Raw genomic sequence first — 54244 nt, 5'->3', positions numbered from 1 at the left:
GGCGCCGAACCCGGTCGACACCCCGTAGGCGGGGGTGGGGCTCTCGGCGAGCTCGACATCGACGACGGCGCCGACGACGGCCTCGGTGGCGATGGCGGTGTCCGTCGGTGTCCTCCGGCGTCAGAGCCAGGACGGCAGCGCGGGTATCCCTCCCGCCGGGCTGTACGGCAGAGGGCCGGGTCTGCCGGTCATCCAGGGCAGCACCCGGTCGAGGTCGCCGCGCACCTCGACCGGGGCTCCCGAGCCGAACGTGACCGGTGCGCCGCCGGGGACGCGCACGGTGACCCGTACGCCCGTCCTGCCGTCCAGCCCGGTGGCGACGTCCTGGACCAGGGCGTGGCCGAAGCCGTCAGGCAGCGCGGCGAAGCCGTACCCGGCGTCCAGGTCGACCAGGTGGACCCAGAGCTCCCTGGCGCGGAGCCACAGGACCTCCCGCGCCGGGATCCGGCGCCCCCGCCCGCTGACGACGGTCCGCGCCCAGTGCTCCTCGCCGAGCGAGCCGGTGGCGGCGGCGAACCGGGCCGAGCTCTCCGCGACGTCCCGCAACTGCTCGGCCAGTCCGCGTGCCGCTCCCTGCTCGATCTGCTCGGCGCGATCTCCCGCGGAGGCGTACATCGGCGTCGGCAGCCCGGTCCGGGCCCAGTCGAGCAGGTTGACCAGGGCGTCGGCGTTACGGGCCACGTGGGTCAGCAGGTGGCCTCGGCTCCACCCCGGCAGCGCGCACGGCGCGGCGACGTCGGCCGGCCGCAGGCCACGCGCCGCCTCTTCGAACACCAGCCGGCCCGATTCCACCCATTCCGCCCACGCCGACGCCCTCTCCGGTGCCGGTGCCGGTGCCGGTGCCGGTGCCGGTGCTGACGCCGATGCCGGGGCGCGTTCCGGCGGTGTCGCCGGAGAGGGGTCAGACATCGGGCTTCTCCTCGACGCAGACGTTCACACACTCGCCGATTCCCTCGATCGCGGTGCGCAGCACGTTGCCCGGCCGGAGGAACACCTTCGGATCACGGGCCGAGCCGACGCCGCCGGGCGTCCCCGTCGCGACGAGGTCCCCGGGCTCCAGAGTGGTGATCTGGCTGATGTAGGCGACCAGCTCGGCCGGCGGGAACAGCAGATCGGACGTCCTGGCGTGCTGCATCTCCACGCCGTCGACCTCGCAGCTGACCTCCAGGTCCGCGGCGTCGCCGATCTCGTCCGGAGTGACCAGCCACGGTCCGACCGGTGTGCTGGCCTCGAACGTCTTGCCGGACAGCCACTCCTGGGTGCGCCACTGCCAGTCGCGGGCGGTGACGTCGTTGAGCACCGTGTAGCCGGCGATCGCCGCGCGGGCCTCGCCGGTGGAGGCTCTCCGCACCGGCCGGCCGATCACCACCGCCAGCTCGACCTCCCAGTCCCACTCGGCGGTCACCGAGGGAACGGCGAGATCGTCCCGGGCGCCCAGGAGGGAGTTCGCGAACTTGGCGAACAGTGTGGGGTGCGTGGGAAGCCGGCGGCCCATCTCCAGAATGTGCGAGCGGTAGTTCAGCCCGACACAGAAGATCTTGGCGGGCCGCCGTACCACCGGGGCGAGGTCCAGTGTGGACCGTTCGTGCACGGGGCCGGCCGCGGCCTCGGCCCGCCGTCGCCAGTCCGGATCGGTCAGCAGCGTCTCCACGTCCGCCGGCCCGATCTCGACGGCCGTGTCATGGTCCACCCGGACCGCCGCGTAGCCGTCACCGCTGCGAATGGTCGCCAGTCTCATCGGTTTTCTCCCCTGTGGTTCGCTGTCTCGGTCTGGGTGCGCGCCAGGTTGAGCGCCTCGTACACCGGGGCGTCGCTGAAGGTGAACAGGTCCAGGTCCGTCTCCGCCTGGACGCGGAACCGGGTCCACGAGGGCACCGCGACGAGATCCCCGGACGTGATCCGCTGTTCGGTGCCGTTCAGGCTCACCACGCCCTCCCCCCGGAACACCTGCCACACCGAGGACCCCACGGCGCGTGTGGGAACGGTCGCGGCGCCGGCCCGGATCCGGTGCATCTCGGTCCGGAGGGTGGGCAGCGCGTCCCGGCCGGTGGTCGGATTGCTGAACCGCACGCCGGCGTGGCCGGGGGTGACGACTCCGGGATGCCCGTCGTTCTCCAGCTCCAGCTGCGCGGTCAGCGCGGCGTCCGTGTCGGTCCAGCGGTAGGCCATCAGGGGTGAGGCCGGGGCGTCCGCGGCCGAGATCGGGCGCAGGCCGGGGTAGGCCCAGAGCGCCTCGGACCGGGAGCGCGACGGCGTCGCCCGCTCCGTGACGCCGTCCTCGCCGAACTCGAAGAACGCCGCGTCGAGTTGCCCGACGAGCGGGATGTCGAGGCCGTCGAGCCAGGTCATGGGCCGGTCGCCGACGTGGTGATGCCCGTGCCAGTGCCAGCCGGGGGTGAGCAGGAGGTCACCGGCCCGCATCTCCACGGGGTCGCCGTTCACCACGGTCCAGACGCCCTCGCCCTCGAGCACGAACCGGAACGCCCCCTGCGAGTGCCGGTGTGCCGGGGCCACCTCGCGGGGGCCGAGATACTGGATCGCCGCCCACAGGGTGGGGGTCGCGTACGGCCATCCGGGCAGCCCGGGGTTGGACAGGGCGATCGCCCGGCGCTCACCGCCCCGCCCGACCGGCACCAGCTCACCGGCGCGTTCGGCCAGAGGGTACAGCTCACTCCAGTGCCAGACATGCGGGCGCGCGGCGGGCGTCGGCACCAGGGGCATGAGGTCCTCCCGCTGTGTCCACAGGGGGAGGAGCCCGGCCGTGTCGAAATCGGCGTACAGCCGGTCGAGTGCGGGGTCGGTGGCGGTCATGGTCCCACTTTCCGTCGGGAGCGCCGCAGGCTCCCGGGCCGAACAGGTGCGATTGTCGTCTTGCTGGGAGAACGTAGTCAGCACCCGCCGGGACGCCCTACCCGTTGAACGAAAACCGCTCGGCCGGAAAGCGAACGCTCAGCCGCGTGGACGGCGCAGCGTCTGGGAGGGGCGTTCGCCGTACCGCTGCTCGTACAGCTTGGCGAAGCGGCCGAGGTTGTAGAAACCCCAGCGCATGGCGGCGTCGGTCACCGAGGGCTCCGGCGGCCCCTGGACGCGCAGCTCCTCGTGCACCCGGCGCAGGCGCAGGTCCCGCACGTAGGTCATGGGCGAGACGCCCAGATGCTGCCGGAAGACCATCTGCAGCGCACGGGCGCTCACCCCGCCGACGGCGGCCAGGTCGCCGAGCGTGGGCAGCTCCTCCAGGTGCTCCTGGACGTAGTCGACGACCGTTTCGAGCACCGACGGCCGTGGGGGTTCCTCCACCCGGACCAGACTGCGCAGATGACCTCCGGCGCCCGCGAGGAGAAGGCTCGTCATGATGAGCGATTCGAGCTGCCGCCGGGCCGCGGGGAAGCGGGCGAGGGCGCCGTCCTGATCCCATTCCCGCTGCACGAACTCGGCGGCGTTGAGCAGGCTCACCCCCGCCGGGGTGGTGAGGTCCAGCGAGACGTCGAACGGGATGGGGTGCTTCACGTCCTCGTTCAGCAGCAGGGACAGGTGCCGTTCGAGGGACTGGCGGGGAAACTTCAGGGCGAACTGGCGGGCGTCGGCGGACCAGCGGACCGTGGCGCTGCGGTCCGGGAGCAGGACCGTTCCGCTGCGCCGGGCCACGGTCGTCGCGTGCTCCCCGTGGCCCCGGTCGACGGCGCTGTGCCCGTTCAGTGTCAGGTTCACGTGGTAGCACGTGGTCAGCGGCGGCAACGTGATCCGCGACTCGACCCCGTAGGTGAGATATCCGAACGTCATGACCTTGGACTCGACCGCGTTCAGGCGCGCGTCGATGTCCACTCCGCCCGCGGTGTCCAGGCGGTGTTCCACATAAACCCTGCTGACCACATCCTGTGCGTGGGACACGTCCGTGGTGCGGAGGACGCCGTGTTGTGCGAGCGGTTCGGAGAGAAACACAGCTGCCATTGACGGCTCCGTGGTGCGGTCGGCGGGGATGCTCGATAAATCGTACGTATGCGTACGATAAGCCGGACTAATCGGACTTTCAACCAGCTCCCGGCAAAACCCCGTCGTCCTCCTCGCCGCCACCAGGCCCGCGGCACCCGATCAGATCTGATCCGGGTGTCGTGAAACCCGGCCGGAACAGGGGCTCCGGTGAATCCGGCGCGGTACGTCGGCGGCCGGGGGCGGCGGTGGATCCGGCGGGAGGGAGGCGGGGCAACCTGGAAGATGCGCGGGGCGGGGCGCGGATGCGACGGTCGGAGCGTGAGCATCGCGGGACGCCGCCGGACGGAGGCCGACAGAGGCCGACGGAGGTGGGCGGAGGCGGCGGTATGGCCTGGTGATCACGCGGTGACAACCGGTTAACCGGCGACGTCGCCCGCCCGGTGCTCTTTCCCCGAGGAGGCGGACATGCCCGACCGTTCCGATGTCGTCGTGGTGGGCGGCGGGGTGATGGGTGTCTCGCTCGCCCTTCACCTGCTTGAGGCCGGGATCGAGAACGTGCGTCTCCTTGAGCGGGACGGCCTGTTCGAGGGCACCAGCGGCGCGGGCGGAGGCTTCCTGGCCCCGTGGACCACGATCTCCCCGCTGCACGGGGCCGAGTCGAAGGCGCTGCCCATCGAGCGCTACGGCATGGACTTCTACGCGGGCCTGCACGCGGCGGGATACGACATCGACTACCGCCGCAACGGCGTGCTCTGGGTGGCGGCCTGCGAAGCCGCGTGGAACCAGGTCCAGCAGCTCACCTGGTACGCGGCCGACCCCGGCAGCTTCGAGGTGGAGCCCGGCCGGATGGCGGAGCTCACCGGCGGCGTAGTCTCCGGCGACGGGGTGTACGGCGGCCAGTACGTCCCCAGCGGGGCGCAGGTCACCACGGCCAAGGTCGCCGTCGCGATGGCCGACCGGATCACCGAACGGGGCGGCGTCATCGACACCCGGCGTCCGGTGACCGAGATCCGCGTCCGGAACGGCCGGGTCACGGGGGTCGAGACGCCCGGCGGCGCGGTGGACTGCGAGACCGTGGTGGTGGCCGCCGGTGCCTGGAGCAACCGGCTTCTGGAGCCGCTGGGCGCCTTCCTGCCCGCCGTACCCCAGGTCACCTCGCGCATCATCACCGAACCTCTCGGCATCCCGGAGACCATGCCCGTGCTCATGCTCCAGGGCCTGATGCCCGGCGAACCCGGCGGGGGCACCGTGCTCTGGGTGCGAGGGCACCACGGCGGCCTGCTCTGGGGCGGCATGTACACGACCTACCCGAGGAACATCCTGGTGGACGCGCCGGTGCCGGACCGGCTGGACGAGCTGCCGACCGACGGCGTCCTGGAGAACCAGCGGGTCGCCAGGGCCGCGACCTTCATACCGGCCCTGTCCCGCCCGGCGAGCATCAGGGTCAAACACGGCGCGCCCTGTTACACCCCGGACGACATGGCGCTGGTGGGCCCGGTGCCGGGTATCGAGGGCCTCTACGCCATGGGCGGGGACAACGAGCTCGGCGTCACCCACGGTCCCGGCTTCGGAAAGGCGCTGGCCGACCGCATAGCGCACGGATCGAGTGACCTGGCAGACCTGGCGCCCTGGAGGATCGACCGCTTCGGAAATCGGTTCACCAACCAGGCCGAGACGTTCCAGGCGGTCATGGAGTCGGTCGGGCAGCTGCTCGTGGGGGAGGACTTCGCCGCCGCCGGTAAACCCCGCTGACGGGCGGGGGACTCACCGCCCGTGCGACCCACCGCCCACCGGCCCGCGAGAGGATCAGCCGCGTACCGCGACGAGGAGGCCCCGGGCGGTGAAGTGGGTGTCGTGCTCGACGTGTTCGGCGGCGCAGCCGGCGTTTTCGAGCGCGGAGAGATACTGCGCCCGGGTGAACAGCGTCAGCGGCTGGATGTGCGTGAAGTGCCGGATGCCGGTCGCGTCCGCCACGAGATAGTGCGCCTCGTGCCGGACGGAGTCACCGTCGCGCCGGGAGTGTGACAGCCGTGCCACCGTCCGGGTGCCGGCGCGCACCACGTCGTGCGCGATGTGACCGTCCAGGAAGGTGCCGGGCGACCACCAGGGGTCGATGACGAGCACGCCCCCGGGGACGAGGTGGCGCGCCATGGCGGCGACGGCGGCGCCGAGCTCGTCCACACCGGACATGTAGCCGAGCGAGCTCGTCAGGCAGCAGACCGCGTCGAAGGCGCGGCCCAGATCGAATCCGCGCATGTCGCCCTGGTGCACGGGTGTCCCGGGCCGCTTGCCCCGGGCCAGCGCGCACATGGCGGGAGACATCTCCAGCCCGGCGACCTCGTCGAAGTGGGTGGCCAGCCACCGCAGGTGCTCACCCGTCCCGCAGGCCACGTCCAGCAGCGAGCCCGCGTCCGGCCTCCTGCTCCGTACGGTCTCGGCCACCACCGCGGCCTCGGCCGCGAAGTCCTGGCCACGTCCCCGGTAGAAGAGGTCGTACACCTCGCTGACGTCCTGCCCGTAGACCGCGGTGGCCGGGAGCGGCCTGCCGTTCCCGGCCACCGGCGCCTCGTTCCCCGGCGCCCCGGTGATCCGCGTCCCGTTCTCCGATGTCCCGGCCGCCGGGGGCCTGTTCTCCGGCGTCCCGGTCGCCGGCGTGTCCGTCATCCGGCGTTCCCCGCGGCGCTCGCCGAGCCCAGCGCCGCCGAGCGCCGGGTGACCACCTCGCGCAGCGCGGCGACCGTCGTGTCGACGTCGTCGTCGCTGAGCGCCTGGTGCAGGGGCAGGCAGAGGGTCCGGGCCACCGCGGCCTCCGCGCCGGGCAGCCGGGCGTCCGACCCGTACGCCCTGACGCGGTGCAGCGCCGCGTAACGGAAGGTGGTGTAGATGCCGCGCTCGTAGAGGTCGCGGGCGACGTCGTCGCGGATGCCCTCGTCCATCTGCACCCAGTACAGGTAGTGGGAGGAGGCGTGTCCCCTCGGCAGCGGAGGCGGCGTCACCACACCGGTCAGGTCGGCCAGCGCCCTGTCGTAGCGTGAGACGATCTCGCCGCGGCGTTCGACGAACCCCTTGAGCCTGCCCATCTGCACCACACCGATGGCCGACTGGATGTCGTTCATGATCGAACGCCGGGAGAACGACGAGATCTGAAAATCCCACCAGCGGGTGTTGTTCTCCTTGGCCTGGGAGAAACCGCTGAACTGCTCCAGGCCGAAGTAGGCCAGCCTGCCCGCCTGCGCCACCAGCTCCGGGTCCCGGGCCGACAGCATCCCGCCGTCGCCGGTTGCCACGATCTTGGTGCTGCCGAAGCTCCACACCCCGAGGTCGCCGATCACGCCGCACGCCTGGCCGTCCACCCGGGACGCCACGGAACAGGCGGCGTCCTCGATCAGGAGGATTCCCCGGTCGCGGCAGAGCGCCGCGATCTCCACCACCTCGCCCGGATAGCCGCCGTAGTGCAGCAGGATGACGGCTTTCGTCTTCGGGGTCAGCGCCGCGGCCACGTCGTCGACGGTTGGGTTCAGCGTCCGGGGGTCCACGTCGCAGAAGACGGGCCGGGCGCCGTGCGCGGCCACCGCGTTGCCCGCGCCCACGAAGCTGACCGTCGGGAGCACCACCTCGCCGCCGGGGCCGGCACCCGCCAGGCGGGTCGCGATGAAGAGCGCCTCCGTGCACGAGTTGACCGAGGTGACCCGGTCGTGGCCGACACCGAGGTGATCGGCGAAGGCCGCCTCGAAGTCCGCGGTCCGCCGCCCTCTGCCGATCCAGTTGCTTCTGAACACCTCCGCCACGGCGGCCAGTTCCTCGTCGGCGAGCGTCGGCTGAAAGACGTTGATCATCTCACCCTTCCTGGAGCTCTCAGGCGATGCGTGATGCGCGGCCCAATGTAACGTTTGTCGATTGCACTCGGTAGAAAGACCGAAACTCTGAGCAATCCAGGAGAAATGTCGATTGTGGCGACATCCTGACGAGCTGAGTTGCCGACTAAGGCGATTTTATCGGGCAATTCATGAGAAGCCTAGATTTAGGGCGCCAGGATAAGATTGACGATGATGAGAAAGGGTGCCGGGGCGAATCCCGCTCCTGGATTTTCCCGCACGTCCGAGAGGCTGCCGCGGAACACCCCACCCTGAGGAGAGATCGTCATGAGGGCTCTGGCGCTGGGCCCTGAGACCGTCAGGCACCGTCGAGGCGATGGAGAAGGAGGCGGAGATGAGTGATCGGAAGGCGCTGCTGCTGGACGAGGTCCGCAAGTATCACCAGGACATCCAGGCCGACGCGGGGTTCGTGCCCGGGGTCACCGAGATCTGGCCGTCCGGCGCCGTGCTCGACGCCGACGACCGGGTGGCGCTGGTCGAGGCCGCCCTGGACATGCGCATCGCCGCCGGGCGCAGCGCGCAGAGGTTCGAGTCCGCCTTCGCCCGCCGGCTGAACCATCGCAAGGCGCATCTGACCAACTCGGGGTCCTCGGCGAACCTGCTGGCGGTCTCCGCCCTGACCTCGCCCCTGCTGGAGGAGCGGCGGCTGCGGCCGGGCGACGAGGTGATCACGGTCGCGGCGGGCTTCCCGACCACGGTCAACCCGATCCTGCAGAACGGCCTGATCCCGGTCTTCGTCGACGTGGAACTGGGCACGTACAACACCACGGCGGACCGGGTCGCGCAGGCGATCGGGCCGAGAACCCGCGCGATCAACCTCGCGCACACGCTCGGCAACCCCTACGAGGCCACGGAGATCGCCCAGCTCGCGACCGAGCACGACCTCTTCCTCATCGAGGACAACTGCGACGCGGTGGGGTCCCGCTACGACGGCAGGCTCACCGGCACCTTCGGTGATCTCGCCACGGTGAGCTTCTACCCCGCGCACCACCTCGCCATGGGGGAGGGCGGGTGCGTCCTGACCTCGAACCTCGTCCTGGCCAGGATCGTGGAGTCGCTGCGCGACTGGGGCCGCGACTGCTGGTGCGCTCCGGGCGAGAGCGACACCTGCCTCAAGCGCTTCAAATATCGGCTGGGCACGCTGCCCGAGGGCTACGACCACAAGTACATCTACTCCCACGTCGGCTACAACCTGAAGGCGACCGACCTGCAGGCGGCCCTGGGCCTGACCCAGCTCGCCAAACTCGACGACTTCTGTACGGCCCGGCGGCGCAACTGGCGGCGGCTGCGCGACGGGCTGGACGGTGTGCCGTACCTGCTGCTGCCCGAGCCGGCACCGCGCAGTGACCCGAGCTGGTTCGGATTCGTGATCACCGTCGATCCGGGTGCGCCGTTCGGCCGGCGGGAGCTGGTGGAGTTCCTGGAGGGCCGGAGGATCGGCACCCGCCAGATGTTCGCCGGCAACCTGACCCGGCACCCCGCCTATGCCGGCCAGCCGTTCAGGGTGGCCGGGGAGCTGGCCAACAGCGACATCGTCACCGACCAGACCTTCTGGGTCGGGGTCTACCCCGGGCTGACCGGCGAGATGCTCGACTACGTCATCTCCTCGATCAAGGAGTTCGTCGGGAGGCGCGGCGGTGCCGGGGGGTCGGGCCGTACCCTCGGCCGCCCGGAGAGCCCGGAGAAGTCGGAGAAGTTGTGAGCCGTGCGGAGGGTTCGGGCGGTTCGGGCGGTTCGGAGAAGGAGAAACGGCGGCCGGACGTCCGGAGAAGTGGCCAGGGGAGAGAAGGCGCATGTTCGAGCAGCGGCTGGCCGGTGTGTGGGACCTGATCTACCGGGAGGGGCGAGGGAAGGACTACCGGGCCGAGGCCGATCTGGTGGCCAAGATCATCCGGGACCGCAGGCCGGACGCCGCCTCGCTGCTCGACGTGGGCTGCGGCACCGGCGAGCACCTGACCGCGCTGAGCGGGCTCTTCGACCACGTCGAGGGCGTGGACCTGTCCGAATCCATGATCTCGGTGGCCAGGGCCAAACTGCCGGGGGTGCCCCTTCACGTCGGGGACATGCGCGACTTCGACCTGCGCCGCACCTACGACGCGGTGGTCTCCCTGTACACAGTGGTCGGCTATCTCCCGTCGCTGGAGGCGCTGGGCGCGGCGGTCGGGCGGATGGTGGGGCACCTGGCGCCCGGCGGCGTGCTGATCGTCGAGCCGTGGTGGTTCGCCGAGAGGTTCATCGACGGCTACATCGCCGGTGACGTGGTGCGCGGGGAAGGGTGCACGGTGTCGCGCGTCTCGCGCACCCGGCGACGGGAGGACCGCGCCCACATGGACATCCACTACGTGGTCGCGGACCGGCACGGCGTCGAGCACTTCACCGAGACCCACGTCTTCGGCCTGTGGACGCGCGAGGAGTACGTCCGGGCGTTCGAGGAGGCGGGCTGCGCCGTGGAGTACGTCGAGGACACGCTGTACTGCGGCATGTTCGTCGGGCGGCACCGGTGAGAGGGGCTCATCCGGCGGTGGCGCTCAACGAGGTACGCGGGGCGGTGCGGGGGCCGGGTGTCCGGCGGGTGGCGTCGGCGGAGCGCCGCCGGTGAGAACCGGCCGGCACCGGACCGGCGGGCGCGCCGATCCGGTGCCGGTGGTGGGCGGTCCCGCTCGGAGGCCCCGGAACTCCTCGCGGGCCGCTCCTACCCCTCCTGCCTGCCGAGAGGCGTCAGGTCGAGGTAGTTCAGGGTGAACAGGAGGATGTCGAGGCCCCGCAGGTAGGTGGAGTAGGTGTGGAAGACCCTGCCGCCCTCGCCGCGCAGGAAGACGCTCACCCCCGGGATTTCACGACTCCCGGCGCCCCAGGGGCCGACGGCCTCCTCGTGCTCGGCCCTGGTCCTGAAGTTGATCAGAAGCGGCGCCTCCGCCTCGTCCAGGGTGACGTGGAAGTCGTAGTTGAAATCGCCGCCGAACGAGGAGTAGTACGGGACGGTCCAGCCCATCCGCCGCCGGTAGGCCTCGATCCTGTCCTGCGGCGCCCGGGAGACCAGGACCAGTGTGGTGTCCTTCTCGTGCAGGTGCGGCAGGTGGCCCAGATCGCGGATGGCGTGCCGGCAGCTCGGGCAGCCCTCGTCCCAGGCGGGATCGAACATGACGTGCTGCACGATCAGCTGTCGGCGCCCGTCGAACAGGTCCGGCAGCGTGGCCTTGCCGTCCGGGCCCTCGAACACGTACTCCTTCTCGACCTCGACCATGGGCAGTGCTCGGCGCTCGGCGTTCAGCGCGTCGCGCGCCCGGGTGAACTCCTTCTCCCTGACGAGGAACGCCCTGCGGGCGGTGAGCCACTCGTCCGGTGAAACGATCTTCGGGAGAGCTGTCCTCTCGCTGGTCATCGTGGTGTCCCCTAACTGATGATCACTCTTGCCGACGGTACTGGCCGGCCGCCGCTCAGTCCGCGGCCGGTACGGACCGCACCTCCTCGGAGTCGTGGTCGGCCCGGTGGGGAGCCGCGGGGTCGCCGTCGCCCTGGGCGGGCTGCATCCGGCCGAAGGGGGGGACATGCCGGATCATGACCGCGATGAGGACGGCGAGGGCGAGGAAGACGACGACGCTGATGCCGGAGACGACGTTCAGCCCGGTGGTGTACGCCTCGCGGGCCGCGGTCACCACGTCGGGGAACCGTCCGGCGGCGGTCACCGCGCCGTTGACGCTGTCGCGGGCGGCCTCCGCGATCTGGGCGGGGACGTCGGCGGGGATGGCGTCGCTCATCTGGTCTCGGTAGACGGCGGTGCCGATGCTTCCCACGGTGGCGATGCCCAGCGCGAGGCCGAACTCGGTGCTGGTCTGCTGGATCGCCGACGCCGATCCGGCCTTCTCCGGCGGGACGGACCCGATGACCAGGCCGATGCCGAGCCCGGCGGGCAGACCGTTGCCGCCCAGGGCGATGGCCCAGCCGGTCACCAGGACGGCCAGTCCGCCGACGCCGTCGACCTGGGTGAGCACCAGATAGCCCAGGGCCGCGATCGCCATGCCGGCCGCCATGACGTAGGCCGGGCGGACCTGCCGTGCGACGCCCGGGGCCAGCATGGCGCAGGTGGTCATCACGATGATCGACGGCACCAGCCAGAGACCCGCCTGCAAGGGGGAGAGCCCCAGGACCAGCTGCAGGAACTGGGTGACCAGCAGGGTGGTCCCCCCAAGGAAGATCCCGCCGAACAGCATCATCGCCAGAACGGAGCTGAAGGAGCGGTTGCCGAACAGGCGCAGGTCAAGCAGCGGGTCGGCCAGGCCGCGCTGCCGTATGACGAACACCACGCCCACCAGCAGACCGGCCACCAGGGCGGTGATGTAGATCGGCTGCCAGCCGTACCTGGCGATCTCCTTGAGGCCGTAGATGGTCGCCAGGATCGCGACCAGGGACAGCGCGACGCTGGTCAGGTCGAGTTTGCCCGCCTGGGGGGCGCGGAACTCGGGCAGCAGCATCGGCCCGGCCACCAGCAGCAGCAGCATGATCGGCACGCCCAGCAGGAACACCGAGCCCCACCAGAAGTTCTCCAGCAGCACCCCGCCGACCACCGGGCCGACGGCGTTGCCGCCGACGAAGCAGCTCATCCACGCGGCCATGGCCGTCGCCCGCTGCCGGGGATCCTGGAACATGGTGCTGATCAACGCCAGGGTGGAGGGCGCCAGCGTCGCCCCGGCGATCCCCATCAGTGTCCGCGCCGCGATCAGCATCTGCGGGCTGGTGGACAGGGCGGCCAGCACCGAGGCGGCGCCGAACACGGCCGCCCCGATCATCAGCAGCCTGCGGCGGCCGATCCGGTCCCCCAGGGTGCCCATCGTGACCAGGAAACCCGCGACCATGAAGCCGTAGACGTCAGTGATCCACAGCTGCTGGACGCCACTGGCCCCCAGATCCGCGCTCAGGCTCGGCAGCGCCAGGTACAGCACGCTCAGATCCAGGGCCATCAGCAGGGTGGGCAGGGCCAGTACGGTCAGCCCGATCCACTCCCGCCGTCCCGCCTTGGGTGCATCGACAGTCACGATCTCGCTCTCCTCTTCGTCCGGAGCTGTGCCCTTATCGAAGCCGTCATCGAAGTGCTCACCCACCTAAGACGGGGACCCGGCTCGAAACTCATCGCGCCCCGCTTGTTGGAGCCCCAGGTCATCCGGCGGCGGTCAGCTCGGCCCGGACCGGCGCGACGGCCCCGCGGCGGCGGGGAGCGGTCCCGGAACAGTCCTGGAGCGCGGCGGAGAACGGCGGAGCGGGGTGGGGAGCGGCAGAGCGCGGCGCGGCAACCTGGAAGATGCGCGGCCCCGGCCACGGGTGCGACGGTCGGGTGGTGGACGTCGGCGGACGGCCACCGCCGACAGGCGGCCACGGGAGAGAGGACTCGGTGATCGTATGCTGATACTCGGCGTGAATGGGAACTTCTCCGCTGAGGACGTCGATCTGGTCCCCGGCATGCCGGACTACTACTTCCACGACGCGTCGGCCTGCCTCATCAAGGACGGTGTGCTGGTCGCGGCCGTCGAGGAGGAGCGGCTCAACCGCATCAAGAAGACCACCAAGTTCCCGATCAACGCGATCAGGGCGTGCCTTGACAAGGCGCGGGTCTCGCCCTCCGACGTCGACGGCGTCGGCTACTACTTCCGCGAGGATTTCGCCGACCACGCGCTGAACCAGTGGTACATCGAGAACCCCGGGGTGGAAATCCGCTACTCCCGCCAGATCATCACCGAGAGGCTGCGGGAGGCGTTCGGCTGGGAGCTGCCCGGCGACCGTCTCGTCTACACCCCGCACCACGTCTCGCACGCCCTGTCGAGCGTGGCCAGGTCGGGCATGACGGAGGCGCTGGTGCTGGTGCTGGACGCCCGGGGGGAGGAGCACTCGGGAACGGTCTTCCGCGCCGACCACGGATGGCTGGAGACCCTGGCCACCTACTCCATCTCGAAGTCGCTGGGAACGTTCTACGAGAGCGCGATCCAGCTGATCGGATACCGGTTCGGCGACGAGTACAAGGTGATGGGGCTGGCGCCGTACGGTGACCCGGGCACCTACCGCGAGCTTTTCGACAGCCTGTACCACCTGGGGGAGAACGGGGACTACGAGCTCAACCCGGCCGCGCCGGAGATCAGCCTGGTCGGCCCGACGTTCTTCGCCGAGGGGTTCCGGCCCCGCCGCAAGGGCGAGGAGCCGACCCGCCGGCACATGGACTTCGCCGCCGGTCTCCAGGAGATGCTGGAGAGGATCGTCCTGCACGTGCTGAGCCACTGGGGAGGGTCCACCGGGCTGCCGAAGCTCTGCTTCACCGGCGGCGTCGCCCACAACAGCAGTCTCAACGGCGTGATCCTGCGGTCCGGCCTGTTCGAGGAGGTGTTCGTCCACCCCTCGTCGCACGACGCGGGCGCGGCCGAGGGCGCGGCGATCTCCGCCGCCTACCGGCTCGGCGCGGCCCCCTACAACCTGCCGCGGCTGCGCAGCGCGAGCCTGGGGCCGTCATTGGGCGAGGCGGCCCAGATCAAGGAGACGCTGGAGTCGTGGCGGGCTCTGATCGACTTCGAGTACGCCGCGGACGTCGTGGAGAGCGCGGCCGGGCTTCTCGCGGCCGGTGCCGTACTGGGCTGGGCGCAGGGCGAGTCGGAGTTCGGTCCCCGGGCGCTGGGAAACCGCAGCATCGTCGCGGACGCACGCCCGAGCGAGAACCGGCAGAAGATCAACGCGATGGTCAAGAAGCGGGAGGGCTTCCGGCCGTTCGCCCCGGTGGTCACGCCCGAGGCGGCCCACGACTACTTCGACCTGCCCAAGACCTCAGCCGACTACGACTTCATGTCCTTCGTGGTGGACGTGCGCGAGGACCGCAGGGACGAGCTGGGCGCGGTGACGCACATCGACGGAACGGCGCGCCTGCAGATCGTCGACCCGGCGACGAACGAGAGGTTCCACCGGCTGATCGAGCGGTTCGGCGAACTCACCGGGACCCCGGTGCTGCTGAACACGTCGTTCAACAACAACGCCGAGCCGATCGTGCAGACCATCGAGGACGTCCTGACGTGTTTCCTGACGACCGGTCTCGACGCCCTGGTGATCGAGGACTTCCTGATCCGCCGCCGTTCGGAACGTCCCCTGGCGTTCGACGACTTCGTCCTCCGGTTCCGGCCGGTGACCAGGCTGGCCAGGTCGTTCCGGCTGACGGCCGACGGGGAGCGTGAGGTCGTCCGGGAGATCTACCTGGACTACTCGACCGGCCCGCGGGCTGAGATCTCGCCCGAGGTCCACGCCCTGCTGGAGGCCGTCGACGGATCGTCCACGGTCTCCTCACTGGCGAGTCGTGCCGGTGTGATCCTGAACGACGACGTCAGGACGGAGATCCACGCCCTCTGGCAGACGAGGTTCTTCGCACTCGGCCCGAACCCGGCCTAGAACGGCGTCCGCCCTCCGCCGGGAACGCGCGGAGCGGCCCGTCGCGAGAGCCGGAACACCCGCAGTGACCCGGACCGCGGGACACCCGTTTCCCCAGCGAGAGGACAGAACCGTGACCGATCCGCAGGACGTGTTCTCCGACCTGGCCGCGGAGGGCGACGAGGTCGACGGCCTGGTGGCCGGCCTCGCCCCCTCCCAGTGGGAGCTGCCCACCCCCGCGCCCGGATGGACGATCGCGCATCAGATCGCCCACCTGGCCGCGACCTTCCGGATGGCCGCGCTGTCGGCGTCCGATCAGGAGGCGTTCAACGCGCTGCTCGCCCGGCTCGGCGACGACTTCGAGGCGAACGTCCACGGCGCGCTCGCGCCGTTCCTGGCCGACCCGCCGGAGGTACTGACGGCCCGCTGGCGGGCCGAGCGCGAGGCCGCGATCAAGGCGCTCGCCGCCGTGCCCCCCGGCCGGACGGTGCCCTGGCTGGTCAGACCGCTGCCGCCCGCCGTTCTCGCGGCGGCCGGGCTGATGGAGCTGTTCGGACACGGCCAGGACATCGCCGACACGCTCGGAGTACGGCGGGAGCCGACCGACCGGATCCGGCACCTGGCAGGGTTCGTGGTGCTGACCAAGGACTTCGGCTACCTGGCCCGGAACCTGACCCCGCCGCAGGTGGGGTTCCGTTTCGAGCTCACCGCCCCCTCGGGGGAGCTGTGGGAGTTCGGCCTGGCCGACGCGCCCCAGAAGATCACCGGTCCCGCGTTCGACCTCTGCCTGCTCGCCACCAGGCGCCGGCACCGCGACGATCTCGCGCTCACCGCCTCGGGGGCCGAGGCCGATCGATGGCTGGACATCGCCCAGGCATATCGGGGGCCGGCCGGGCCGGGCCGTACCCCCGGAGAGTTCGCGCACCTGACCCGCTGACCTCCTCCCCGGCGGGAACGCCGGGGAGCCCGCCCGTCCCCGGCTCAGCCGGGCGGGTGGGCGAAGGCGCCCGCCGTCCGCTGTTCCCCCCACGCCGTCGGCCGGCGCCTCGAATTCCGCAGGACGCGGAGGACCCGGTCGGGCCGCATGAGCGACATCGGGGAGTCGATGAGGCCGAGCGCCCGGATGAGCGCGGTGGTGAGGCTGGGGTCGTGCACCGCGGCGGCCTGGAGCCGTGCCATGTAGGCGTTTATCAGCCGGACCTTCGGCGTGCGACGCCCCACGACCTCGGGGTAGCTGAGGTCCGACGTGGCGGAGATCTCCCACGGCGCGTCGAGGGCGGCGGCGACCTCGTGGAAGAACCGGCGTGGCTGCGGCTGAGCCTCCTCCCGCAACCGCCGGCGCAATGTGGCCGCGCCGATGGCGGCGGCGGTCATCCCCTGGCCGTAGACCGGGTTGAAACTACACACCGCGTCGCCTATCGCGAGGAGACCGGTGGGGAAACGGGTCAGCCGTTCGTAGCGACGCCGGACGCTCACCGGGAAGCGGAACGTCACCGGGTCGTCGAGCGGTTCGGCGTCGCGGACCGCCTCGAAGATATCCGGGACCGGCAGGGACCTGACGTAGGCGAGGAAGCCGCCGGGGTCGGCCGGCGGATGGTCTCCGAGGATGCCGGTGAGGGAGAGCTCGGCCCGCGTCCGGTCGCCGGGCAGCGGATAGAAGAAGGCGCCACGCGGATACGCGGGCGTCGCGACCGGGATGATGCCCAGGTCGGTGCCGAAGGGGTTGTGCGACAGCCGGTAGTGGCGGGTCGTGTAGGCCAGGCCGATCTTGACCTTCTCCTCCCCGGGGCGGGAGTAGCCGAGCTCCTCCAGCCACGCGGGGGTCCGCGAGCCCCGGCCGGTGGCGTCGACCACCAGGTCGGCCTCCATGATCTCCTCGACCTCCTCGGCGCCGTTCCCGGCCTGCCGCCGTACCCGCACCCCGGTGATCCGGTCCCGGCCGGCGGCCGCCTCCAGGCCGAGCACGTCGCACCGCTCGGCGAACGTCACGTTGGGGATGGCTTGCACCCGCATTCGCACGTGGTGCTCCAGGACCGGGCGGGTGGCCGGAACGCAGACGAGTCCGGTGTGGGACGGGCGCAGCCGCCGGCCGTTGAAGTACCAGCGGATGTCGCCGCCGAGATCCCCGGTTTTCACCCCGGCCTCGACCAGATCCGCGGTGAGCCCCGGAAGCTCCTCCTCCAGGATCCGCTGGCCGAGGGCCAGCAGCCCATGGGCGTGGCGCCCGTGCGGGACGCCGCGCCGAGGGCTGGTCACCCCGGTCAGTTCGTCACGGTCGATCACCGTCACGTCCGTGTACGACTCGGCCAGCACCCGGGCGGCGAGCAGCCCCGCCATGCTTCCACCGAGCACCACCGCGTAGTCTCTCCGTTGCCTTTCCATCGCCACGGTTCCCCCTGGGAGTGCGAGTCCTAGACGTACATGGTGTTGGGGCCCAGTCCGCAGAGGACCCTGCCGTACAGCTCGAAGTTGGTGTCCGGGTGCATCAGGGCGTGCAGGTTCAGGGTCTGCACGTCGCGCTCTATCCGCTGGATCGGCGCGCCGGTGTAGATCGACGTTCCGCCGCTCGCCGTCTTGAGGATCCCGGTGGCCTCCTTCGCGAGGTGGAACACCCGGCCCAGGGCGGCGCGGGCGCCCACCCGCTCCTCAAGCGTCCACGGCTCGCCGTTCGCGCCCTTGGTGTCCATCAGGTGCGCCAGGCGGTGGGCGTGGAACTCCGCCTCGTCGATCTTGAAAGTCGCCTCGGCCACCTGGAGGTGGGTGAGCGGCGCCTCGCGCTGACTGGCGTAGTCGGTGTAGGTGATCTTCCGGTCGGGGAGTCGTTCGAGGAAGGTGCTCCTGGCGGCCTTCGCCAGGCCGACGGCCGTCCCGATGAAGGAGGTGCAGCCGGTCGCCATCATCGGCAGCCGGTAGACGGACGTGTCGGCGTTCAGCTTCGAGGCGTACTGCTCCTGAAGCACCGCGACCATCGGGATGACGCGCTCGTTCGGGACGAACACATCCTTGGCGACGGTGGTGACGCTGCCGGTGCCCTTGAGGCCCGCCGTGTACCAGTCGTCGACGATTTCGAGGTCCCGCATCGGGACCAACGCCATGATCGGCCACTGTCCGCCGTCCGGCGCGGGTCCCATCGCGATGATCACCTGCCAGTGGCTGTGCAGCGCGCCGCTCATGAAGCGCCACCGGCCGTTCACCACGAAGCCGTCGTTCCCCGGTACGGCCAGCGCGGTGGGACTCAGGACTCCGCAGACTCGGACATCGGGGGTCGAGAACACCTCGTCCTGGACCTCGTCCGGGAACAGGCAGGCCAGCCAGCCGCTCATCGACCAGACCGAGGCGTTCCACGACGCCGAACCGTCCCCCTGGCCGAGCTGGGTGAGCACGTCGACAAGGGTCCGCCCGTCAACCTCGTATCCGCCGTAGCGGGCCGGGATCCTCATCCTGAAGATGCCGGCGTCGGTCATCGCCTCGATGGACTCCTCGTGCAGACGCCTGTTCTCCTCCGACCAGACCGCGTGCGACCGGAGAGTGGGGACCAGCTCCGACGCCCGGCGGACGAGTTCCGTCTGCGGTGGAATGTGCGTTCTCGTCACTGTGCACTCCTTGAGGAATTGCGGCGGGGGAATACGTCGCGCGCATCGTGCACCGCCACTGCCGGTGAATGCCCGGCGTCGTGACGGCCGGGGCGCCGACAGAGTCGGCGAACCCGCGACCCCACCCATGACCCTCGCATCCCACGCGTTTCGGGGCATCTTCTGAGTTGCTGTGTTGACAGCCTGTACGGAGAGTGAAGTCCGCAATATCGAATAAATGGATGGGCGATCCCTTACATACGATTCTGTCGATCGTTAATCCACCCCGGCGCCCGGCGGACACCAGGCCGGCTGTGCCTTTCTGTGTGTTCCGAATTCCGGAGGGGCGATGTCTGGCTTACGGTTTCCCGTTTCCCCGCGTCGACGAACAGCCGTGGTTCTCGCCACGCTGTCCGTCCTGGCCACCGGCATCGTCGCGAGCGCGCCCCTTGAGGCGGCGGCCGACGGCGGTGTCGTCAAGGTCGGCTCCGAGGTGGTGGGATCCGACGGCAAGACCTACTCCGCGACCAATCACCTCACCGAGCAGGCGTTCGCGCCCACCCCCGGGAACCGTCCCCGGAAATGGCTGCTGACCTGGGCGGGCGACGCGGAACCCGGAACCGGGGGATCTCCCGACCCCGACTTCCTGGCCGTCGTCGACGCCACGCCCGGCACCCCCGGCTACGGCAGGGTCGTCAACACCCTCACCCTCGACTCGGCGTTCGGCAACGAGCCCCACCACATGCAGTACATGTGGCACAAGGGCGACAGGGTCTACGCCGGAGGGCTGCTGAGCGACACCACCTACGTCTTCGACATCGCCCGGCTGCCCCAGGTCCGCCTGGCCGGAGTCACCCTGCCCGCCGACACCCCCTGCGGCTCGGCCCCCGACGCCTACACGGTCCTGAAGGACGGAACCGCCTACGCCACGTACATGGGCGGCCCCGACGTCACCGGGCCGTGCCGCTACACCGACGGCCAGGTCCGCAACGGCAACGGCTACGCGGGCTCCCCCGGCGAGGTCGTCCGCCTCGACCGGAGCGGCAAGGTCCTCGCCGAGGCGCCCGCGGCCACCAGCGCCTCCGAGGACCCCGAACTGTGCGTCAACATCCCCGTGCTGCCCGAGGCCACCTGCGCCAACCCGCACGGCATCGCCGTACGCGAGGACCTCAACCGGCTGATCACCAGTGACTTCGCCGAAGTCCGCAACATGGTCACCCCGCCGGCGCCGCCGCCCGCGAACGTCGGGCGGAAGACCGTCAGGATCTTCGACATCGCCGACCGGGGCAGGCCCCGGCTGCTGTCGGTGTCGCGCCTGCCCGACGGGCCCCGCCAGGAGACCAACCCCATCGCCGAGGAACCCCACATGGTGATGGAGACCGCCGTCACCAACCAGCCGCACCACCGGGGGGCGTTCGCCTCGACGATGAGCGGCGGCGCCGTCTTCTACACCCCCGACATCACCGACCCGAACCCGAAGTGGCGCGAGGTCTTCGACGACAGCACCGCGTTCAAGGCGCTCTTCCCCACCGACACCCCTCAGGCGGGCACCGACGGCGGTAGCTGGCTGATGCCCAGCCCCGACGACCGATACCTGTTCCACGTCGTGCTGAGCGGCGGGCTCTCCTCGCCCGCGGCCAACAAGGAGGCCGGGATGGTGTACGTCCTGGACATCCAGCCCCTGCTCGCCGCGGGCAGGGGCACCCGGTGCAGCATCGACGACATGCGGGAGGTCTTCGCCGGTGGCCGCGAACGCGACTGCCCCCGGCTGGTGAGCGCCCTGCCGATCAAGGACCTGACCTCCGGTGGCCCGCACTGGGCCGCGATGGACACCTTCGGCCTCGACCGCCAGGGCTACCGAGAGACCCAGCAGGTCAGCAGGCTCGCCGTCTCCAACTACTTCGTCTCGTCCACCTACGTCGACGGCGACCACCGGGTCTGCCTGGTCAACGTCGGCCCGCACGGCGAGCTGTCGCTGGACCAGACCTTCCGGGACGAGAACCAGGGCACCCCCTGTGTCGGCTTCGACCGCACCCGGTGGCCGCACGGCGACCACGGCGGCGCACGACCACACGGTGTGCTGTTCGCGGTCGCCGACGCCGACATCCGCTGACCGCCCACCCGGAGCGCCCATGTACGGTTCCCACGGTCGGCGGCGTCGGGCGGTCGCCGCCGTCGCGGTCCTCGCCTGTCTCCAGATCCTCGCGCTCTCGCTGCCCGCCTGGGCGGACACCCTCGCGGGGCCGCACGGCCCGCACGGGCCGGTCTCGCCGCCCGAGGGCGCGGGCGCCGTCATCCGGGGCCTGGTCCTGGTCACCACGTCGATCGCCGCCGGTGTCGCGATGCTGCCGCCGGTGGCGGGGCCGCCCGGCCGCCACGGGCGGACCCTCGCCCACGCCGCGGCGGTCACGGCCGCCGCGGGCCAGTTCATGGTGGTCGTGGCCGGTGGGGCGTGGCTGGTGACGATGGCACTGGCGACGGCGACCCTGGCGCTGCCGACGATGCTGTCCCGCCCCCGGTCGGCGGCGGCCACCGCCGTGCTGATCACCATCGTCCTGGCGGCGTACGGTCGGTTCTCCGCCGCGCAGGACGGCACCGCGGGCGTATCCGGCGCGGTGCGCGGCGGCGCCGCGCCGGATACGGGGTTCCAGGCTGCTGTCACGCCCGGTGCCACCGTCCACGGCGCCGGCCTCGGGCTCGCGGTGGTCCACGGGCTCGCCGCCACGGTCTGGGTCGGCGCCGCGGTGTATCTGGCGACCGCCGCCCCCGCCGACCGCCGCGCACTGGCCCGGCGGCTGACACCGCCGGTTCTGGTGTCGGCAGCCGCCCTGGCCGTGAGCGGCGCCCTGTGGGCGTTCCTCGACGGGGTACGGCTGGACCGGGGCGTCTGGTCGGCGTTCGGCGCCCTGCTGATCGTCAAGACGGTCGCCGCCGCCGGGTGCGTGGTGGCGCTGTCGGTGTTCCTCAGGGGCGCCGGACGCCGGAGGGGGGCGGCGAGGTCACCGGCCGTCCTCCTGGCCGGCGCGGTCGCGGCCGGGACCGCGCTCACTGCGGTCCCGCGGCCCGCCCCGCCGCCGGTGCCCGGGGTGCCCCTGCTGGGCGACGTGACGGTCGCGGGCCACCGGCTACCGGTCCTCGTCGCGCCCGCGCGGCCCGGCTGGAACCTGGTGCACATCGGTGCGGACCAGGCGTCCGCCGGGACCGACCCGGCACGGCTCACCCCGGCGACCGCCCAGCCGGGCACCCGGTACACCTGGGCTCGGATCTGGCTGCCCGCCGGCCGTAGCCCGCTCTGGATCGGGCTCCGGGGAGCCGTCGCCGAACTGCCGGTCGACACCGGCGACGACGGCGCGGGCGGTCCCGACCTGCGCGGCCCGGACGGACCCGAGTGCGCCCATGTCGCCCTGGGCCGCGCGGTCGCCGGAGTGGGCGCACCGCTGCGATCCTGCCCCGCCGACCGGCTCACCGCGGCGGACGCCGCCGATCTGCGGGCGATGGTCCGCTTCGTGGCGGCGAGAGGGGTCCGTGTCATCGGCCTGGCCGGCGACCCCTCGCCGCGAGGGACGCGGGCCGCCGCCGAGGTCCGGGCGGAGGCCGGGCGGCAGCGGCTCACCGTCGTGGCGCCCGGTGCCGCCCGCGCCCCTCTGATCGTCGTCTCCGGCTGGGCGGACGCCGACCGGGTGGTCCGCGACGTCGGCACCGGCCGCGTGGCCGCGCTGGGCACCTATCTCGCGCCCTGGCTGCTCAGCGCGCCGCTACTCGGCCCGTCCGCCGGGCAGTTGGTTCCGCTGCGGTTCCACCCCGGTGACCCGCGGGGGCTGTCGTACGCCGCGGCCCTGAACCTCCGGTTCCCCGGCGAGCCCGCCACCGCCGCCGGATACCGCGGCTGGTCGGGGGAGCCCGGCAGCCAGGCGCCGCCACGGTTGTACGCGGCGTCCACGCTCTCCGTACCGGGCCACGCTCAGCCCGGAGGGGCCTCGGGCGGACACGACGGACACGGTGGGGGGCGCTGGCTGCCCGGTGGCACGATCACCCCGATCACCGGCCCCCTTGCCCCTGGCCCCCTTGATCCCGTTTCCCGGTACCCGCCGTCGTGATCCTCGTCAGCCGGCGGTCTCCAGCAGCCGCGCGAGATACCGGCCTCTCTCGGACGAGGGCCCGGCGCGACGGATCAGCTCTTCGAGCCCGCGCGCGTCGATGTACCCCATCCGGTACGCCACCTCCTCCAGGCAGGCGATCTGCACCCCCTGTCGTTTCTCCAGCATCTGCACGAAGAGACCGGCTTCGAGCAGGCTGTCGGGTGTTCCGGTGTCCAGCCACGCCGTGCCGCGGCCCAGATAGACCAGGTGTGCCCGGCCTTCGGCGAGGAAGCGCCGGTTGAGGTCGGTGATCTCCAATTCGCCCCTGGCCGAGGGGGTGAGTTCGGCGGCGTAGCGCAGTGCCTCGTTGTCGTAGAAGTAGAGACCGGTGATGGCGAGGTTGCTGTGCGGGCGGGTCGGCTTCTCCTCAAGCCCGATCAGCCGTTTGGCGCTGTCGAGGACGGCCACGCCGTATCTCTCCGGGTCGGCGACCGGGTAGCCGAAGACCGTGCAGCCGTCCAGTTTCGCGATCTCCTCCCGCAGGATCATCGGGAGCTCGTGACCGTAGAAGATGTTGTCGCCGAGGATGAGGCACACCTGCGCGCCGCCGACGAACTCCCGGCCGATGATCAGAGCGTCGGCCAGACCGCGCGGAGTGGGCTGCGGGGCGTAGTGGAGACGGATCCCGAGGCCGGAGCCGTCGCCGAGCAGATTCCGGAAACCGGGCAGCTGGTCGGGGGCGCTGATCAGCAGGATGTCACGGATGCCCGCCAGCATCAGGACGGAGAGCGGATAGTAGACCAGCGGCTTGTTGTAGACGGGCAACAGCTGCTTGGAAGTGGTCGTGGTGAGCGGCATGAGGCGTGTACCCGAGCCTCCGGCCAGGATTATGCCCTTCATCGGCTCTGTCCAAATCATTGTCGGCGGACACGTGAGGGAAGATCGTCATCTCGTGGTGCGGCACCGTCTCGGCATGGTGGGGTCCCTTTCCGTCACATCGAGGCGGAAGGGGGGAAGGGCGGCCCGGCGGCGATCGAGGTGGCCGGGCCGTACGGGGGGGGCACGGCCGTCAGCGGCCGACCGGCCGGGACCGGGAGCCCCGGTGCCGGGCCGTCAGCCTCTCCAGCGTCGGGACGATGTCGTTCGGGGTCGGCATCCCCCTCACCTCCGTACCAAGTCGGGCGGCGTTCTCCCCGAACGACGGTTCCTCCAGCACCCGGACGAGGTTGTCGCGCAGCCTGTCGGCGGTCAGCCGGTCGGAGTCGCACACGTATATGCCCGCGCCGCGCTCCTGAAGCCCGTTCGCCATCGCCACGGGGCCGTACCACTTCTCACTCCACCAGGTGCTGGGCACGATGAGCTGCGGAACCCCGTGCTCGACCGCGCCGGCGAACGTTCCGGCACCGCCGTGGTGGATGATCGCCGAACAGGACGGCAGCAGCACGTTCAGCGGGATGAAGCTCGTCGTACGCACGTTGTCCGGCAGGCTTGGCAGCGGATCGACCTGCTGGGCGCCGAAGGTGGCGATCACCTCGATGTCGAGGCCGTCCACCGCCTCGATGAGCGTGCCGACCGGGGCCTCGACCCGACCGGCGTCGCGGTGCGAGTTGCCGAGGGTGATGCAGACCCGCCGGCGGGCGGGCTTCTCGTACAGCCATCGCGGAGCCATGGCGGGGCCGTTGAACGGCAGATGCCGCATCGGGAGGTAGTGAATGCCCGCGGGGTGGTACGTCCACCAGGGCATGGGGTCGATGGTCCACTGGCCGACCGCCATGTCCTCGCCGAAGTCGCAGCCGAACCGCTCCAGCTTCGGCTCCAGCCAGTTGTACAGCGGGCCGCCGGAGCCCCTCAGCTTCTCCGGTATCGCCGACCACAGCTGCCCCACCCCGTCGGTGGCCAGCAGCAGCCGGGCGTGCGCCGCGCCGCCGGCACGTGCCACCACCGGGCCGGCGTAGGTCAGCATGTCCCAGATCACCAGATCCGGCTCCCACGCGCGGGCGAAGTCCACCAGGTCGTCGAAGAAGGGGTCCGGGCACATGACCGGGAAAAGGTTCGTGACCAGCGACTCGAACTCGGCACCCGGGTCGTCCCTGGCGTAGTCGCTCTGCCGCGGATTACGCCGACGCCGGTGCTCGGGGGTGTCGCCGGCCGGCTGTTTCGAGGCATCCCCGGCCGCCGCTCGCACGTCCGGCTCCCGCCCCGGACCGCGCTCCAGATCCTTCTCCGGCTCCTTCTCGTTCATCCGTGAGGTCAGCCGGACCTCCTCCGGTTCCCCCAGTTCCACGCCGGTGAGGCCGGTGGGGGTGATGACGTCGGCCAGGCCGGACTGGCCGACCACGCACACCTCGTGCCCCGCTGTCTGGAGCGCCCATGCCAGCGGGGCCGCTATGTGCAGGTGTGACTTGTCGGCGACGGTGAGAAAGAGGACGCGCATCGGGATCCTTCCATCTGCTGACGAGCGGTCAGGAACGGTCGCGTACCGGTGGGGGCGGGGTCGCGTCCGGGGCCGGGAGCGCGGCCGGGTGACACCGGCCGCCCTGAGCGATCGCGCGGCCTGTCACCGCAGCGTCCGGGAGAACGCCCGCACATCGCCGACCAGCAGTCCGGGCTGCTCCATGGCGGCGAAGTGACCGCCGCGATCGAACTCGGTCCAGCGGGTGATCGTGGGGACGGCCCGCTCGGCGAAGGCCCGGATGGGGCGGGTGGCGTCCGCCGGGAAGACCGCCACCCCGACCGGCACGGTGAGCGGCCACGGCCCACCCCACGTTCTCGCGAAGTCGAGGCTGAGGCGGGCGGACTCGTAGTACAGCTGGGCGCTCGATCCCGCGGTCGCGGTGAGCCAGTAGATCATGACGTTGGTCAGCAGCCTGTCGCGGTTCACCGCGTCCTCCGGCGCCTTTCCCGAATCCGTCCACTCCCTGAACTTCTCCACGATCCAGGCGAGTTGCCCGACCGGCGAGTCGGTCAGCGCGTAGGACAGGGTCTGCGGGCGGGTGGACTGGATCCGCTGCCAGCCCAGCCCGTCCTGTGCGAACTCTCCCGCGTGCTCCAGCCGTGCCCGATCGTCGTCGTCCAGGTCCGCCGGGCCGGTGAAGTCCTCGGGGGGAAACGTCACCAGCATGTTGACGTGCACACCGGCGACGTGCTCGGGGTCCGCGAGCCCGAGCCGCAGGGAGATCGGCGAGCCCCAGTCTCCGCCCTGCGCGACGTACCGGCCGTAGCCGAGGCGGCGCATGAGCGTCGCCCACGCGCGCGCGACCCGGGGGACGTCCCAGCCGGTCCGGCCGGTGGGGCCGGAGAGTCCGTACCCGGGAATCGATGGGATGACCAGGTGAAACGCGTCGGCGGGGTCGCCGCCGTGAGCGCCGGGGTCGGTCAGCGGCCCGATCACGTCGAGGAACTCGGCGACCGAGCCGGGCCAGCCGTGCGTCAGGATCAGGGGCAGGGCCGTCGGCTCCGGCGACCGGACGTGCAGGAAATGCACGTTCACCCCGTCGATCTCGGTGACGAACTGGGGGAACCGGTTCAGCTGCTCCTCGGCGGCCCGCCAGTCGTAGGTCGTCCGCCAATAGTCGGTGAGCTCCCTGAGATACCCCAGGGGCACGCCCCGCTCCCAGCCGACGTCCGGCATCTCACTCGGCCAGCGGGTCGCGGCAAGCCTCCGGTGCAGATCGTCGAGATCGGCCTGCGGGATTTCGATCCGGAAGGGACGCATGCGGGCACCTCTCAGGTTCGCTCACCGGCCGTGCGGCCACGGTTTCCGGGGCGTGCGGGCGCGGTGGTGACGTCAGCTGTTCCTCATTTCCGCACCGTCTCATCCGGCCGTCCGGCGACGCATCTCCCGCCTTGCCCTACCGGAGGCGGGGCCGATGTGGTCTCCCCTCGCCGTGCGGGCGGCTCACCGGGCGGCCGGCGGCCCGGTCTGTCGCACGGTGAACGATGAGTTTCACACCCGGCGTCCGTCATACGTGTCAGCCGGGCTGTGGTCCCAGGTCACGATCCACGGGGGGACGGAGAGGCGATTGGTGAACATGAACGACGATCCCGGTCGGCTCCCCTTTCTCGGCAAACAGCCGCCGAGCGCGTTCGAGCTCCGGCGGATCGTCCTGGCGCCCGGCTTTTCGGCCGACTACGACGAGTCCGAATGGCGGGACGCGATCGTCGTCGTGGAGCAGGGGGAGTTCGAAGCCGAGGGCCTGGACGGCAGGCGCCGGCGCTTCGGGCGGGGAGACGTGCTCTGGCTGGCCGACCTGCCACTCCGCGCCCTGCGCAACCCGGGGCGGGCGGCCGCCGTGCTGGTCGCCGTGTCCCGGCGTCACCGTGATCCGGACGCGGGGCTCCCCGGGGCGCCGCCTCCCCGTCTCGCCGGAGAACATCAGGGCCTTCGCTGATCCCGGTGGGATTCGGAGTGGCGAGGTGTGCCGGGCACCACGCCGGATGTGGAATCGCCTCGCGTGACCACTCCCGTCCGTTCCCGGGCGGCACACCTCGACCGCGCCCTCACCGCACGCCGCCCCGTGAGCCCGGGGCTCACGGGGCGGCGTTCGGAAAAGGCCGGTGTGCCGGGGTCAGCGGGTGGGGTCGAAGTCCCGCAGGGCGGCGGGCTGCTTTCCGGTGGTGATCTGCTCGGCGAGCATCCGCCCGGTGACCGGGCCGTGGGTGAGCCCCCACATGCCGTGCCCGCCGGCGACGAACCGGCCCGGGGCGTTGGTGGCTCCGATCAGCGGCCGGCCGTCGGGGGTGACGGGGCGGGGGCCGACCCAGGTGTCGGTGCGCTCCTCCCACGAGACGCCGGTGAGCAGCGACCGGGCGGACTTGATGATCGCGTCGACGCGCCTCGGGAACAGCGGGGCGTCGGCGTCGCGGAACTCCATCGTTCCGGCCACCCGCAGCTTGCCCTGGTACGGCGTGCAGGCCACCCGTACGGCGGGCAGGTAGATCGGCCCGGACACGGGTTCGTCGGTCGGTACGGTGAACGAGTAACCACGCCCGGCGCGCACGGGGACGCGGACGCCCCAGGACTCGCCGAGGCCGTTCAGCCAGGCGCCGGTGGCCAGGACGACGGCGTCGGCCGTGATGGAGTCTCCGGTGCTCGACCGGACGGTGAGGCTGGTGGAGTCGTCGTCCACCGCCGTCACCGGGAAGCCGGACCTGACCGTGCCGCCCCGGGCGATGACCGACTGGGCCAGCGAGTGGGTGAACCGTCCGGGGTCGACGTAGCGCTGCCCGTCCAGCCGGATCCCGGCCGTCGCGCTGGGGGAGAGCTGCGGCGCCTGCTTGCGGAGGTCGTCGTCCTCGAAGGCGGTGTAGTCGATGTGCAGCCCGGACCGGTTGATCCGCTGGAGCTCGTGCAGGAGGGCCACGGCCTGCCGGGGGGTCTTGAACGCGGCCATGATCGGGGCCTCGACCGTGGGTGCCTCGACGCCGTTGGACGTCAGCACGTCGAACGCCTCCAGGCACTCCTCGTTGAACGGGAGGTTGGCCTGTACGGCCCGGCCCCAGGACTTCCAGGTGCAGTTCACCGCGAACCGGGTGAGGAAGGACCAGAGCTTCAGGTCGGGGGTGGCGGGCACGTGCAGCGGGGCGCTCGGGTCGAGGAGGGAGCGCAGGCCGTAACGGAGGATCCCGGGCTCGTTCAGCGGGATGGCCAGTCCCGGGGAGAGCCAGCCCGCGTTGCCCCACGACGCGCCCGAGGCCACGCCGTCCCGATCGACGACGGTGACGTCCACACCGCGCTCCTGCAGGAACCACGCGGTGGACAGCCCCACCACACCGGCGCCGATCACCACCGCCGTGCGCGGTCCACCGTCGATACCCATGACCACTTCTCCGCTCCGAAATCGCCGCCTGTGGCGGGCATCGCCCGCGTGATACGAGCATCACCGGTAAGGGCGGCGAACGGTTTGTCCGCTTTGGACAAGCGACAGAGGGGGCTCTGTCCGGCCTCGACAGATGGCCCGACCGAATAGCCTGATAAATGCCGCCGAACGGCCTCGATAGACGGCCCGGACAGACCGTATCGACAGAGGGGCGCGGGTGAGGGGGCGGGGGTCAGGGCTGTCTGTCCTGGCCCGCGGCCAGTGCGATGATCATCGCCAGCCGTTTCTCCGGCAGTTCGAGCCGCAGGTCCGTGATCTCGGCCATCTTCCTGAGCCGGTAGCGGATGGTGTTCGGATGGACGCCAAGGCGGTCGGCGGCGACGGGCAGATCCCCCTGGGCCTCCAGCCAGGCGCGCAGCGTCGCGATGTGGTGGGTGCCGTGCTCGGCGTCGTGCCGGCTCAGCTCGGCGACCGGCCCCCGGGTGGGGGCGCGTCCCGCCGAGGCGGCGGCCCGGAGACGTTGCAGCAGGATCTCGTCCCACGACTCGTCGTAGACGACCGCCAGGGGACCGCCGGACCGTCCCGCCCGCAGGGCGAGGCTCTCGTCGGCCTCCTGTCTGCTCGCCGGGAGCTGGACGGGGTCCGCGGCCCCGCCGACACCGGCGAACACGGTGACCCGCCGGGGCAGGACGTTCACGATCGCGGCGAGCCAGTCGCGGGCCGGCGTGGCGTCGTTGTCGCAGGGCAGCAGCGTGTAGAGGGTGTTGCCGAACAGTGTGCTCCGTCCCGGCCGTGACCAGCCGAAGCCCGTGGTGGCGCGTTCGAAGGCCAGCAGGACCGCGGCGTGCCTCTCCGCGGCGATGTGCGCCTGGAGCGCGATCACCCGGAACCGTCCCCGGGGCAGGCCGAGCCTGCTGATCACCGACGGCGCGTCGGCCGTACCCTCCAGCAGCCGGATGACGAGGTCGGACTCCACCTGACGTTCCAGATCCGCGCTGACCCGGGAGCGGAGCAGGTGCAGCGCCACCGCCCGTGCCCCGTCGCCCAGGACGATCCGCCGCGTGTCGGACAGCGGGCGTTCGCACTCGACCCAGATCGAGCCCAGCAGCTCGCGCCCGGCGCGCACGGCGACCACCATGCGGCCCCTGAGTCCGTGCTCGGGCGACGGGTCGACGAACAGCGGCTCGTCGGAGGTCGCCAGGTGCGCGAAGACGCCCTTGCGCTGGAGCAGCCGGCGCATGGCGTCCGGCACCCGCCTGCCCAGGATCGTCTCCAGCCGGACCGGGTCGGAGGTCTGCTGCGAGCCCGAGTAGGCCAGGACGCGCGACATCTGGTCCTCGATCGTCACCGCGGAGCCGATCTCGGACGCGAGCATGTCCGCGAAGGCGAACAGATCGGTCGGCCCCCGCCCGGCCTCGGTCTCACGCCCTTCGAGCACCAGGCCGTACACCACGCCGAAGAGCTGGCTCCAGGACACCTCCGGTTCCACCAGCAGTACGGCGATCCCGCCGTCGCGGGCGTCCGCCAGGGCGTTCTCCTCCAGCGGCGGACTCCCGCGCACCAGCACCGTGGCGGCCCGTGCCGACCGGGCCAGGCGTACGGCGTCGGCCGCCGAGTCCACGCCGACCGCGAGGAACACGTCACCGGTCGCCGGACGGGGGTCGGTCGGATCGTGCACCACCACGCTGCGCAGCCCCACCTCCCGCGACGCCGGAGCGGAGCAGAGCCGGGCCCCGTACCCGCCGAGGACGTTCACCAGCCGGTCCAGTCTCAGCATCCCCTGCCCCCGTCCGCCGTCACGGCAATCCCGGCACCGGGAACCCCGCCGCGCCGGCGCTCCGCCACGGACGGCCGCGCGCCGCCGAGGAGCCGTTCGCGACGGCCGTGAGCATGCCCCGGTGTCGGGGGCGTCCGGGCGCGGGTGAGAAGCCGCCGGTGACGCCTGCCCGGATTGATCCGTTCCACACCCTTGATTCTCCCCCGCTCCTCCGGCTTACCGTGAGGGCATGCGCCTGACCGTTTTCACCGACATCTCGCTCCGGATCGTGATGAGGCTCGCCGTGGCGGACGACGGCGAGCTGCTGACGACGCGCTCGGTGGCCGAGGCGCTCGCGGTGCCGTACACGCACGCGGCGAAGGCGGTGGCGCGGCTGAGCGAGCTGGGGCTGGTGGAGGCCAGGCGGGGGCGCGGGGGCGGGCTGCGGCTCACCGGGGCGGGGCACCGCGCGTCGGTCGGCGGGATCGTCCGCGAGCTTGAGGGCATGGGCGACGTGGTGGGCTGCGAGGACGCCCCGCCGTGTCCGCTGCGGGCCGCCTGCCGGCTCCGGGCGGTGCTGGCCGAGGCGCGGGAGGCGTTCTGCGCCTCGCTCGACCCGGTCACGGTCGACTCCCTGGTGGTGTCGCCCACCGGTCCGGCACTTGTCTCACTCCTGTTGCGTTAAATGACTTTCGGCCCTAAAGGAGGCGACTTTGGGCCCTCCGGGAAGATCGCCACGGGGACTTTAATATGCATGTGAGATGCAAATTATCCTCACACCTCTCCTTCCGCCCCGTCTCTGGAGGTCACATGCTGTCCGCGGAATCCGCCGGGATCATCCGCGCCACGCTGCCTGTCATCGGCGCGTCGCTCGACACCATCACCGAGAGGTTCTACTCCACGATGTTCGCCGAGCGCCCGGAACTGCTCGACGGCATGTTCAACCGGGGTAACCAGGCCAGTGGTGAACAGCGCAGGGCCCTCGCCGGTTCCATCGCCTCGTTCGCCGTCGCCCTGCTGGAGCGGCCCGACGAGCGCCCCGACCGGCTGCTCGCCCGCATCGCCCACAAGCACACCGCCGTCGGCGTCACCGACGACCAGTACGTCATCGTGCACAAGTATCTCTTCGGGGCGATCGCCGAGGTGCTCGGCGACGCGGCCACCCCGCAGGTCACCGCGGCCTGGGACGAGGTGTACTGGCTGATGGCCGGCGCGCTGATCGCCCTGGAGGCCCGCATCTACGCCGAGGCCGGCGCCGAGAGCGGGCGCACCTGGCGGCGGTGGCGGGTCGTCGAGCGCCGTGAGGAGACGCCCGACGTGGTCTCCTTCCTGCTGAGCCCGACCGGCGCCGACCCGGTCCCGCCCGCCAAACCGGGCCAGTACGTCAGCGTCCGGGTGCGGATGCCCGACGGCGTGCACCAGCTCCGCCAGTACACGCTGTCCGGTACGGGCTGGGACGGGCTGCGCAAGATCACCGTCAAGCGGGTGCGCGGCGGGGACACGCCCGACGGCGAGGTGTCCACCCTGCTGCACGACACCGTACGGGCGGGGGACGAGCTGACCCTGTCGGCGCCCTTCGGCGACGTCGCCCTCTCCGACGGTGACGCGCCGCTCGTGCTCGTCTCCGCGGGCATCGGCTGCACCCCGATCGCCGCGATCCTGGAGCATCTGGCCGCCACCGGCTCCACCCGCCGCGTACTGCTGCTGCACGCCGACCGCTCCCCGGCCGACCACCCGCTCCGCCGGGACATGGAGCGGCTCGTCGACGCGCTGCCCGAGGCCGGACGGGTCTTCTGGTACGAGGACGGAGCCCGGGGGGACGCCCTGCCCGGACGCATGGCGCTGGCCGACGTCGAGCTTCCCCGGGGAGCGGTCGTCTACCTCTGCGGCCCGCTGCCCTTCATGCGCGAGGCGCGTGCCCAGCTGGTCGGAGCGGGCGTGGCGGCCCGCGACATCCACTACGAGGTCTTCGGCCCCGACCTCTGGCTGGGCGCCGACGCCTGACCCGGAGACGAGTGCCCGGCGCGCGCGGGTTACTCGAACAGTGAGTGGTGGCCGCCTCGCCGGTGACGCCGTACCGCCACCACGACCGCGTTGGTCAAGGCGACGGCGGCCAGTGCGCAGTTCAGGTAGAACAGTGGCCAGAGCCTCATGGTGAACGCGAGGACGGCCAGGGCCGTGAACGCCACGAATCCGTAGGAGGCCAGCAGAAGCCGCAGGTTGAGGGCGCTGTAGGGCCGGTCGAGCGAACCCGGTTCCGCCCCCCTGCGGCCGCGCCGGTGTCCGGTCGGCGGCCCGTTGGGCCGAGGCGGCGTACCGGGTACGCGGGCGCCGCCGGTCCGGGCGACCTCCCCCGAGGCTCTCCCGGAGACGGCCCCCGAGGTGTCCGAGGAGGTGTCCGGGGACGGCGGGGGGCCCGGGACGCCGGGCGTCGGCTCGTCCCGCGGATCCTCCGGCTCGGGGGTGAGACCCCGCGAACGATTCACACCCGGTTTTCTACCCCGCCCACCAGGGATGTCTCCACGGGCCGGAGCGCGGACGCCGGGGAACGGCGCCCCGGGGGATGTGTGATCGATCCCACTCTAAGCATCTGTGAAATTTGGTGAACAAGCCGCTGGCATGCGATGGAAGGAGTATCTTTTCTCCCTTCTGATCAGCGATTTTACGAGTGAACAAGAGGTTGTCTCTTGTTCACGAAACTCATGTCTGATAGAACAAGCGACATATGTGGGTGCGGGTGGGACGCGGACGGAAGCAAGCCGCTCACCGCGCGGCCCAACTCTTCGCGGCCTCTGGAGGACTGCCATGCCCGCCTTCTCCCGCCCGGACGGTTCGGGATCCCCGACGCTGTCCCGCCGTTCCGTGCTCCAGCTCGGCGGCGGCGTCGCCCTGCTGTTCGCGAGTGGATGCGCGGCCAGCACCGGCACCGGCACCGGTGGCTCGGGCGGCGCCTCGCAGGGCCCCGCCGCCTCGACGCTCCGGATCGCGGTGAGCGGCTATCCCAGCAGCTGGGACCAGGACTTCGTCGGGTTCGACCTGACCGCCCTGATGCTCCACAAGAACGTCTTCCCGTACATGGTCGACTACGGTGTCACCGCGGTGGACGGTGGTCAGATCCTCGACACCTCGGCCATCGCCCCCACCTTCGCCGAGTCCTTCGAGCCCGACGCAGACAACAAGGTGTGGACCCTCAAGCTGCGCAGGGGCGTCAAATTCGCCGGCGGCAACGAGATGACCGCCAAGGACGTCAAGTGGTCCAAGGACCGGGCCTTCGCCGCGCAGGCCAACGTCGCCGGCGTCTACCGGCTTATCGGGCTCACCGAGGCCGACCAGGTCGAGGTGGTGGACGACTACACCGTGCGGTTCCGGCAGGCGTTCCCCAGCGCGCTGACCCGCCAGATCCAGGCCATCTCGCTGTACGTCTTCGACTCCGAGGAGGCGAAGAGGCACGCCACCGCCGACGACCCCTGGGCCAAGGAGTGGTTCGCCAAGAACGCCCCGAACGGGGGCTACTTCAACGTGGAGAAGGCCACCCAGGGACAGGAGATCGTGCTGGCGGCCAACCCGGCCTACCCGGGTCCCGACGGCGCCAAGACCCCCAGGATCCGGCTCACCGTGGTGCCCGCGGCCGCCAACCAGCGCCTCCAGCTGCAGAACGGCGACATCGACATCGCCTTCGGCATCGGCCGCCGCGACATCAAGGACCTCAAGACCACCAAGGGCGTCAAGGTCATCTCCGCGCCGAGCAACAGCCAGGTCACCATCCAGATGTCGATGACCACCGCCCCCTTCGACGACCCCGCGGTGCGCAGGGCGCTCGCCCACGCCGTGCCGTACGAGCAGATCATCGCCAACGTCTACGGCGGCGACGCCAGGCCGTCCAGGAGCGTCGTCCCGCTGGACATGCCCGGCTACTCCGAGACCGGCTACCCCTACACCCACGACCTGGCCAAGGCCAAGCAGACCCTGGCGGACGCGGGCAAGGGCCCGATCGGCTCCGAACTGGTCTTCCAGGCCGACAACGAGGAGGAGCAGCAGCTCGCGGTGCTCGTGCAGAGCGAGGCCAGGAAGGCGGGCATCGAGTTGAGGCTGAGCCCGCTCGACCCCGCCACGCTGGCCGGTCGCCGGGAGAAGAGGAACATCCCGCTGCAGATCACGGTGGGTGAGCTCTGGGTCAACGACGTGGAGTACATGCTCGGCACGAGCCTCACCAAGGGCGCCAACCTGAACTACTCCAACTACGGCAACCCCGAGATCGAGAAGATCTTCAAGCGGTCGCACACCGTCGTCGACGAGGCCGAGCGCGCCAAGCTGTGGCTGCGCGTGCAGGAGATCCTGGCCGAGGACATACCGTGGATCATGATCTGTCAGCCCAACTTCACCCTCCCGGTGCGTGAGGAGGTGGCCGGCTGGGTCCAGCCGATGGACGGGCTCGCCCGGCTGCGCCACCTGAACATCGCCACGTGAGTCATGCGTATCCTCCGCTTCCTCCTCACCCGGCTGCTCCAGCTCGTCCCGGTGCTCGCCGGGGTGGTCGTCCTGACCTTCCTGCTCGTCAGGGTTCTGCCGGGTGACCCGATCCGGACCATCCTCGGGCCCAACGCCACCGAGGCCGACGCGGCGGCGACCCGGGCGCGGTTCGGGCTCGACCAGCCCCTGTGGCGGCAGTTCCTCGACTATCTGGGGGGACTGTTCACCGGCGACTTCGGCACCTCGATCCAGAGCGGTGCCCCGGTGGGCTCCGAGATGGCCGTGCGGATCGGGCCGACCATGGAACTCGTGGTCATCTCGCTGGCCGTCGCGCTCGTCGTGGCCACCGTGCTCGGCATCTGGTCGGCGCGGCACGCCGGGCGGTTCGGCGACCACACCGTCCGCGTCGCGGCCCTGATCGGCAACTCCGTCCCGGAGTTCTGGCTCGGCCTGGTGCTGGTCCTGGTCGTCTACAACGGCCTCGGCTGGGCCCCCGCGCCCAGCGGACGCGTCGACCCCGACACCGAGCTGAGCCTGCTCACCGGCGCCGACCTGCTCGACGCGGCCCTGACGGCCAACGGGCCGGCGTTCGTCTCCGCGCTGGAACACCTCATGCTGCCGGTGGCCACGCTGGTGATCGTCATCGTCGCGCCGCTGCTGCGGAGCGTCCGGGCCTCGGCGCTGGAGGTGCTGGGCTCCGAGGCGTACACCGCCGCCGCCGCGCACGGGCTGCGGGACCGGCTGCTGCTCCGCGGCTACCTGCTGCGCGCCGCCCTGGTACGGCTGCCCGCCCTGGCGGCCCTGGTGTTCGGCTTCGCCATCGGCTCGACCGTGCTCGTGGAGTACGTCTTCTCCTGGCAGGGCTTCGGCCAGTGGGCGCTGAGAGGCCTGCTCTACCGGGACTACCCGGTCGTGCAGGCGTCGGTGCTCGTGATCGCGCTGTTCTACGTGGTGGTCTTCCTGATCGCCGACGTGGTCCACGCGATCCTCGACCCGAGAGTGAGGATCTGATGGCCGAGGTGGCACGAGCCCGGGAGACCGGCGGGGGCGGCCGGTTCGCGTCGTCCCTGATCACGGTCGGTTCGGCCGTACTGATCCTGGTCGTGCTGGCGGCCCTGTTCGCGCCGCTGCTCAGCTCCTGGGGCCCTGAGCAGATCGACCCCGCCGCGTCCCTCGCCCCGCCGGGCGGCGCCCACCCGCTGGGCACCGACCTCAACGGGATGGACGTCTGGAGCCGGGCACTGCACGCCGCCCGGCTCGACCTCGGCATCGCGGTCGCGGCCGTCGCCGTGGCCGTCGTCGCGGGCAGCCTGGTCGGCCTGGTCGCCGGCTACCGGGGCGGCTGGGCCGACGACGTGCTGATGCGGGTGCTCGACGTCCTCCAGGCGTTCCCCACCTTCATCCTGGCCCTCGCGGTGGCCGCGCTGCTCGGCGGCGGCACGGCCAACCTGGTCGCGGTCATCGCCCTGGTGAACGCGCCCGCCTACGCCCGGCTGGTCCGGGCCGAGGTGCGCTCGGTCAGGGAGCTGCCCTTCGTGGAGGCGTCCCGCACCTCGGGCTCGTCGTCCTGGGTCGTGCTCTGGCGGCACGTGCTGCCCAACAGCCTCACCCCCGTGCGCGTCATCGCACCGCTGAACTGCGGCTGGGCGATGCTCACGCTGGCGGGCCTCTCCTTCCTCGGCCTCGGGGTGCCGGTCCCCACCGCCGAGTGGGGCGCGATGATCAGCCTCGGCACCGGCGACGTCGTCGCCGGCCGATGGTGGACCTCGGTGCCGCCCGGCCTCTTCCTGCTCATCTGCGTCCTGGGCTTCAGCCTCCTCGGTGAGGGCCTGCAGGAACGCGCCGACTCCACCGGAAGGTGACGGACGATGACGCTTCTGTCCATCGAGGACCTGTCCGTCGTGATCCGCCGGCCGGGCCGGGAGGTGGCCGCGCTGAGCGGGGTCGACCTGCGGGTCGACGCCGGCGAGGTCGTCGGCCTGGTCGGGGAGAGCGGCGGCGGCAAGAGCATGGTGGCCCGCTCCGTCGTCGGCCTGCTGCCCGGCGGCTCGCAGACGACCGGACGGGTGCTCTTCGAGGGCGCCGACGTGCTGAGGATGGACCGTTCCGAGCTGGAGGCGTTCCGGGGGAAGGGCGCCGCGATCTGCTTCCAGAACCCGCGCGGCGCGCTCAGCCCGACCCGTACCGTCGGCCGCCAGCTGGTCGACCGGCTGGTCACCCACCGGGCCATGACCTCCGGCGAGGCGGGGGAGACCGCCGCCGAGCTGTTCGAGTCGGTCGGCATCCGGAGCCCAAGGCGGCGTCTGGCCGCGTACCCGCACGAGCTCTCCGGCGGGATGGCGCAGCGTGTCATGATCTCGCTCGCCACGGGGTGCGCCCCCGGTCTGCTGATCGCCGACGAGCCCACCACGGGGCTGGACGTGACCCTCACCAGGGAGATCCTGGGCCGGTTCCGGCTCGCCGCGAACGCCGAGGGCCGCGGAGTCCTGCTGATCTCCCACGACCTCGCCTCGATCGCCGAGGTCTGCGACCGGGTCGTGGTGCTGTACGCGGGCACCGTGGTGGAGACCGGGCCCGCGGCCCAGGTGCTGAACGAGCCCGCGCATCCCTACACGCGGGCGCTGCTGCGGTCGGTGCCCGACATCGACGGGCGGCCGGTGGCCGTCACCCGGGGTTCGATGCCGCTGCTCCGGCGGGCGCCGTCCTCCTGCCCGTTCGCACCGCGCTGCGCGCACGCGACCGAACCGTGCACGCTGGAACGCCCGGTGACCGGCGATCTCGCGCACGACTGGCGGGTCGCCTGCCTCCACCCCCGCTCCGGCCCGGTCGTCGAGCCCGCCGTACGGCACGCCGCCCCGGCCTCGCCTTCCCGGACATCCGCCGGGGACGCCGGGGAGGGCGGGGACGGCGGGGAGGTCCTGCGGGTCGAGGACGCGCACGTCGTCTACCGCAGCCGGTTCGGCGGCGGCGGTCACCACGCGCTGCGCGGGGTCAGCCTCAGCGTCGCCGCGGGGGAGACCCTCGGCGTCGTCGGGGAGAGCGGGTGCGGCAAGAGCACCCTGGCCCGGCTGATGCTCGGCCTGGTGGCCCCCTCGCGGGGCCACGTCGAGGTGGCCGGCCGTACGCTCTCCCGGGTGCGGGGCAGGGAGCTGCGCCGGCTGCGCACCCGCGCCCAGATGGTCTTCCAGGACCCCATCGGGTCGCTCAGCCCGCGCCGTACCGTGGAGGACGCGATCGGGGAGCCGCTGCGCGCCGCCGGGGTGCCCGCCGGGGAGGTGGCCGTCCGCGTCGCCCGGGTGCTGGAGCGCATGGAGCTGGACCCGTCGATCCTGCGGCGGCGCCCGCACGAGCTCTCCGGCGGCCAGGCGCAGCGGATCGGCATCGCCCGCGCGCTCGTGGGCGACCCCGACCTCATCGTCTTCGACGAGCCGACCTCCGCGCTCGACGTCACCGTGCAGGCGCAGATCCTGAAGGTGATCGCCGAGGTGAGCGGCGACCGCTCGCGCGGATCGGTTCTCATCTCCCACGACCTGGCCACCGTACGCGGGTTCTGCGACCGGATCGTGGTGCTCTACCTGGGGCGGATCGTCGAGGAGGGCCCGGTCGACGAGGTCTTCGGCAACCCCCGCCACCCCTACACCCGGGCGCTGCTGTCCAGCGCCCCCAGCCTGGGCGCCGGTTTCACCGGACCCCGGGTCGAGCTGACCAAGGACCTGGAGGAGGCGGACGTCGCCGAGGGTTGCGCCCTCGCGCCGCGCTGCCCCTTCGCGACCGACGAATGCCGGGAGCGGGAGCAGGAGCTCCGCCCTCACGACGCGAGCCGGGTCGCCTGCCACCGCGCCGCCGAGATCCCCGCGCTGATCGAAAGGTGACACCAGACATGCCCGACCCGAAGCACATCCGGCTGGCCGTCGACATCGGCGGCACCTTCGTCGACGCGATGGAGCTGGACACCCGTACCCACGAGGTGCGCTTCAGGAAAGCCTCGACGACCCCCGCCCGCCCCTGGGAGGGGGTGCTCAACGCGGTCACCGCCCTCGGCACCGACCTGTCCGAGGTGGAGCTCTTCATCCACGGCACCACCCTCGGCCTCAACGCGGTCCTGGAGCGGCGGGGCGAGCCGACGGGGATCATCACCAACGAGGGCTTCCGCGACGTGTTCCTGGTCGGCCGGGGCAACGTGCCCGCCGACCACATGTACGACTTCCAGTACGAGCGCCCCGAGAGCCTGGTACGGCGCCGCCACACCGCCGGGGTCCGGGGGCGGCTCGACCACCGGGGCCGGGTGGTCGAGGAACTGGACGTCGAGGGGGTCCGGGAGGCCGCCCGCGTTCTGGTGGAGGAGCGGGGCGTGGTCTCCATCGCCCTCTGCTTCCTGCACTCCTTCCTCGACCCCTCCCACGAGCGCGAGGCCGCCCGCGTCATCCGCGAGACCTACCCCGGTGTGACCGTGTCGGTCTCCACCGACATCGTCCGGGAGTACCGCGAGTACGAGCGGACCAGCACGACCGTCCTCGACGCCTACATCCGGCCGATCTTCGAAAGGTACGTGGACCGGCTGGAGAAGGGGCTCGCCGAGCGGGGCTTCGACGGGCGGTTCCTGATCATGCGGTCCGGCGGCGGCTCCATGACGTCGGCGGTGGCCAAGACCTCCCCGACGCACACGGTGCTGTCGGGCCCGGCGGGCGGCATCGTCGGCGCCGCGCACATCGCCGCCGCCCTCGGCCGCCGCGACCTGCTCACCTTCGACATCGGCGGTACCTCGCTGGACGCCTGCGTGATCGAGAACGGCTCCGCGGTGGCCGCCTACGAGGCGCAGCTCGAACACTTCCCGCTGCTGATCCCCACCTACGACATCCGCACGATCGGGGCCGGAGGGGGCTCGATCGCGTGGCTGGAGCGCGGACTGCTCAAGGTGGGCCCGCAGAGCGCGGGCGCCGACCCCGGCCCGGTCTGCTACGGCCGGGGCGGGACACGCCCCACCGTCACCGACGCGGCGGTCGTCCTCGGCTACGTGGATCCCGGCCGGTTCCTGGCCGGGACCATGGAGCTGCGGGCCGACGCCGCCCGCGCGGCACTCGACGAGCAGGTGGCCGGCCCGCTCGGGCTGAGCCTGGAGGCCGCCGCGGCCGGGGTCTTCGACGTGCTGCTGGCCAAGACGGTCGGCGCGGTACGGCAGATCACGGTCGAGCGGGGACACGACCCCCGGGGCTTCTCACTGCTCGCCTTCGGCGGGGCCGGGCCGCTGCTCGCGCCGCTGCTGGCCGCGGAGATGGGGATCGGCGAGGTCATCGTGCCCTTCGCGCCGTCCGGCTTCTCCGCCTGGGGCATGCTCACCGCCGACATCGTCGACGACTTCTCCCGCACGGTGACGGCCACCCTCGACGACGCCGACCTGGACGGGCTGGAGGCGGTCTTCAGGAGCGTCGAGGCCGAGGCCGTCGCCTCCCTGACCGCGCAGCAGGTGCCCGCCGCGCACATGGTCCTGGAGCGTCAGTTCGAGCTGCGCTACCTGGGCCAGGAGCACTCGCTCATCGTCACCACGGGCCGCGACCTCGACAGGGACGCGATCAGGCGGGCGTTCGAGGAGACCCACACGGCCCGGTACGGCCACGCCATGGACAACCGGCTGCAGATCCTCAACCTGCGGGTCCGCGGCATCGGCCGTACAGACCGGCCCGAGCTGCCGGTGCGCCCGAGAGGCGACGGCGACGCGACGCGGGCCCTGCTCTCGCACAGGGACGCCTACGACTTCGGCACGCGCGGCACGGCGTCGTTCGCCGTCTACGACCGGGCCCTTCTGGAGCCCGGTGACGTTTTCGACGGCCCGGCCCTGGTGGACGAGGGCACCTCGACCACCGTGGTGCCCTCCGGGCAGCGGGCCGAGGTCGACGAGCACGGCTATCTCCTGGTGAAACTGACGGAGGCGTCATGACCGAGCAACTGGACGGGGCCACGGCCGAGGTCGTCCGCAGCTATCTGCTGGCGGCGGCCGAGGAGATGCGGGCCACGCTGATCCGCACCTCGTTCAACCCGGTGATCTACGAGGTTCACGACTTCGGCATGTCGATGTACGACGCCGACCTGCGGCTGATCGCCGAGGCCACCGGGCTCACCTTCTTCCTCGGCGCCAACGACTTCTCCCTGCGCAAGGGGGTGGAGTACGTCGGCAGGGAGAACCTGCGCCCGGGGGACGTGGTGCTGCTGAACTACCCCTACTGGAACGCCGCGCACGCCTACGACGCGACGCTGTTCGCCCCGGTGTTCACGGGTGCCGAGCTGGTGGGGTTCCTCTGCGTGCGGGCGCACTGGATGGACCTCGGGGCCAAGGATCCGGGATACGTGCTGGACTCCACCGACATGCACCAGGAGGGGATGATCTTCCCCGGAACCAAGGTGTTCTCGGAGGGCAGACCGAACCGGGAGATCATCGAGCTGATCAGGTTCAACTCGCGGATGCCGGACCTGGTGATCGGCGACCTGAACGCGCAGGTCGCCGCGTTGCGCACCGGTGAACGCCGGTTCCTGGAGATCCTGGAGAAGTTCGGCCGCCCGACCGTGGAGGCCGCCGTCCAGCGGATGGTCGAGGACGGCGAGGCGCGCACCCGCGCCGCCCTCGCGGAGCTGCCGCAGGGGTCGTGGACGGCCTCCGACTGGCTGGACGACGACGGCATCACCGACGAGCCGGTCCTCATGCGGGTCACGGTCACCATCGCGGACGGCACGTTCACGGTGGACTTCGACGGCTCGGCGCCCGCCACGCGCGGCCCGATCAACATGCCGTTCGGCGCCACCGAGGCGATCTGCAAGGTCATCCTCAAGTCGCTCACCTCCCCGGACGAGCCGTCCAACTTCGGCACCACGGTCCCCCTGCGGGTGCGGGCCGAACCAGGCACGCTCTTTCACGCCGTCTACCCGCAGCCGACCTTCACCCTCTGGACCGGCATCGTCGCGGTCGAGCTGATCCTGAAGGCGCTGGCGCAGGGGATGCCGGACCGGCTGCCCGCCTCCTCCGGCGGGGACGTCCCGGGCTTCATGATGGTCGGCGTCCACCCCGAGACCGGGCAGATGTTCGCGGTCAGCAACAACGACCCGGTCGGCTGGGGCGCGACCCCCTCCCACGACGGGATGAACGCCGCCACCCACGTCTCGGGCAGCACCGGCCGGATCACCCCGATCGAGGTGCTGGAGGCGCGGACCGGGATGTTCTTCGAGCGGATGGAGATGCGCGAGGACTCCGGCGGCGCCGGGCGGTTCCGCGGCGGTGTCGGCCTGCGGCGCGACATCCGGTTCGTCACCCCCGGCGAGTTCCTGTCGGTGATCAAGAAGACCAAGGCGAGGCCCTGGGCGCTGGAGGGCGGCCTGGAGCCCGACCCCAACCAGGTGATCGTTTTCCCCGGTACCGACCGTGAACAGCGGGTCAGCACCCGGCGGACCAGGGTCGAGGCCGGCGACAGGGTGAGACTGCTCACCGCCGGCGGCGGCGGGCACGGCGCCCCCCGGCTCCGCGACCCCGAGCTGGTCAGGCAGGACGTCGCCGAGGGATACGTCTCCCCGGCCGCCGCCCGGGAGATCTACGGCGTCGAGGTGCCCGATGAGTGACATCGTCATCGTCAACTGCACCGTGGCCGACGGCCGGGCGGCCGACGGCGCGGAGCCGGTCGCCGACGCGGCGGTTCTGGTCAGGGGCGAGCGGATCGTGCTCGCAGGACCTCGCGAGGAGGTCCTGCGGCAGGCGGGCGGCGCCACCGAGCTGGACCTGGAGGGCGCCTACCTCACACCGGGGCTGGTCAACATGCACACCCACCTGTCGCTGTCGCTGCCCGGTCAGGGCGGGGAGGGCGTCAAGGGGTTCACCCCGCACGAGCTCGCCCTCTACATGGCGGACGGTGCCCGGCGCACCCTGCACTGCGGCGTCACCGCCGTCCGGTGCGTCGCCGAGAAGGACCACGCCGACTTCGCCCTGCGCCGCGCCATCGAGGCGGGCCGGGCGAGTGGCCCGCGCATCTTCACCGCCGGGCAGGCGCTGGTCTGCACCGGAGGCCACGGCCACGAGTCGTCGGACACCCTGGAGTGCGACGGCGCCGACGCCTTCCGGCGCGGCGTCCGCACCCAGATCAGGGCGGGCGCCGACCTCGTCAAGGTGATGATCTCCGGCGGGATCGCCGGAGAGCACGAACGCATCGAGACCCCGCAGCTGTTCACCGAGGAGATGATCGCGGTGCTCACCACCGCGCACGCCTGGGGACGCAAGGTCACCGCGCACGCCGGGCCGGCCGCGGTGATCGCCGAGGCCGTCGAACTCGGCCTCGACTGCGTCGAGCACGGCTACCAGCTCACCCCCGAGGTCGCGGCGAAGATGGCCGAACGGGGCACAGCCCTGGTGCCGACCCTGCTGGTCACCCGGTGCAAGGAGTTCTTCGACGAGCTCGGCGTGCCCGAGTGGATGCAGTGCCGCTCGCTCGGCGCCGGTCCCCGGCACCTGGAGAGCTACGCCATGGCCCTCGCCGCCGGGGTGGAGGTGCTGCTGGGCAGCGACATGCCGCCGTTCTGGCGCTTCGAGGGGACCAGCGCCACGGTGCGGGAGCTGGAGTACATGTCGGAGGGCGGTCTCGGCCCCGCCCGCGCGCTGTACGCGGGCACCCTCGGCCCGGCGCGCTGGCTCGGCGCCGAGCGGGACATCGGCACCGTCGAGGCCGGGCGGTACGCCGACCTTGTCGCCATGGACGCCGACCCGCTGGCCGCCACGTCGGCCTTCCGCACGATCCGCTGGGTGATGAAGGGAGGCCGGGTCGTCCGCGACGACCGGGCCGGAGGGGGGAGACCGTGACTGGCACAGCGAACGGAACCGCGGCCGGAGCCGACACCGACACCGACACCGACACCGGGAGTGGGATCGACGCCGTGACCGAGACGACGGCCGGGGCCGGGGTCGCGACCGAGGCGGTGGGGGCCGATGCCGAGGCGATCGCCGCGGGCATCGACGACATGTACGACGCGTTCCTCGCGGCGGACCGCGACCGCTTCGACGGTCACCTGCACACCGAGGTCACCACCTGGGAGACGCACCTGCCGGGCCCGCTGCGCACCCGCGCCGAGCTGGACGCCTACCGTGAGGGCCGCGACCGCTCCGGCGCCCGCCCGGCCCTCACCCGGCTGTCCGCGGAGGACAAGCGGATCGACGTGTGGGACGACGCCGGGGTCGCCCGCTACCTGCTCGTCGCGGAACCTCCGGAAGGCCCGGTCCAGCGGAGCCGGGTGACCGACGTGCTGCGGCGGGTGGGCGGCGACTGGCTCATCGTTCACCACCACTCCGAACTGCTCGGGCGGTAGGCGGGGCGGGGGCGGGAGACGGGCGGGACCGCCGGCGGGGCTCGGGGGAGGGATACCGGGTGGGACGCCCCGCCGGGTCCCGGCGGGCTCCGCCGTACGACAGGACGTACGACAGGAAAGATCATGGTCCGGACGGGGCCGAAGGAGGCGTCACCGTGGAAGACGGCGACATGGAGCTGTACGACCTGAGGGTCGTGGTCGACCGCATCGAGGGCCGGTCCGTCTGCGGGATGGAGGTCGGCGACTGTTTCGAACTGGAGCGGAGCGCCCACCTGCGGCTGCCCGACGGCAAGCACTTCTGCGTGTACGCGCTCGCCGCGGTCCTGCCGTTTCTGGCGGCCAAGCAGCGTGACCTCGCCGAGGGCGACTGGCTGGCGCAGGACTCCCTGTTCTGCTGCCCCGACCCGGAGGAGAGGCTGGTGATGCGGGTCGAGCGGACCCGCCGCCGCCGGATGAACTCCGCCGACCTGACCTGAGGGGGTCTCCGATGACCGCTGCCGAGATCGGCCTCGGCCTGCAGAGCGACAAGCGGGCCGGCGACTACGCGCGCCTCGCCCGCCGCGCCGAGGGACACGGCTTCGACGTGCTGAGCGTGTTCGGCGACCTGATGTACCAGCCGCCGATCTTCCCGCTGCTGGAGATGGCCGCCGCCACCGAGCGGGTACGGCTCGGCGCCGCCTGCCTCAACCCCTACTCGGCGGCGCCGTACGAGATCGCCGGGCAGCTGGCGGCACTCGACCTGGCCTCGCACGGCAGGGCCTACCTCGGCCTGGCGCGGGGCACCTGGCTCGGCGCCGTCGGCATCGCCCAGCCCCGGCCGCTGACCGCGCTGGCGGAGGCGGCCGAGGTGGTCTACCGGCTGCTGGGCGGAGACCCGGACGGGTTCGAGGGGCGGATGTTCCGGCTCGCCCCCGGCACCCGGCTGCGCTACCCGGTGCACCGGCCGCGTCCGCCGCTGCTGCTCGGCGCCTGGGGGCCGAAGGGCGCGGCGCTGGCCGGGCGGATCGCCGACGAGATCAAGGTGGGCGGCAGCGCCAACCCCGCCATGGTCGCGGTGATCCGCGAGCGGCTCGGGCACGGCGCGGCGGCGGCCGGGCGCGACCCCGCCGAGGTCGGCGTGGTGCTCGGCGCGGTGACCGTGGTCGACACCGACGGGGCCGCGGCCAGGGCGAGAGCACGGACCGAGGTCGCCATGTACCTCGCGGTGGTCGCCGACCTCGACCCCACCGTGGAGATCCCCGCCGACCTGCTGGCCCGAGTCAAGGAGCGGGTCGACTCCGGACGGCACGAGGCCGCCGGACGGCTCATCCCCGACGACCTGCTCGACCTGTTCGCCTTCTCCGGCGACCCCGAGCAGGTCGCCGCCCAGGCCCAGGCCCTCATCGACGCGGGCGTGCGGCGGGTGGAGTTCGGCACGCCGCACGGCCTCACCGACGACGGAGGCGTGGAGTTGCTGGGCACCGCCGTACTGCCGCTGCTGAACCGCGCACCGGGTGGGGGCGCCCCGGCGGGCGCCGGGTGAGCGGGGCGGGGTGACGGTCGGTCACATCGAAACCCGAACCGCCCAGAACCTTCCGGATGAAAAGTCGAGGGCCCGAATCGCCTCACGTTCCTGATTTCACAAAAGTTCTGTATGGGTGAACATGGAACCGGACGAAGGAGGCGACATGACGAGCAGACGTGCCAGGGGCCCGGTGGCCGACAGGGTCAAGACGGTCGGCGGGCGGGAACGGGCCGACCGGGCGGTCGCCAACCGGGGGCTGCCCACCCTGGAGTTCGAGACCGGCACCCCGTACGACGAGTACGTCGGCACCGCGGTGCTGCACGGCCTTCAGCGGCCGGTCACCGACGCCCCCGAGGAGCTGGCCTTCCTGGTGACCACCCAGGTCATGGAGCTCTACTTCGGGCTGATCCGGTCGGAGTGGACGCTGGCCCAGCGGCTGCTGGACGCCGACCAGGTGACCGCGGCCACCACGGCGATCGGCCGCAGCGTGCGCCACTTCGAGGCGCTCAACGCGGCCTGGGGGGCGCTCGGCTGGCTGACCCCCGCCCAGTTCAACTCCTTCCGCGACGAGCTGGGCGAGGCGTCCGGGTTCCAGTCGTCGATGTACCGGCACCTGGAGTTCCTGCTGGGGAACAAGTCGGAGGCGCTGACGCGCCCGCACCGCCGGACCCCGAAGGTCTACCGGGAGCTGGTCGAGGCGCTGAACCGGCCGAGCCTGTACGACAGCGTGCTCTCCCTGCTGGCCAGGAGGGGCTTCGAGATCCCCCGCGGGGAGGACCCGGCGGCCGAGTACGCCCCCAGCCCGCTGGTCGAGGCGGCCTGGGTCAGGATCTACGCCGAACAGGGGCCGGGGGAGGAGCTGTGGATCCTCGGCGAGGCCCTCACCGACCTGTCGGAGCGGTTCTCCGACTGGCGCTACCGGCACCTCATGGCGGTGCGCAGATCCATGGGCGCCAAGCCGGGGTCCGGTGGATCCAGCGGGGTGAGCTGGCTCGAACGCAGCCTGCGCCGGGAGGTCTTCCCCGAGCTCTGGTCCGCCAGGACGGCGATGTGACCGCCACGGCCTCCGCCCGCCCCGTCCTGGCTCCGCCCCCCACCCGTTCCACGACTGCCGGCGGGCGGTCCGCGCCCCTCGCCGGGGAGATGAGCCGGCCATGAGAGCCACCCAAGAGGTCGCGGTGGTCGGCGCCGGCCTGGTCGGCTGCCTGACGGCCTGTTTCCTGGCCCGCCGCGGATACCAGGTCACCCTGTACGAGCGCAGGTCCGACCCTCGGCTGGCCAACGCCGAACGGGGGCGTTCGATCAACCTGGCGCTCTCCGAGCGGGGACTCGACGCGCTGCGCCGGGTCGGACTGGACGAGGCCGTCATGAAGGCCGCGCTGCCGATGCCCGGGCGGATGATGCACGCCCCCGACGGCACGCTGAGCTTCCAGCCGTACAGCGCCGACGGGCAGCGGGCGATCAACTCCATCAGCCGTTCCGAGCTGAACCGCACCATGCTGGAGGGGGCCCTCGCCCTGCCCGGCGTGCGGGCCCGCTTCGAGCACCGGCTCACCGGCCTCGACGTGGACTCGGGCCTGATGGACTTCGACACGCCGGACGGCCCCGTCCAGCTGAGCGCCTCGATCGTGCTCGCCGCCGACGGCGCCTACAGCGCGGTCCGCGGCCGGCTGCAGTTCCTGCCCGGCTTCGACTTCAGCCAGGACTTCCTCGACTACGGCTACAAGGAACTCACCATCCCGGCCCGCGACGGCGAGTTCGCCCTCGACCCCGGCGCCCTGCACATCTGGCCGCGAGGCCAGGCCATGATGATCGCCCTGCCCAACCCGGACCGGTCCTTCACCTGCACGCTTTTCTGGCCCAAGTCCGGGCCCGGCAGCTTCGACGAGCTGGACACCGCCGAGCGGTTCGAGGAGTTCTTCGCCGCCAACTACGCCGACGCCCGCGCGCTCATGCCCGACCTCGCCGACGACTACACCCACAACCCGATCGGCCACCTGGTCACGATGCGGGCCTACCCCTGGCACGCGCGCGGCGCCGACGCGGTGGTCGGCCTGCTCGGCGACGCGGCCCACGCCGTCGTCCCCTTCTACGGCCAGGGCGCCAACTGCGGCTTCGAGGACTGCGTGGAGCTGGACCGGTGCCTGGAGGAGACCGGGGACGACTTCCCCGAGGCCCTGGCCCTGTACGGCTCCCGCCGCAAGGAGCACGCCGACACCATCGCCGAGCTGGCGCTGGAGAACTTCGTCGAGATGCGGGACAAGGTCGCCTCCCGGTCGTTCCTGCTGCAGAAGCGGGTCGAGCACGGCCTGGAGCGGCTGCTGCCCGGCCGCTATGTGTCCCGCTACGAGCTGGTGTCGTTCAGCACCGTGCCGTACGCCGAGGTCCAGCGGCGGATCACCCGCCAGCGCCGGGCGGTCGTCGCGGTCGCGCTGGGCGCGCTGGCGGCCGTCGGGGTGACGGCCGGGCTGCTGCGCAGGCGGTGAGGCCGGACCGGTGATGAGGGCGAGGTCAGAACAGCCGGGGGGTCACCACCGACACGACCGTGGTGACCCGGTCGGTGTCGTTGAACATGCTGTGCGGCACGGTCGACCTCAGGTGCACGCTGTCGCCCGGGTACAGCCGGTGCTCGACGCCGTCGACCTCGTAGAGCAGCTCGCCCTCCAGCACGAAGGCGAACTCCTCGCCCGCGTGGCCGTAGGCGTCCTCGCGCCTGCCTCCGGGGGCGATGTGCACCAGCAGCGGTTCCAGGACGAGGTTCGGCCCGCGGGCCGAGAGCATGCGGTAGGTCTGCTGACCCGACATGTACTCGGTGGCCGCGGTCGCCGAGCGGGTGAGGGTGAAGTGGCTCGGCAGCGGGGAGACCGTGGCCGGTCTCTCCGCCCCCTCGGCGGGCTCGTCGCTGAAGAACTCGGCCACGCTCCGGTCGAGCGCCGCGGCCACGCTGTTCAGGGCGGTCAGGCCGATGGAGGAGATGCCCCGCTCGACCTGGGACAGGAAGCCGATCGAGAGCCCCGAGTGGGTGGCGAGGCCGCGCAGGGTCAGGCCGCGCTCCTTGCGGAACCGCCGCATCCGGGCGCCGACGGCACCGTGGCGGTCCAGACCCTCGGCGTTCCGGTGCTCCGACATGCTCACCCGCGGTCCTCCTCCATCGAGTCTGCATCGATTCTGCGTCGAGCGGCACGGCCGCACTGTTCGCTCTAGCTAAACATATTTCACACCAAGAATCCTTCATACGCCACCCGGCCTCCAGAGGCCGCCCCGGCTCGCCGAGGTCCCGCCCGGGGCCGAGGGGCGTACGGCCGGATCCGTCCCCGCGCCCCCGGATCCGCCACAGGCCCCTGGGCACTCGTTCCTCGCGGGAGCTGCGGGGTACCGCTGATGGCATGGCACCATCACCGAGACCGTCGAGGGATCCGCTGCCGGACCTCGACCCCTTCGACATCTTCGACACCGAGGCGGCCCGCCTGGACCGCCACTTCTCCCGGCTCGACGACGAGGGCTGGAACCGCCCCTCCCGATCCGCGGGCTGGTCCGTACGCGACGTGCTCGGACACCTCGCGGGGGAGGAGCTCTACAACCACGCCTGCCTCGACGGCGACGTCGAGGGCTTCTCCGCGATGCTCAGGAGTGAGGGCGTCGAGGGCGGCTTCGACGCCTTCAACGACTGGTGCGTACGGCGCCGCCGTGACCTGCCCGTCGAGGAGGTGCTGGAGGAGTGGCGGCGCGAGAACGGTGAGACACGCGAACGCATGCGCGCGCTCGGCCGCGAGGCGTCGCTGCGGACGTTGGCCGGGCCGTACCCGGTGGGCCCGCAGACCTTCCACTACGACTCGGAGTACGCCACCCACGCCGACGACGTGGCGGCGCCCGTCTCGCCGGACGAGGCCGACGGGCGGGCCTGGTGGCGGGCCAGGGTGGGGATGTTCGTCCTTGGTGAACAGGGCTCGCCGGCCCAGGTCGAGCCGGTCGGCGAGCAGATCTGGGTGCACGTGCACGGCGTGAGCGCACAGCTGCCGGTCCCGGAGTTCGTCGAGGCGACGGTCGGCCGGTTGCCGGACGGCTTCCCGCTCGACCGCAGGGTCCGAGCCGCCCTGCGCTGCCTGGCCTGAACCCCGGATCCGCCGCGCACGACCGGGCCGGCCGTACGCGGCCGAGGTCGCGGAGCCGGACAGGGCCGGGAGCCGGACGGGGCCGGGAGACGGACGGGGCCGGGAGACGGCCGGAACGGAACCGGGGGCGGGGGAGCCGGCGGGGTGCCCCCCGGCCTCCGGAACTCGCCCTGTCAGGCAGGGCCTTACGGAGCGGAGTCGCCGGACAGGAGGTGGAGGTTCGGCTCCCGGGCGGCCTCCGCCAGCTCCGGGATCTCCACCACGGTGACCCCCGCCGCCGCGAGATCCTCGGCGCCGTGACAGTCGGCGAAGAGCAGGGGCTCCCGCCAGGCCAGCACGACCCGCCGGACGCCGCTGTCCACGATCAGCCGGCTGCAGGGCCGGGGGCGGGAGGCGCGACGGCTACAGGGCTCCAGGCTGCTGTAGACGGTGGCGCCGGGCAGCCGGGGATCACCTGGGAGGATCTTGGCGAGCGCGGCCTCCTCGGCGTGCACGCGGGGGTCGTCTTCCCGCGAGTGTCCGCGAGCGATCTCCCGCCCGTCGGCGCCGACCACCACGGCGCCCACCGAGAAGGCCGCCGGGGACGGCGGGCAGAGCAGGGCCAGCTCACACGCGAGCCGCAGCCAGTCGTGGTCGTTCAACGGTTCTCCCGGGGTCTCCTTGAGCCTGTGCATACCCTGCCTTTCGGTGTCTCCCGGGGGAGGTGCGGCACACTGCCCCGTGCCGGCCGGGTCCCTCCGGCGTGAGCGTCCCCGCCCCCGTCCCCGAGGGGTTCAGGACAGCAGGTAGCGCAGGAGGACGACGTCGCCCATGCGCCGGACGTCCGCCAGCCTCATGGGCCGCCGGGAGCTCCGCGGGAAGGCGCCGCCCCGGACGAAGCGCGGCGCGGCGGGATCCCCGACGAAGAACGGCGCGACGACGAGGTGGAGCTCGTCGGCCAGCCCCCCCAGCAGGAACTGGGTGTGGACCGAGCCGCCACCCTCGACCATCAGCCGGCGCACCCCGCGGCCGGCCAGATCGGACAGCACCCGGCCGAGATCCGGAGGATCGCCGGCGTCGACCACCGTACAGCTCTCGCCGAGCCGGGAGACGAGCCCGTCCACCGCCGCCGACGCGGCGTAAACGATCTTCGTGGTCTCGCCCGTGGTGAAGAAACGGCTCGCCGGGTCGAGCTCCCCCGACGTGCTCAGCGTCACCTTGGCGGGAGAGGGCGGAAGGCCGCGTGCGACCCGCTCCCGCTGCCTGATCGGGGACCGGACCAGGAGTCTTGGATCGTCGCGGCGGATGGTGGCCGCCCCGACCAGGATCGCGTCGCAGCCGGCCCGCACCGCGTCGACGCGGTCGAAGTCCTCGTCGTTGGAGAGCAGGAGCCGGTCCGGGGTGCCGTCGTCGAGGTATCCGTCCACGGACATCGCACAGCTGAGCAGCACATAGGGACGTTCGCCCATGTCTCGTCCTCCCCGGGTCCTCTCCGGTCCGTCACCCGGCGTGCGCCCGGCGGCGCGCACGCGATCGGGAAGACCGGCCCCCGGCCGTCGAGCGGTTCCGTAACCCTATGTCCCCCGGGCACGTCCCGCCGGGTCGCCCCCGCTGTGACGGACCTGGGGATCGGGCCCCGGACCTGCGCGGGGACGTGAGAATCCCCGCCTGTCCGGTGGCCCCCACCGCCCCCGGAACATTCTTCGCCGTAGGGGATACTGGTCACCAAGGGGGTCATCATGAAACGGATCATTGCCGTCGCGGCGCTGTTCACCGTCACCGCGGCCGGGTTGGCCGCCACCGGAACCATGGTGCAGGCCATGAGCAAGGTGGACAAGGTGACCAAGAAGACAACGGTCAGCGAATCGCAGTATGAAACACTCCTCAACCAGTGCAAGTACGCCAATACCGCACAGCGCCGCGCCGACTGCCGGGCCACGGTCAGGCTCCACTACCGGGTAGGGGCGGAGAATCCGAACCTGGACTGCCGTGAATACTCCGGCGTCGCGGTATGCGGTCTTCTGGAACTCAGCCCGAGAGAGCAGCGGTGCGTGAAGGAGTCGGTGGCGGACGGCCTGACTCACAGGCGCGCCGAGGTGGAGTGCTACGCCTTCTCCTAGCCGTGCCGGGCTGAGGTGGGATCCGGACGGGGCGACGGCGGACGGCGCCCCGTCCGGAGCTCACGGCCTCCACTCCTCCCGCCAGCCGGGACGGAGGCGGTAGCCGTACGCGGTCTCCACGACCGCCTCCGACAGCACCTCGTCCCGTATGGCGGCGACGGCCAGGGCCTGGGCGTCGCCGCCGGTCAGGCTCGCCCCCGCCCGGATGCGAGCCTCCAACTCGTCGATGACCGCACGGTTCCTGTTGAACATCTCGACGATCCGGATCTTCGCCTCGCTGTTGGAGCGGATGTGCTCGATGAACCTCTCACCCCCTCCGGGGCCAAGGGTCCTCTCACCGAGGACGGTGACGAGGTCGGTCTCCGCGGCGAGGGCCTCGGCGCCGGCGACTTCGCGCTTGATGGTGCCGAGTAGCCAGACGGCGATCTCGCGGGTCTCGATGGTCACGTGATCTCCTCGAACGGGGCGCCGCCACGGCGGCGGTCGCGTTATCAGCGATCATTGATCGCTATCCCGACTCTGTCGATGGGCAGCCCCTGCTCACCCGTCCTTTTCCTCCCCGCGAACCGGTGGAACCGGCCGAACCGGTGTGAGGGGCGGTGCGGGAGTGCTGTGCCCTTCCGCGGCCGGGAGGACACCCGGTGGTCGCCGGGGTGTCCGGCACCGGGTGGAACTCCTCCGGCATACTGTTCGTCACTCCATGTGCAACCCCTCCAACCGGTAATTTCTCTGACATCGAGAGGCATCTCCCCGTGCGTAGCTCGTTCTTCGGAAACCTGGACCAAGGCCGGCTTCCCGGCCACTTCGCCCTGCAGAACGCCAAGATGCTCCGGGTGCAGCTGAACGGAGAGGTGCTCGCGCGTCAGGGATCGATGGTCGCCTTCCAGGGGCAGATGGAGTTCGACTACCAGGGGGCCGGCGGCGTCGGGCGGTTCCTGAAGAAGATGGTCACCGGCGAGGGCGCGCCACTGATGCGGGTCCGCGGGCAGGGCATGCTCTTCCTCGCAGACAACGCCGACGACGTGCACCTGTTCTACCTTGAGGACGAGGCGATCACCGTCAACGGGACCAACCTTCTGGCCTTCGACCCGCAGCTGACCTGGGACATCCAGCGGGTGCAGGGCGCGGGCATCGCCACCGGCGGGCTGTTCAACACCACGGTCCGGGGCACGGGGTGGGTGGCGGTCACCGCGCACGGCGCGCCGGTGCTGCTCGACACCTCCCGCATGCCGACCTTCGCCGACAGCCAGTCCGCGGTCTGCTGGAGTGCCGGGCTTCAGGTGGGCGTCAACCGTACCTTCAAGGCCGGGGCGCTCATCGGGCGCGGGAGCGGAGAGGCCGCGCAGCTCGCGTTCCAGGGCCAGGGCTTCGTGCTGGTCCAGGCGAGTGAGGGGCCGATCGTCCCGCAGAGCAACGGCTGAGCGCCTCAGGCGTCGGCGGCGGTGGGCGCTCAAACGGTGCGGAGCCGGTCGGAAGGCGTCCGTGCCTATGGTGAAGGGCTCAAACGTGGTCGTGCCTTTTGTTCTGCACCGCTGTGCTGGACGGTGCTTTACGTCGTCTCCACGGGGGTGACCACGGGCGTTCGGCGAGAAGATGTAGCCGAATGTAAGAAAACGACTCCCCTCCGTGCTTGTCGTGTGCCGGAGAGTTAATCCCGTTGAATTGATGCCTTTGGCCTGCCTGGAAAGACCGTCGGAGCCCCTCCGGTTACCGTGGAAAACAGGTTAGAGGCCGTTCCGGTTCCGTTCGAGGCGCCGATTCGGCCTTTCATCGGCCCGGGTATCGCCCAGGGCGCAACCAATTCGACATGGAGTGATCTCTCATGATCGAGCTCAGAAACGCTCTCGCCGCCGGTGCGATGGTGGCCGCCGCTCTCATCGTCCCGGCGACGATGTCCGCCCAGTCCGCCGCGGCCGGCACCGTGCCGGAAGGCACCGTCGTGTCCACCCACACCTTCGCCCAGAAACCCTGCTGGAAGTACAACGACCCGGCCAAAAGAGCGGCCTGCTACAGGTGGCGCTACTAGGGCGGCCGACTACGCGGATCGTCTCGTCACGGCCCGGCCGTCTTGATCGCGCACAGACACGCACAGACACGTGCGGGCGACCGTTAGCGGATGGCCGGGCACGGATGACCGCGCACTGATGACCGCGCACAGCCGAATCTATGAGGTCGCCTCAGTGCCCTCGCCACCCGTCGCGCCGGGCGCCGCCGCCGCCCTCGGCGGTCTTGGCCGTGCGGGACCGGGCCTCGCCGAACAGGTCGTTCTGCGTGTCGGGCAGCGAGTCGGAGTCGCCCTTGGC

45 protein-coding genes and 1 pseudogene are annotated in these 54244 nt (G+C 71.6%); 26 read left to right on the top strand and 20 right to left on the bottom strand.

Annotated features, from left to right (window positions below; translation table 11 throughout):
* Positions 1 to 120: 120 nt before the first annotated feature.
* The 4 genes from ACWEF2_RS28205 to ACWEF2_RS28190 form a co-directional block, all read right to left on the bottom strand.
* Positions 121 to 909 (bottom strand): maleylpyruvate isomerase family mycothiol-dependent enzyme, encoded by a 789-nt coding sequence (locus ACWEF2_RS28205; RefSeq protein ID WP_453819358.1) that lies wholly within the window; start codon positions 907 to 909, stop codon positions 121 to 123.
* Positions 902 to 1738 (bottom strand): fumarylacetoacetate hydrolase family protein, encoded by an 837-nt coding sequence (locus ACWEF2_RS28200; RefSeq protein WP_453819357.1) that lies wholly within the window; start codon positions 1736 to 1738, stop codon positions 902 to 904. Before ACWEF2_RS28200 ends, ACWEF2_RS28205 begins: the two co-directional genes overlap by 8 nt.
* A complete protein-coding gene (locus ACWEF2_RS28195) occupies positions 1735 to 2811 on the bottom strand; it encodes a cupin domain-containing protein (RefSeq protein ID WP_453819356.1) in 1077 nt (358 codons plus the stop codon). The genes ACWEF2_RS28200 and ACWEF2_RS28195 overlap by 4 nt, the downstream gene beginning before the upstream one ends.
* A 138-nt stretch (positions 2812 to 2949) precedes the next feature.
* On the bottom strand, positions 2950 to 3948 hold the full coding sequence (locus ACWEF2_RS28190) for an AraC family transcriptional regulator (protein ID WP_453819355.1): 999 nt from the start codon (positions 3946 to 3948) through the stop codon (positions 2950 to 2952).
* Between the two features lie 447 nt (positions 3949 to 4395).
* Between ACWEF2_RS28190 and ACWEF2_RS28185 the strand changes: the two genes are divergently transcribed.
* Entirely contained in the window at positions 4396 to 5682 is a 1287-nt protein-coding gene (locus ACWEF2_RS28185; protein WP_453819354.1) for an NAD(P)/FAD-dependent oxidoreductase, read from the top strand.
* Positions 5683 to 5736: 54 nt separating this feature from the next.
* Here the strand turns inward: ACWEF2_RS28185 and ACWEF2_RS28180 are convergent, their stop codons facing one another.
* Positions 5737 to 6594, bottom strand: a complete 858-nt coding sequence (locus ACWEF2_RS28180) for a class I SAM-dependent methyltransferase (protein ID WP_453819353.1) — start codon at positions 6592 to 6594, stop codon at positions 5737 to 5739.
* Entirely contained in the window at positions 6591 to 7766 is a 1176-nt protein-coding gene (locus tag ACWEF2_RS28175) for a DegT/DnrJ/EryC1/StrS family aminotransferase (RefSeq protein ID WP_453819352.1), read from the bottom strand. The genes ACWEF2_RS28180 and ACWEF2_RS28175 overlap by 4 nt, the downstream gene beginning before the upstream one ends.
* Positions 7767 to 8139: 373 nt before the next feature.
* Here ACWEF2_RS28175 and rfbH point away from each other — a divergent pair, with 373 nt between their 5' ends.
* Positions 8140 to 9507 (top strand): lipopolysaccharide biosynthesis protein RfbH, encoded by a 1368-nt coding sequence (rfbH, locus tag ACWEF2_RS28170; RefSeq protein ID WP_453819351.1) that lies wholly within the window; start codon positions 8140 to 8142, stop codon positions 9505 to 9507.
* A 91-nt stretch (positions 9508 to 9598) separates the two neighbouring features.
* Complete coding sequence (locus ACWEF2_RS28165; RefSeq protein ID WP_453819350.1) at positions 9599 to 10309, top strand: class I SAM-dependent DNA methyltransferase; 711 nt, start codon at positions 9599 to 9601, stop codon at positions 10307 to 10309.
* Between the two features lie 188 nt (positions 10310 to 10497).
* Here ACWEF2_RS28165 and ACWEF2_RS28160 read toward each other — a convergent pair whose 3' ends face one another.
* Both ACWEF2_RS28160 and ACWEF2_RS28155 read right to left on the bottom strand, forming a co-directional pair.
* Positions 10498 to 11187 (bottom strand): DUF899 domain-containing protein, encoded by a 690-nt coding sequence (locus tag ACWEF2_RS28160; RefSeq protein WP_453819349.1) that lies wholly within the window; start codon positions 11185 to 11187, stop codon positions 10498 to 10500.
* A 55-nt stretch (positions 11188 to 11242) separates the two neighbouring features.
* The gene (locus ACWEF2_RS28155) at positions 11243 to 12763 is read right to left on the bottom strand and encodes an MFS transporter (RefSeq protein WP_453819360.1); all 1521 of its coding nucleotides are present in this window, start codon (positions 12761 to 12763) and stop codon (positions 11243 to 11245) included.
* Positions 12764 to 13199: 436 nt separating this feature from the next.
* Here ACWEF2_RS28155 and ACWEF2_RS28150 point away from each other — a divergent pair, with 436 nt between their 5' ends.
* Together ACWEF2_RS28150 and ACWEF2_RS28145 are read left to right on the top strand one after the other, a co-directional pair.
* Positions 13200 to 15218 (top strand): carbamoyltransferase family protein, encoded by a 2019-nt coding sequence (locus tag ACWEF2_RS28150; RefSeq protein WP_453819348.1) that lies wholly within the window; start codon positions 13200 to 13202, stop codon positions 15216 to 15218.
* Between the two features lie 112 nt (positions 15219 to 15330).
* A complete protein-coding gene (locus tag ACWEF2_RS28145) occupies positions 15331 to 16134 on the top strand; it encodes a TIGR03084 family metal-binding protein (protein ID WP_453819347.1) in 804 nt (267 codons plus the stop codon).
* A gap of 44 nt (positions 16135 to 16178) precedes the next feature.
* On the opposite strand, the gene ACWEF2_RS28140 is transcribed toward ACWEF2_RS28145, so the two are convergent.
* Both ACWEF2_RS28140 and ACWEF2_RS28135 read right to left on the bottom strand, forming a co-directional pair.
* Complete coding sequence (locus tag ACWEF2_RS28140; protein ID WP_453819346.1) at positions 16179 to 17579, bottom strand: FAD-dependent oxidoreductase; 1401 nt, start codon at positions 17577 to 17579, stop codon at positions 16179 to 16181.
* A gap of 29 nt (positions 17580 to 17608) precedes the next feature.
* Positions 17609 to 18790, bottom strand: a complete 1182-nt coding sequence (locus ACWEF2_RS28135) for an acyl-CoA dehydrogenase family protein (protein WP_453819345.1) — start codon at positions 18788 to 18790, stop codon at positions 17609 to 17611.
* A 373-nt stretch (positions 18791 to 19163) separates the two neighbouring features.
* Here ACWEF2_RS28135 and ACWEF2_RS28130 point away from each other — a divergent pair, with 373 nt between their 5' ends.
* Both ACWEF2_RS28130 and ACWEF2_RS28125 read left to right on the top strand, forming a co-directional pair.
* Positions 19164 to 20882, top strand: a complete 1719-nt coding sequence (locus ACWEF2_RS28130) for a hypothetical protein (protein WP_453819344.1) — start codon at positions 19164 to 19166, stop codon at positions 20880 to 20882.
* Positions 20883 to 20901: 19 nt separating this feature from the next.
* Entirely contained in the window at positions 20902 to 22866 is a 1965-nt protein-coding gene (locus ACWEF2_RS28125; RefSeq protein ID WP_453819343.1) for a hypothetical protein, read from the top strand.
* A 6-nt stretch (positions 22867 to 22872) separates the two neighbouring features.
* Here ACWEF2_RS28125 and rfbA read toward each other — a convergent pair whose 3' ends face one another.
* From rfbA to ACWEF2_RS28110, 3 genes are all read right to left on the bottom strand, one after another.
* Positions 22873 to 23748, bottom strand: a complete 876-nt coding sequence (rfbA, locus tag ACWEF2_RS28120; protein ID WP_453819342.1) for a glucose-1-phosphate thymidylyltransferase RfbA — start codon at positions 23746 to 23748, stop codon at positions 22873 to 22875.
* A gap of 169 nt (positions 23749 to 23917) precedes the next feature.
* A complete protein-coding gene (locus tag ACWEF2_RS28115) occupies positions 23918 to 25282 on the bottom strand; it encodes an activator-dependent family glycosyltransferase (protein ID WP_453819341.1) in 1365 nt (454 codons plus the stop codon).
* A 123-nt stretch (positions 25283 to 25405) separates the two neighbouring features.
* On the bottom strand, positions 25406 to 26563 hold the full coding sequence (locus ACWEF2_RS28110) for an epoxide hydrolase family protein (RefSeq protein WP_453819340.1): 1158 nt from the start codon (positions 26561 to 26563) through the stop codon (positions 25406 to 25408).
* Between the two features lie 307 nt (positions 26564 to 26870).
* Here ACWEF2_RS28110 and ACWEF2_RS28105 point away from each other — a divergent pair, with 307 nt between their 5' ends.
* Positions 26871 to 27239: a hypothetical protein gene (locus ACWEF2_RS28105; protein WP_453819339.1), complete on the top strand. Its 369-nt coding sequence runs from the start codon at positions 26871 to 26873 to the stop codon at positions 27237 to 27239.
* Positions 27240 to 27416: 177 nt separating this feature from the next.
* On the opposite strand, the gene ACWEF2_RS28100 is transcribed toward ACWEF2_RS28105, so the two are convergent.
* Together ACWEF2_RS28100 and ACWEF2_RS28095 are read right to left on the bottom strand one after the other, a co-directional pair.
* Complete coding sequence (locus ACWEF2_RS28100; protein WP_453819338.1) at positions 27417 to 28667, bottom strand: NAD(P)/FAD-dependent oxidoreductase; 1251 nt, start codon at positions 28665 to 28667, stop codon at positions 27417 to 27419.
* Between the two features lie 232 nt (positions 28668 to 28899).
* On the bottom strand, positions 28900 to 30444 hold the full coding sequence (locus tag ACWEF2_RS28095) for a PucR family transcriptional regulator (RefSeq protein WP_453819337.1): 1545 nt from the start codon (positions 30442 to 30444) through the stop codon (positions 28900 to 28902).
* 229 nt (positions 30445 to 30673) lie between these two features.
* On the opposite strand from ACWEF2_RS28095, the gene ACWEF2_RS28090 reads away from it, so the two are divergent.
* Both ACWEF2_RS28090 and ACWEF2_RS28085 read left to right on the top strand, forming a co-directional pair.
* Entirely contained in the window at positions 30674 to 31108 is a 435-nt protein-coding gene (locus ACWEF2_RS28090) for an RrF2 family transcriptional regulator (RefSeq protein ID WP_453819336.1), read from the top strand.
* 125 nt (positions 31109 to 31233) lie between these two features.
* Positions 31234 to 32427, top strand: a complete 1194-nt coding sequence (locus ACWEF2_RS28085; RefSeq protein ID WP_453819335.1) for a globin domain-containing protein — start codon at positions 31234 to 31236, stop codon at positions 32425 to 32427.
* 29 nt (positions 32428 to 32456) lie between these two features.
* Here ACWEF2_RS28085 and ACWEF2_RS28080 read toward each other — a convergent pair whose 3' ends face one another.
* Complete coding sequence (locus tag ACWEF2_RS28080) at positions 32457 to 32909, bottom strand: hypothetical protein (RefSeq protein WP_453819334.1); 453 nt, start codon at positions 32907 to 32909, stop codon at positions 32457 to 32459.
* 319 nt (positions 32910 to 33228) lie between these two features.
* Between ACWEF2_RS28080 and ACWEF2_RS28075 the strand changes: the two genes are divergently transcribed.
* The 12 genes and pseudogenes from ACWEF2_RS28075 to ACWEF2_RS28020 all read left to right on the top strand — a co-directional run.
* On the top strand, positions 33229 to 34890 hold the full coding sequence (locus ACWEF2_RS28075) for an ABC transporter substrate-binding protein (RefSeq protein WP_453819333.1): 1662 nt from the start codon (positions 33229 to 33231) through the stop codon (positions 34888 to 34890).
* 3 nt (positions 34891 to 34893) lie between these two features.
* Entirely contained in the window at positions 34894 to 35904 is a 1011-nt protein-coding gene (locus ACWEF2_RS28070) for an ABC transporter permease (RefSeq protein ID WP_453819332.1), read from the top strand.
* Complete coding sequence (locus ACWEF2_RS28065; protein WP_453819331.1) at positions 35904 to 36755, top strand: ABC transporter permease; 852 nt, start codon at positions 35904 to 35906, stop codon at positions 36753 to 36755. The genes ACWEF2_RS28070 and ACWEF2_RS28065 overlap by 1 nt, the downstream gene beginning before the upstream one ends.
* A gap of 6 nt (positions 36756 to 36761) precedes the next feature.
* Complete coding sequence (locus ACWEF2_RS28060) at positions 36762 to 38765, top strand: dipeptide ABC transporter ATP-binding protein (protein ID WP_453819330.1); 2004 nt, start codon at positions 36762 to 36764, stop codon at positions 38763 to 38765.
* Between the two features lie 8 nt (positions 38766 to 38773).
* On the top strand, positions 38774 to 40828 hold the full coding sequence (locus ACWEF2_RS28055; RefSeq protein ID WP_453819329.1) for a hydantoinase/oxoprolinase family protein: 2055 nt from the start codon (positions 38774 to 38776) through the stop codon (positions 40826 to 40828).
* Entirely contained in the window at positions 40825 to 42495 is a 1671-nt protein-coding gene (locus tag ACWEF2_RS28050; protein WP_453819328.1) for a hydantoinase B/oxoprolinase family protein, read from the top strand. Before ACWEF2_RS28055 ends, ACWEF2_RS28050 begins: the two co-directional genes overlap by 4 nt.
* On the top strand, positions 42488 to 43723 hold the full coding sequence (locus ACWEF2_RS28045) for an amidohydrolase family protein (RefSeq protein ID WP_453819327.1): 1236 nt from the start codon (positions 42488 to 42490) through the stop codon (positions 43721 to 43723). The genes ACWEF2_RS28050 and ACWEF2_RS28045 overlap by 8 nt, the downstream gene beginning before the upstream one ends.
* On the top strand, positions 43720 to 44226 hold the full coding sequence (locus ACWEF2_RS28040) for a DUF4440 domain-containing protein (RefSeq protein WP_453819326.1): 507 nt from the start codon (positions 43720 to 43722) through the stop codon (positions 44224 to 44226). The genes ACWEF2_RS28045 and ACWEF2_RS28040 overlap by 4 nt, the downstream gene beginning before the upstream one ends.
* Positions 44227 to 44381: 155 nt before the next feature.
* Complete coding sequence (locus tag ACWEF2_RS28035) at positions 44382 to 44702, top strand: TIGR04076 family protein (RefSeq protein WP_453819325.1); 321 nt, start codon at positions 44382 to 44384, stop codon at positions 44700 to 44702.
* An 11-nt stretch (positions 44703 to 44713) separates the two neighbouring features.
* Positions 44714 to 45748: an LLM class flavin-dependent oxidoreductase gene (locus tag ACWEF2_RS28030; protein WP_453819324.1), complete on the top strand. Its 1035-nt coding sequence runs from the start codon at positions 44714 to 44716 to the stop codon at positions 45746 to 45748.
* Between the two features lie 145 nt (positions 45749 to 45893).
* The gene (locus ACWEF2_RS28025; protein WP_453819323.1) at positions 45894 to 46784 is read left to right on the top strand and encodes a tryptophan 2,3-dioxygenase; all 891 of its coding nucleotides are present in this window, start codon (positions 45894 to 45896) and stop codon (positions 46782 to 46784) included.
* 76 nt (positions 46785 to 46860) lie between these two features.
* A pseudogene (locus ACWEF2_RS28020) lies at positions 46861 to 48216 on the top strand (FAD-dependent oxidoreductase); the annotation flags it as partial.
* A 25-nt stretch (positions 48217 to 48241) separates the two neighbouring features.
* On the opposite strand, the gene ACWEF2_RS28015 reads toward ACWEF2_RS28020, so the two are convergent.
* Entirely contained in the window at positions 48242 to 48859 is a 618-nt protein-coding gene (locus ACWEF2_RS28015) for a helix-turn-helix domain-containing protein (protein WP_453819359.1), read from the bottom strand.
* A gap of 257 nt (positions 48860 to 49116) precedes the next feature.
* Here ACWEF2_RS28015 and ACWEF2_RS28010 point away from each other — a divergent pair, with 257 nt between their 5' ends.
* Positions 49117 to 49842, top strand: a complete 726-nt coding sequence (locus tag ACWEF2_RS28010; protein WP_453819322.1) for a maleylpyruvate isomerase N-terminal domain-containing protein — start codon at positions 49117 to 49119, stop codon at positions 49840 to 49842.
* Positions 49843 to 50027: 185 nt separating this feature from the next.
* On the opposite strand, the gene ACWEF2_RS28005 is transcribed toward ACWEF2_RS28010, so the two are convergent.
* Together ACWEF2_RS28005 and ACWEF2_RS28000 are read right to left on the bottom strand one after the other, a co-directional pair.
* On the bottom strand, positions 50028 to 50516 hold the full coding sequence (locus ACWEF2_RS28005; protein ID WP_453819321.1) for a deaminase: 489 nt from the start codon (positions 50514 to 50516) through the stop codon (positions 50028 to 50030).
* Between the two features lie 99 nt (positions 50517 to 50615).
* On the bottom strand, positions 50616 to 51290 hold the full coding sequence (locus ACWEF2_RS28000; protein ID WP_453819320.1) for a RibD family protein: 675 nt from the start codon (positions 51288 to 51290) through the stop codon (positions 50616 to 50618).
* Between the two features lie 270 nt (positions 51291 to 51560).
* Here ACWEF2_RS28000 and ACWEF2_RS27995 point away from each other — a divergent pair, with 270 nt between their 5' ends.
* Positions 51561 to 51941: a hypothetical protein gene (locus tag ACWEF2_RS27995; RefSeq protein ID WP_453819319.1), complete on the top strand. Its 381-nt coding sequence runs from the start codon at positions 51561 to 51563 to the stop codon at positions 51939 to 51941.
* 60 nt (positions 51942 to 52001) lie between these two features.
* Here ACWEF2_RS27995 and ACWEF2_RS27990 read toward each other — a convergent pair whose 3' ends face one another.
* A complete protein-coding gene (locus tag ACWEF2_RS27990; RefSeq protein WP_453819318.1) occupies positions 52002 to 52388 on the bottom strand; it encodes a hypothetical protein in 387 nt (128 codons plus the stop codon).
* A 305-nt stretch (positions 52389 to 52693) separates the two neighbouring features.
* Here ACWEF2_RS27990 and ACWEF2_RS27985 point away from each other — a divergent pair, with 305 nt between their 5' ends.
* A complete protein-coding gene (locus tag ACWEF2_RS27985) occupies positions 52694 to 53362 on the top strand; it encodes an AIM24 family protein (RefSeq protein ID WP_355592764.1) in 669 nt (222 codons plus the stop codon).
* A gap of 401 nt (positions 53363 to 53763) precedes the next feature.
* Positions 53764 to 53967 carry a hypothetical protein gene (locus tag ACWEF2_RS27980; RefSeq protein ID WP_355592762.1) on the top strand — a complete coding sequence of 68 codons (204 nt, stop codon included), beginning with the start codon at positions 53764 to 53766 and terminating at the stop codon, positions 53965 to 53967.
* Positions 53968 to 54244 lie beyond the last annotated feature (277 nt).

The sequence above is a fragment of the Streptosporangium sp. NPDC004631 genome, assembly GCF_053601935.1.
Note: the sequence above shows the minus strand (reverse complement) of the source record. Positions and strands in the feature narration are given on the sequence as shown.

Bases quoted from the DNA above. Each gene is read 5' to 3' on its own strand.
- ACWEF2_RS28205 (WP_453819358.1), bottom strand. From the start codon at position 909: ATGTCTGACCCCTCTCCGGCGACACCGCCGGAACGCGCCCCGGCATCG.
- ACWEF2_RS28200 (WP_453819357.1), bottom strand. From the start codon at position 1,738: ATGAGACTGGCGACCATTCGCAGCGGTGACGGCTACGCGGCGGTCCGG.
- ACWEF2_RS28195 (WP_453819356.1), bottom strand. From the start codon at position 2,811: ATGACCGCCACCGACCCCGCACTCGACCGGCTGTACGCCGATTTCGAC.
- ACWEF2_RS28190 (WP_453819355.1), bottom strand. From the start codon at position 3,948: ATGGCAGCTGTGTTTCTCTCCGAACCGCTCGCACAACACGGCGTCCTC.
- ACWEF2_RS28185 (WP_453819354.1), top strand. From the start codon at position 4,396: ATGCCCGACCGTTCCGATGTCGTCGTGGTGGGCGGCGGGGTGATGGGT.
- ACWEF2_RS28180 (WP_453819353.1), bottom strand. From the start codon at position 6,594: ATGACGGACACGCCGGCGACCGGGACGCCGGAGAACAGGCCCCCGGCG.
- ACWEF2_RS28175 (WP_453819352.1), bottom strand. From the start codon at position 7,766: ATGATCAACGTCTTTCAGCCGACGCTCGCCGACGAGGAACTGGCCGCC.
- rfbH (WP_453819351.1), top strand. From the start codon at position 8,140: ATGAGTGATCGGAAGGCGCTGCTGCTGGACGAGGTCCGCAAGTATCAC.
- ACWEF2_RS28165 (WP_453819350.1), top strand. From the start codon at position 9,599: ATGTTCGAGCAGCGGCTGGCCGGTGTGTGGGACCTGATCTACCGGGAG.
- ACWEF2_RS28160 (WP_453819349.1), bottom strand. From the start codon at position 11,187: ATGACCAGCGAGAGGACAGCTCTCCCGAAGATCGTTTCACCGGACGAG.
- ACWEF2_RS28155 (WP_453819360.1), bottom strand. From the start codon at position 12,763: ATGGCCCTGGATCTGAGCGTGCTGTACCTGGCGCTGCCGAGCCTGAGC.
- ACWEF2_RS28150 (WP_453819348.1), top strand. From the start codon at position 13,200: ATGCTGATACTCGGCGTGAATGGGAACTTCTCCGCTGAGGACGTCGAT.
- ACWEF2_RS28140 (WP_453819346.1), bottom strand. From the start codon at position 17,579: ATGGAAAGGCAACGGAGAGACTACGCGGTGGTGCTCGGTGGAAGCATG.
- ACWEF2_RS28125 (WP_453819343.1), top strand. From the start codon at position 20,902: ATGTACGGTTCCCACGGTCGGCGGCGTCGGGCGGTCGCCGCCGTCGCG.
- rfbA (WP_453819342.1), bottom strand. From the start codon at position 23,748: ATGAAGGGCATAATCCTGGCCGGAGGCTCGGGTACACGCCTCATGCCG.
- ACWEF2_RS28115 (WP_453819341.1), bottom strand. From the start codon at position 25,282: ATGCGCGTCCTCTTTCTCACCGTCGCCGACAAGTCACACCTGCACATA.
- ACWEF2_RS28110 (WP_453819340.1), bottom strand. From the start codon at position 26,563: ATGCGTCCCTTCCGGATCGAAATCCCGCAGGCCGATCTCGACGATCTG.
- ACWEF2_RS28100 (WP_453819338.1), bottom strand. From the start codon at position 28,667: ATGGGTATCGACGGTGGACCGCGCACGGCGGTGGTGATCGGCGCCGGT.
- ACWEF2_RS28095 (WP_453819337.1), bottom strand. From the start codon at position 30,444: ATGCTGAGACTGGACCGGCTGGTGAACGTCCTCGGCGGGTACGGGGCC.
- ACWEF2_RS28090 (WP_453819336.1), top strand. From the start codon at position 30,674: ATGCGCCTGACCGTTTTCACCGACATCTCGCTCCGGATCGTGATGAGG.
- ACWEF2_RS28085 (WP_453819335.1), top strand. From the start codon at position 31,234: ATGCTGTCCGCGGAATCCGCCGGGATCATCCGCGCCACGCTGCCTGTC.
- ACWEF2_RS28075 (WP_453819333.1), top strand. From the start codon at position 33,229: ATGCCCGCCTTCTCCCGCCCGGACGGTTCGGGATCCCCGACGCTGTCC.
- ACWEF2_RS28070 (WP_453819332.1), top strand. From the start codon at position 34,894: ATGCGTATCCTCCGCTTCCTCCTCACCCGGCTGCTCCAGCTCGTCCCG.
- ACWEF2_RS28065 (WP_453819331.1), top strand. From the start codon at position 35,904: ATGGCCGAGGTGGCACGAGCCCGGGAGACCGGCGGGGGCGGCCGGTTC.
- ACWEF2_RS28060 (WP_453819330.1), top strand. From the start codon at position 36,762: ATGACGCTTCTGTCCATCGAGGACCTGTCCGTCGTGATCCGCCGGCCG.
- ACWEF2_RS28055 (WP_453819329.1), top strand. From the start codon at position 38,774: ATGCCCGACCCGAAGCACATCCGGCTGGCCGTCGACATCGGCGGCACC.
- ACWEF2_RS28050 (WP_453819328.1), top strand. From the start codon at position 40,825: ATGACCGAGCAACTGGACGGGGCCACGGCCGAGGTCGTCCGCAGCTAT.
- ACWEF2_RS28045 (WP_453819327.1), top strand. From the start codon at position 42,488: ATGAGTGACATCGTCATCGTCAACTGCACCGTGGCCGACGGCCGGGCG.
- ACWEF2_RS28030 (WP_453819324.1), top strand. From the start codon at position 44,714: ATGACCGCTGCCGAGATCGGCCTCGGCCTGCAGAGCGACAAGCGGGCC.
- ACWEF2_RS28025 (WP_453819323.1), top strand. From the start codon at position 45,894: ATGACGAGCAGACGTGCCAGGGGCCCGGTGGCCGACAGGGTCAAGACG.
- ACWEF2_RS28015 (WP_453819359.1), bottom strand. From the start codon at position 48,859: ATGTCGGAGCACCGGAACGCCGAGGGTCTGGACCGCCACGGTGCCGTC.
- ACWEF2_RS28010 (WP_453819322.1), top strand. From the start codon at position 49,117: ATGGCACCATCACCGAGACCGTCGAGGGATCCGCTGCCGGACCTCGAC.
- ACWEF2_RS28005 (WP_453819321.1), bottom strand. From the start codon at position 50,516: ATGCACAGGCTCAAGGAGACCCCGGGAGAACCGTTGAACGACCACGAC.
- ACWEF2_RS28000 (WP_453819320.1), bottom strand. From the start codon at position 51,290: ATGGGCGAACGTCCCTATGTGCTGCTCAGCTGTGCGATGTCCGTGGAC.
- ACWEF2_RS27995 (WP_453819319.1), top strand. From the start codon at position 51,561: ATGAAACGGATCATTGCCGTCGCGGCGCTGTTCACCGTCACCGCGGCC.
- ACWEF2_RS27980 (WP_355592762.1), top strand. From the start codon at position 53,764: ATGATCGAGCTCAGAAACGCTCTCGCCGCCGGTGCGATGGTGGCCGCC.